The organism is Pantoea septica (assembly GCF_002095575.1).
Lineage (GTDB): Bacteria > Pseudomonadota > Gammaproteobacteria > Enterobacterales > Enterobacteriaceae > Pantoea > Pantoea septica.
In genome coordinates this window covers 1-55,338 of record NZ_MLJJ01000009.1, presented here as the reverse complement: position 1 = coordinate 55,338, position 55,338 = coordinate 1, and the positions used below count along the sequence as shown (strand labels likewise).

Sequence of the window (55,338 nt, the reverse complement as noted above, 5' to 3'; positions counted from 1 at the left end):
CATTTTGTGGCTGATATAGATGATGGCTTTGCCCTGCGCGCGCAGGTCGCGGATGATCGTGAAAAGGTGCGCCACTTCGCTTTCGGTCAGGGCGGAGGTCGGCTCATCCATAATCACGATGTCAGCGTTCCAGGAGACCGCTTTGGCGATCTCCACCATCTGCTGCGCGGCGATACTTAAGTCGCCTACCAACCGGTCAGCCTTGAGGCGAATATTAAGCTGGTTGAGCAGCGTCTGCGTCTGCTGGTTAAGCTTGCCGTGATCGACAAAGCCGTACTTCATCGGCTCCCGTCCCAGCCAGATATTCTCGGCGACGGTCATGTAGGGCACCAGATTAAGCTCCTGGTGGATCATGGAAATGCCGGAACGCAAGGCGTCCATGGTGTCCTGAAACTGCACCGGCTCCCCTTTAATGCGGATGGTGCCCCGATCGGGACGGTACATCCCGATCAGGCACTTCATTAAAGTGGATTTGCCCGCGCCATTTTCGCCCATCAAGGCATGAACCGATCCCGGACGCACGCGCAGCGAAACGTTATCGAGTGCCTTCACACCGGGAAAGAACTTGCTGATGCCTTCGGCTTCAAGCGCAAAAGCGGTCATACATCACCTCCGTACGGCTGAGTCGGGATCGGTTATTTCTGATTACGGTTAACGAACTGCTGCATATTGTCTTTGGTGATCAGCTGATAAGGGATATCGATGATCTTCTGCACTTTTTCGCCCCTGGCCAGCTTAACGGCCGCCTGCACCGCGCCTTCGCCCTGCCCGCGCGCATCCTGGAATACCGTCGCGACCATCTTGCCGTTCTTCAGCATTTGCATCGCGTCAGGAGTGCCGTCCACGCCGGCGATCAGGATATGGTTGGGGTTTTTGCCCAGCGCCTGCAGCGCGCCGATCGCCATTTCGTCGTTGTTGGAGGCGATGGCCTGGATATCGTCACCTGCGGTCAGCCAGTTGCTTACTACGTCCACCGCGTCGTTACGCATAAATTTGGCGGTCTGCTTCTGTACCACTTTGATGCCTGGATATTTAGCGACCACCGCTTCGACGCCTTTGGTGCGGTCGCGCGTCGATTCATTCGCGAGATCGCCCATCAGAATGGCGACGTTGCCTTTGCCGTTCAGCGCCTTAGCCAGCGCCTCCATCTGCAGACGGCCCGCCAGTTCGGAGTCCGATCCCACATAGGCCATTTTGTCGGTCAGCTCCGCCTGGGGACGACGGTTCACGAAGATCAGCGGAATGCCGGCTTTGGTAGCCTGATCCATGATGGGTGTGACGGCGTTGGTATCTACCGGGTTGACGATGATGGCGTCGACGCCCTGCCCGATAAAGTTCTGCACCTGCTGCAGCTGCTGCGAGACATCCCCTTTGGCGTCTTCCAGCTGCCCTTTAACGCCCTCTTTCTGCATCTCTTTTTGCATCGCAGTACGCAGAATGGTGAGGAAATTGTCATCGAACAGCGCCATTGATACGCCGACGGAGAGATCTTTCGCCATCGCGGCGGCAGGCAACATGCAGGCTAACAGCGTGACAGCGAGTGTTTTTTTGATGTTCATGAGTAACCCTTATTGTCGTTAACTTGCCGACGCCGCTGATACCGCGAATGAAAAATATCTTTTACATTCACTCAACGTTGCTGGCGGTTTCAGGTCTGCTTACAGAGGTGAGTGCTGGGCATCGCGCTTTTTTGTGACCAACTCCTCCTTTTTACAATCAGTTGTTTATACAGGGAATAATTTTAAAATCTCGTTCCATTTTTACGGAGTGATTCCGCTGGTGATAATAAGCAGTTTATTTGTTCCATTAATATCGGTTTTGAAATTTTTATCATAAAAGCACTGAAACAGTTGTTTTAACATCGGCAAATAACAAAACTTTGACACGCATCTAACATCTGCCGGGAAATGCGTTTAAAGTGAGATCCTGTCGGCAGTTTGAAATCTCGCCGAATCTGATGAAAAAGCGGCAAACCGCTGCTTTTGCGAGCGTTTAGTTGGGAAAAGTGAAATCGTGCTTTGACAAGCCGGAACGACGTCGCTAATATTCGCCCCGTTCCAACAATTCCTCTGTAGTTCAGTCGGTAGAACGGCGGACTGTTAATCCGTATGTCACTGGTTCGAGTCCAGTCAGAGGAGCCAAATTTAAAAAGCCCGCTCAGGGAAACCTGAGCGGGCTTTTGGTTTTTTAGATGTGCCTCAACAGAATCAGACACAGGATACGATTAAACTGATCGCCTGCGTAATGCGAAGCATGAAGTCTAAACAGACCCGTCCCTGCGCGAATCCTCTTTAGCTCCATATCAATTTTTGCCTGGGTTGGCGGGCAGAATTCCTTTAGCGGCTTAACCGTGCTCTATGCCATCCTTGTTTGATAGCCTCTCTTTTCGCGTGTTAAGCCGGGGGGCAATGCAACTGATCGGCTTATTTCGTCGCACAGTGCCTGAGCGGATTTAGCGCACCGCTAAAAGTATGTTGTAACGAAAAAAGAGAGCCATACCTCTTTTAAGCTAACATGAAGGCGCATTCAGGTTTTCACTGCTCAGCGCTGTAACTATGCGATGTATAGCGATCAGGGCCGCAAAAGCACCAGGGGAACGGAGGGTAAGAGCAAGACAGGGCCGCCGTTCAGATAAACGGCGGAAAGATATAGGTAGCCACAGTTTCATGCTGACGCGCTTCCCTTACGGGAAAAAGCACAAGCGCGCTAGCGCCGTTTGTCGATGCGCGCCACCAGCCGGTCGCCCAGCCACTGAATGCCGCACACCAGCACGATCAGCACCGCGATCACCGCCACCATCACCGCGGTATCGAAGCGCTGATAGCCGTAGCGAATCGCCAGGTCGCCCAGCCCGCCCGCGCCAATCGCGCCCGCCATCGCCGACGCGCCGATCAGCGCCACCAGCGTCACCACGAAACCGGCCAGAATGCCCGGCAGCGCTTCGGGGATCAGCACCTCCCAGACGATGCGCAGCTTGCTGGCGCCCATAGCGCGCACCGCGTCGATCAACCCGCGATCGACGTCGCGCAGCGACACCTCCGCCACACGCGCAAAATAGGGCGTGGCGGTAATGGATAGCGGCACGATAGCCGCCCAGGTGCCAAGGGAGGTGCCGACCAGAAAGCGTGTAAAAGGGATCAGCGCCACCAGCAGAATAATAAAGGGCAGCGAGCGAAAACCGTTGATAATGAGGCCGAGCACGCGGTTGACGCCTCGATGTTCGGCGATGCCGCCCGGGCTGGTCATCACCAGAATCAGGCCGAGCGGCAGCCCGGCGAGCAGCGAAAAGAGCCCGGAGATCGCCGTCATGATCAGGGTCTCCCACAGCGCGTTAAGCAGCAGATCAATCATTACTGGCGACATAACCCACCCTTTCTACCTGAGCCTGCTGCTGCTGCAGCCAGGCGAGAACCCGTTGCTCATCCGCGCTGTTGCTGGCCGGAATGGCAATAAAGAAGCGCACCACCGCGTAGTGCTGAATATGGTCGACGCCGCCCTGAATCAGGCGAAACGCGCCTGGCAAGGCGCAGGCGAAACGCGTCAGCAGCTCGCCCTGCGCCTCCTGCCCGGCGAAGTGCACGTGGTAGATCGCCTCGCCCTGTTTTTGCTGGCTCAGGCGCGCGGCGATGCTGTCGGGCAGCTGCGGCAGCAGCCCGCGCAGCAGCGTGCGCGTCAGCTGCGCCTGCGGATGCGCGAACACCTGCCATACCGGCCCCTGCTCGATTATCTCGCCGGCGTCGATGACCGCCACGCGATGCGCCACTGACTTAATCACCTCCATCTCATGGGTAATCAGCAAAATGGTGATGCCGAGCCGCTGATTCAGCGACTTCAGCAGCGCGAGGATCGAACGAGTGGTTTCCGGATCGAGCGCCGAGGTCGCCTCGTCGCACAGCAGCAGCGCCGGGCTGGCCGCCAGCGCGCGGGCGATGCCGACGCGCTGCTTCTGGCCGCCCGAGAGCGCCGCCGGGTAGTGCTGCGCCTTGTCAGACAGCCCCACCAGATCCAGCAGCTCCGCGACGCGCCGGGCGCGCTGGGCTTTCGCCATGCCGGCAATCTTCAGCGGCAGCGCCACGTTCTGCGCCACGGTTTTCGCCGACAGCAGGTTGAAGTGCTGGAACACCATGCCGACGCGGCTGCGGACTTTTTGCAGCTGCTTCTCCGACAGGCCGGTAATCCGCTGCCCCTCAATCTCAATTTCGCCCTCGTCAGGCTGCTCCAGCCCGTTCAGGCAGCGGATCAGCGTCGATTTACCCGCGCCGCTGCGGCCGATAATGCCGAGGATCTCGCTCTTGCGCACCCTGAGCGATACCCCCTTTAGCGCCTGGGTCGCGCCGAAGCGGCGCGACACGTTTTGCAGGCGCACCACGCTATCGCCGCTTGCGGCAATCTCCTCCGCCCGCTCGGCCACGCCGCGCGCTACCGCGCTGAGCGGAGCCACTGCCTCTGAAAATACCGTCATGCTCGCTATCCTTACCAGGCGGTCAGGCCGGTGCCTTTGTAGACCTGATCAAACACTTTCTTAACCGCGTCGTTCTGGTAGGAGGCGACCAGGGTTTTTACCCAGGGCGCGTCGACGCTCTCTTTTTTCACCGCGATAAAGTTGTTGTAGGGATTATCTTTCACCGGCTCCTGCGCAATGCGGTCTGCTTTGGTCAGGCCGCTTTTCAGCGCCCAGTCGGTATTCACCACCGCCGCGTCGAGATCGGGCACCGAACGGCCGATAATGCCGGCGTCCAGCTCTTTGATCTGAACGTGGCGCGGGTTGTCGGTGATATCGGCCGTGGTGGCGGCAATACCTGCGCCTGCGCGCAGTTTGATCACGCCCTGCTGCTCAAGCAGCACCAGGCCGCGCGCCTCGTTGGAGGGATCGTTCGGCACGCCGATGACTGCGCCCTCTTTCAGATCGGCTGCGGATTTGACCTTTTTCGAGTAGAGGCCGATCGGCCAGACGGCGGTATCGCCGACGCGCACGATATCGTAGTGGTTAACCTTAATCTGATTGTTGAGGAAGGGCTGATGCTGGAAGGCGTTCGCATCGACCTCGCCGTTCTGCAGCGCCTCGTTCGGCTGGTTATAGTCGTTGAATACCACGGTTTTTACCGTTAGCCCTTTTGCCGCTGCCTGCTTCGCCACTTCTCGCCAGACATCCTCATCTTCGCCGCTCATAATGCCGACCTTGATTGAGGTTTTGTCGGCGGCCCAGGCCGCTGAAATCGGCGCCAGCGCCGCGCCCGCCAGCAGCAGCGCCGCCGTGGTAAGAGTAAAAAATTTATTTTTAGCCTGTGCCGCGTAAGTGTGCATAAGGTGTTTCCTGAAAGTTATAATCGCGGGAGTCAAAGTTAACCGCCGCAACGACGGTTAGCCGCAGTATACGCAGTTGCTTATATCCACATTATGATTTTTACGGGAATGCTATTCCTGAATTGAATATAAACAGGCAGCCGCTCGCGTCGCCAAACCGATCCGACGGGCTGTGATACCATACAGGCTGGATTTTTTTTGTTACTGAGCGCTATGTCGGACACTACACCAAAACGAAAAAACGACCCTGTCGGGCTGAAAAAACGCATTATCGCCGGCGCCCTGACCACCTTCGCCGAGTTCGGTATGCAGGGCGCGCGTCTGGAGCAGATCGCCGAAAACGCGCAAACCACCAAACGCATGGTGGTTTATCACTTCGGCAACAAAGAGAACCTCTATATCGAGGTGCTGGAACAGGTCTATCAGGCGATCCGCCAGCATGAAATCGGTCTGAACCTGGCGGCGATGGAGCCGGAACTGGCGATGAGCAAGCTAGTGGAAGCCAGCTTCGACTACCATGCCTCTCACCCCGACTTTATTCGGCTGGTCTGCACCGAAAACCTGCTGCGCGGCCGCTATATCTCGCAGTCGCCGCGCATCAAGGCATTGAACCGCAGCGCCCTCGACGTGCTGGACGATATTCTGGCGCGCGGCCAGCAGCAGGGCGTGTTTATTCGCGAGGTCGAAACCATCGACGTGCACCGCCTGATTAGCAGTATCTGCGTGCATCACGTCTCTAACCGCTACACCTTCAACGCCATTTTCAGCCCCGACAACAGCGAAGAGGAGAGCGTCCATCGCAATCGCCAGCTGGCGGTAACCGCGACGCTGCGCTACATCCGTAAAACTGGTTAAGGGAAGCGACAACGCTGTGATGGGCTACGCTTAACTGACGCCCATTCACCGATCTCAACACAGGAACGCAGTCGTGAGCAGAGACGCCGATCGTTATCCTCTACGCAACACCACACTCAGCGCCGAAGACGACGCGCTATGGAACTGGGCGCAAAACGCCCGGGTTGGCAGCCGCCAGCAGTTACACCAACCGCGCAGCGAGGCGGAATTACAGCAGCTGCTGCGCGATAGCCATGGCCGCGTGCGCGTGGTCGGCAGCCGCCTGTCGCCGGGCCGCATGCTGGACGTCGAAGAGGATGACCTGCTGGTGGATATCAGCGCCCTTTCCGGCCTGCTGGCGCAGGATGAGCAGAGCGTCACCGTCGGCGCGGGCACCACGCTCAACGATCTCTATATTCAGCTTACCGCGCTGGACCGCATGCTGGCCGCCTCGCCCGGCGTAATTGCGGTACAAAAGCTGGCAGGCGCGATGGCGACCGGCACGCACGGCCAGGGCCTGCATCAAAGCTCGCTGGCGGACGAAGCGCTACGTATTCGTATGGTATTGGCCGACGGTTCGGTGCGCGAGTTCGCGCGCGGCGAGCCGGACTTTCCCGCCGCGCAGGTGACGCTCGGCGCGCTCGGCATTGTCACCGCCGTCACGCTGCGCACCCAGCCTTTCCGTATTTACACCTGCCATAAAAATGCGGTGTCAGCGGACAATCTTGAGCAGGATCTGCTGCGCTGGAATAGCGAGTACGCGCTGAGCAAGGCCTGGTGGTTCGTCGACGATAACCTGATGCACGTCTGGAATGCGAACGAAGCGAGCGCGCAGGAAACTGCCGAGTGGCAGGCTAACGGCCGCGAGGTGGTAAAGCATGCCGACCAGGGCGACGACAGCCTGAACAGCACTATCGACCAGACGCTGGAGCAGATGCACCGCGACACGCAGATCCACGGCAAAGGCGGGAAACAGTTCCGCACCGTGACGCGCTTTCGCGACTTTACCGACGTTACCGGCGACATCTATCAACTTTTCTGCCGCGGCATTGCGGTACCGCAGATTAACGTCGAAATCGGCGTTCCCCTTTCCCGCACCCCTGCCGTTATCAGCAAAATCAAACGCTGGTACGCCGCAGACCGGCCGCATATGCATTACCCGATTATCCTGCGCTGCACCGGCGCATCGGAAGCCTGGCTCAGCCCGGCCTTCGGCGAGCCGACCTGCTTCTTCGGCTTTGTGGTCTATTACGCCGACGACGGTTCGCTGTCGCAGGATGGCCTGCACTTTCTGACTGAGGTAGAGAAGCTGCTGGCGGAAGAAGGCGGACGCCCGCACTGGGGTAAATATTACGACGCCGGACGCTACGTCTGGCGCGACGTCTATCCGCACTGGGACGACTTCCGCGCGCTGTGCCGCGAACTGGATCCGCAGCGCCGCTTCAGCAACGATTATCTGACCGCGCTTTTTGACTGACTTTTACAGGGAGAGAACCATGTTTGCATGGGTTACGCTGCTGACGCAGCCCGATTATCTGGTGGGCGTCAAGGCGCTGCACCGTTCACTGCAACAGAGCGGGACGCGCTGGCCGCTGGTGGTGATGACCACCGATGCGATCCCGCAGGCTGATTGCGAAGCGTTACAGGCAGAAGGCTGCGTAGTGCAGCCGGTCGAGCCGATCTACCCCAACAGCGCGCTGGAACAGCACTATGCCTCGGCGCAGTTCGGCGAAGTCTGGACCAAGCTGCGCGCCTGGCAGCTGACCGACTACGCGCGGGTGGTGTTCCTCGATGCCGATATGCTGGTGCTGCAAAATATGGACGAGCTGTTTACGCTCGATCTCGGCGATAACCTGCTGGCTGCCTGTCACGCCTGCCGCTGCAACCCTAACCAGATCGCCTCTTACCCCGCCAGCTGGCAGCCGGAAAACTGTCATTATACCTGGCAGGATCGCGGCGAGCCTGCGCCTGTTCTGCTCGATAACTATCTTAACGGCGGTTTTCTGGTGCTCACGCCGGACAATGCGCTCTTCGAACAGCTGGCGGACCGCGTTGCCGGGATTGTGGATTTGAAGGCTTATCCCTTCTCGGAGCAGGATCTGCTGAACGAGGCGTTCCATGGACGCTGGCTACCGCTATCCTATATCTACAACGCGCTGAAAACCCTGCCTTTCCAGCACAGCCGGATGTGGAAAGAAAGCGAGGTGAAGAACCTGCACTTTATTCTGGCGAAGCCGTGGAAGCGCGATTTGCAGCAGCCGGAGAGCGAACGCGATCGCTACTATGCGCTGGATAAGCTGTGGTGGGAGAAAGCCGCAGGATAAGCATCTGGGCGCGCGGCTCCAACGGGCCGCGCTGCTCCGCTAAACCGCCTGCCAGCGCCGCTCGGCGGCGGAAATCGCAATCGCCTCCAGCACCTTCTGCACCTGCAACCCCTCGGCAAAATCGGGCCACAGGCGATCGCCCGCCGCGATGCCGTTAACCAGGTCGCGAATTTCCACCGTTTTTTGATCGTTAAAACCGATGCCGTGCCCGGCCGAGACGCAGAAGTTGGCGTAATCGGGATGCGCCGGACCGGTCAGGATGGTTTTAAATCCCTGACGTCCTGCCGGTTCGTCGTGCAGATAAAGCTCCAGCTCCGCCATGCGCTCCTGGCTGTAGCGCAGCGTGCCTTTGGTGCCGGTGACGACATAGGTCAGCCCCATTTTGCTGCCGCAGGCGATGCGGGAGGTTTCAATCACGCCGTGCGCGCCGCTGCGAAAGCGCAGCAGCGCACTCGCCTGATCTTCATTCTCCACCGGCAGCTGGCGGCTGGGATCTTTGGCGTCGGGACGCGTTTTGATCACCGTCATCATGTCGCCGCTCACCTCTTCGATGTCGCCCACCAGATAGTGCGCCATATTAACGATATGCGCCGCCAGATCGCCCAGCGCGCCGAGGCCCGCCAGCGCTTTCTGGCAGTGCCAGTCGAGCGGCGTCTCCGGCTTCGCCAGATAATCTTCATTGTGGGTGCCGTAAAAATGCACCACTTCGCCGATCTCGCCGCGGGCGATAATCTCTTTTGCCAGTTGGCTGGTGGGGTTCTTCATATAGTTAAAGCCCACCAGGGTTTTCACCCCAGCGGCCTGGGCCGCCTGCACCATCTCTTCCGCATCGGCCACCGAGAGCGACAGCGGCTTTTCCGAATAGACGTGCTTGCCGTGGCGAATCGCCTCCAGCGCCATCTCTTTATGCAGGAAGTTGGGCGCGCAGATATCCACCACGTCAATCGCAGGATCGCGCACCAGCTCGCGCCAGTCGCCGGTCGAACGCGCAAAGCCAAAGGCGGCCGCCTGCTTCTCCGCCAGCGCAGGATTGACCTCTGCCAGCATCTCCCGCACGATTTCGCCCTTTAGCGGAAAAACCGTCGGCGCCTGCGCGTAGGCGATAGCGTGGCAGCGTCCGATATAGCCGCTGCCGATCATGCCGATCCTGACTTTGTTCATCGACTGCCCTCTTGTTTCATAAATTAATTTTTACGGAATATACGTTTCGAAATAAACTCAGGCAAACGGAAGAGATGAGAAGTGTGAGCCGCTTTGAAATCTTTGCCTTAAGGGGGGTGGCGGGATATCTATGCCGCCCGCCGTCCGCGCCATGGCAGGCTTTTTTTTTCATTTCTAATCTCCAGGAAAGATATTTTTCATTTGTCGGGTGTACGCATTTTTACCGCCGCATCGCCCTCTGGCGTTTATTTCAGCAGTTGAACGTTTTTGTGAAAAAGGGCTTTGACATGGCCGGTGCGGGTCGATAATATGCGCCCCGTTCAAGCGATTCCTCTGTAGTTCAGTCGGTAGAACGGCGGACTGTTAATCCGTATGTCACTGGTTCGAGTCCAGTCAGAGGAGCCATATTTAGAGAAGCCCGCTCAGGGAAACCTGAGCGGGCTTTTTGCATTTATCGTCCCGACTGCCCACCTCGCTACTCAGCCTGGCGCAGCTTTCTGATCGACGGCACCAGACAGGCCGCCAGCGTCGCCGCCAGCACCGCCGCCGCGCAGCTCATCAGCACCGTCTGGTTGCCGAAGCGCATCGCCAGCGGCCCGGCGGCCAGCTCGCCCAGCGGGATCGTGATAAAAGATCCCATCGCGTCGTAAGCGTAAACCCGCGCCAGCCGGTCGCGCGGAATATGGGTTTGCAGCGCCTGCGCCCAGATGACGCCAAACTGGCCGAATCCCATTCCGGCAATGCAGAACGCGGCCATCAGCCAGCCGGCCGGCGCGCCGCCGGCCAGCAGCAGCATGGGAAAGGCGCAGAGCGCCACCAGCATCACGCCGGTGAACATGGCGCGGCGTGGACGCCAGCGCAGCGCGATGCCGGAGCCGATAATCAGCCCGACGCTTTGCGCCGCGATCATCACGCCCCAGCGGGCGCGGCCAAAGGCGCCGTCGGCGATAACCGGGCCAAGCACCATCACCATGCCGGTAAAGGCGGCGTTAACCACGGCGAACTGCGCCACCACCGCCCAGACCCAGCTGCGGGCGGTAAATTCCCGCCAGCCGTCTCGCAGATCCTGCCAGAGCGTCGCGGCGGATGCCGCCGCCTGCGCGCCGGTGCGCACCGCGTAATAGAGGGGCGCGGCCAGCGCGAAGCCCAGCGCATCTACCGCCAGCCCCCAGCCAGCGCCCAGCGTGCTGGTAAGCATGCCGCCCAGCGACGCGCCGATGATGGTGCCGCCATAAACCCCCGACTGAATAAAGGCGTTCGCCTGGCGCAGCTTTGGCGCCGGCACGGTTTGCGGCACCAGCGCCGATGAGGCGGGCAGCGCGATGCCGGAGGCCGCGCCGTTGACGGCGCTCAGCACCGCCAGGGCGATCAGGGTCGCGGTCTGCTCAAGCACCAGCCAGGCCACGCCGCCCTGAGAGAGCGCGGCGACAAGCGACGAGAGCAGCAGCACCCGATTGCGCGAGTAGCGATCCGCCAGCACGCCGCCAAACAGCAGAAAGAGGACGTTGAACAGCGAGCGCGCGGCGACCACCACGCCGAGGTCGGCGGCGGAACCGCCCATATCGAGCACCGCAAAGGCGAGCGCCACCGGCGCGACGCTGTTGCCCAGCACCGTCAGCGTGCGGGCGAAAAAGAGATGGCGGAACGGCGCGTAGTGAAAGGCGTGACGCGGAGTGTTACTCTTCACGGCTGCGCTCCCTGCTGCCGAGCCTGATCCTTATGCTGCTGATAGTGCCTCCCTGCCGCTGGCTGCCGTCGATGTCGTGTAGGGCGAAATCATAACCGGAGTGGCGCGCGCTGCCCAGCCCCCTCGCCCGCGCCGCATGCTTTGTCGCCGCCGAGCGGTTATCCTTACCCTGTTTACGTCAGAGAAATGAGAGCAGTTGATGACCGTTACACGGGATATTAAAACCGACATTCTGGACGCGACGCTGACGGTGATCATCAACGAAGGCGTGCGCGGCACCACCTATCGCCGGGTGGCCGATCAGGCGGGTCTCTCGCCCGGCACCCTCACCTATCATTTTCCGCAAACCGATCTGCTGCTGATGGGCGCCTTCAGCTATATGGTTGATACCATCTCCCAGGCGTTCCGCCAGCGCATGCAGAGCGCGACCGAATGCGCGGACGCCTGCGAAGCGGTGGTGGATTTGATCTGCGGCGACGTCTGGGCCAGCCAGCGTCATCTGATCCTGAGTTTCGAGCTTTACTCGCTGGCGGCGCGCAAAGAGGCGTTTCGCCAGCTGCTACAGCTGTGGATGTCGCGCAGCCGGGCGTCGCTGCACCTCTGCTTTCCCATGGAGACCGCCTGCGCGCTGGATGCGCTGATTGAAGGTTTAACCATCCATAACCTGCTAAACGACGCGCCGATGAGCCGCGACGCTATTTTGCGGGCGGTGCGAAAAATAGCTGACCCGATTCAGGAATAATATTTCGCCTCTTCGCTCGCGCCGCGCCATTTTTGTATTATCCTCTCGTACATCCGTACGACAAACAGGAGTCGTGATGACGCCTCAACAACAGGCCCGCGGAAAGTGGGCCATTTTCGGTCTGATGTTTATCCCCGGCTTCACCTGGGCTTCCTGGGTCAGCCGCACGCCCTTTATGCGCGATACGCTCGACGCCTCAACCGAACTGATGGGCATGATTCTGTTCGGCTTCTCCTGCGGGTCGATGCTCGGCGTGCTGCTGGCTGGCAAGCTGATCGCCCAGCTCGGCACGCAGCGGGTGATGCGCTACGGCATGGTACTGCTGCTGATCGGACTGGTGCTGATGGCGCTCAGCCTGACGATAGCGAGCGCGCTGGGCGTCTTCGCCAGCCTGACGCTGCTGGGCGGCGGCACGGCGCTGATGGATGTGGTGATCAACGTCGAAGGCGCCGCGTTCGAACGGGCGCTGGGCCGCTCTGTCATGACCGTCATTCACGGCTTTTTCAGCCTGGGTACGCTGGCAGGTGCGCTGGCGGGCCTATTGATGACCGCCGCGGATATCAGCACCAGCCTTCATTTTGCCGCCGTGCTGCTGGCGGATGTGCTGATCGCCGCCGTGGCGCTGCGCCATCTGCCGGCGACCAGCGACGGCGAACGCAGCGAACAGACGCACAGCGGCGGCTTTATCGCGCAGGTACGCCACGAGCTGCGCGATCGCCAGCTGCTGATCCTCGGCGTGGTGATCCTGGCGATGGCGCTGGCGGAAGGCTCCGCCAACGACTGGCTGCCGCTGCTGATGATTGATGGCCATAACCTGAGCCACACGCAGGGCACGCTGGTCTATGCCGGTTTTACCGCGGGCATGACGCTGGGCCGTTTCCTCGGCGGCTATGTGGTCGACCGCATCGGCCGCGTCTGGATGCTGCGCGTCAGCGCCTTCTCCGCCGCGTTCGGCCTGGTGCTGGTGATCTTCTCCGATAATTCATGGCTGGCTGCGGCCGCGGTGCTGTTCTGGGGCATCGGCGCGGCGCTCGGTTTTCCGCTTACGGTCTCCGCGGCAGGCGACGGCAACAACAGCGCGATTCGCGTCACCATCGCGGCGACACTCGGCTATCTTGCCTTTCTGGTGGGACCGCCGGGACTCGGCTTTATCGGCGAGCACGCCGGGCTGCGCATGGCGATGCTGCCGGTGCTGGCGCTGGTGGTGATAGCCCTGTTCTGCGCCGGGGCGGCGGGCAGCCGCAAGCTGGAAAAAGCGCAACAGGCGAGTTGATCCATGCAAAAAAACGGCGGCCTCGGCCGCCGTTTTCACGCTTAGCGCCAGCCTAATTCCGGCGCGACATATTTCAGAATCGCTTCAATCACGTGCGCGTTATATTCGACGCCGAGCTGGTTCGGCACCGTCAGCAGCAGCGTGTCCGCTTCGGCAATCGCTTCATCCTGCGCCAGCTGCTTGATCAGCGCTTCCGGCTCCGCCGCGTAGCTGCGGCCGAAAATGGCGCGCGTTTTCTCATCGAGGAAGCCGACGGAATCCTGATCCTGGCCGCTGCGGCCGAAGTAAGCGCGGTCCATATCGTTCACCAGCGCAAAGATGCTGCGGCTGACCGACACGCGCGGCTCGCGCTTGTGCCCCGCCGCTTTCCAGGCTTCGCGGTAGGCGCGGATCTGCTTCGCCTGCTGGACGTGGAACGGCTCGCCGGTTTCGTCATCCTTCAGGGTGGAGCTTTGCAGGTTCATGCCCATTTTCGCCGCCCACTCGGCGGTGGCGTTGGAGCCGGAACCCCACCAGATGCGCTCACGCAGCCCTTCTGAAAAAGGCTCAAGGCGCAACAGGCCCGGCGGGTTCGGGAACATCGGCTGCGGATTCGGTTTGGCGAAACCTTCGCCGCGCAGCACCTCTAAGAACGCTTCCGTATGGCGACGGCCCATATCGGCGTCGGTTTCGCCCTCCTGCGGCGCATAGCCGAAGTAGCGATAGCCTTCCACTACCTGCTCCGGCGAGCCGCGGCTAATGCCGAGCTGCAGACGGCCGTTGGCGATCAGGTCCGCCGCGCCGGCGTCTTCCGCCATATAGAGCGGGTTTTCGTAACGCATATCGATAACGCCGGTGCCGATTTCGATTTTGCTGGTGCGCGCGCCGACCGCCGCCAGCAGCGGGAACGGCGAGCTGAGCTGACGGGCGAAGTGGTGCACGCGGAAGTAAGCGCCGTCCGCGCCCAGCTCTTCAGCGGCGACCGCCAGATCGATGGACTGCAGCAGCACGTCCTGCGCAGAGCGGGTGGCGGACTGTGAAGAGGGCGTCCAGTGACCGAAGGATAAGAAGCCAATATTTTTCATAATTCAGTTCCTTTCGCGGGCAGGTTTCGCCCCTGCGTGAGAGATAAGATTCGATGGGCAAAGGTTACGTCAGCCGCGTCCGCACTGATAGCCAATAGTTTTCAACCGCATCATCAAGTTTTTCGACATAAGTAAGTCACTCAGGATCTTTCTCTTTTTGTCCGCCTTCACGCATGTTGTGCTGAATGTGGTCACCTTCGGCAGGTTGCTATGACAAGAGGCTCATCCGACTATCTTAACGCGCAGCAGCGCGCGCAAATCCGGCAGTGGAAGCAAAGCTGGCTCTGGCGCAGCGAGCTGCCCACCTGGCTGCTGATGGCGACGATCTACAGCGGCTGGTTCGCTACGCTGGCGCACTGGCAGACGCTTGGCCTGTGGCCCGCCACGGGTTTGCTGATCCTGTTTACCAGCTGGTACCTGTCGCTGCAGCATGAGCTGATCCACGGCCATCCGACGCGCTTTCCGCGCCTGAACCAGCTGTTCGGCACGCTGCCGCTGGCGGTCTGGTATCCCTACGGGCTTTACCGCGATTCGCATCTGGCGCACCACCGCAACCACAGCCTGACCGATCCCGACGACGATCCCGAAACTTACTACCTGTCATCAGCGCACTGGGCGCGGCTGCGGCCCTGGCAGCGTCAGGCGGTCCATCTGCGCAATACCTTTCCCGGCCGGTTGCTGCTGGGGCCGCTGCTGGATATTTACGCGACGCTTCAGTCGCTGCTGTTGGCGATCTGCCGCGTTGAAGGGCGCGCAATCGCCATGTGGATCGTGCATCTGGCGCTGCTGGCCGCGCTGTTTGCCTGGATGGCGCGCCAGGGATTTTCGCCGCTCTGGTTTGTTCTGGCGGTAAGCTACCCCGCGCTGATGCTGACCAAAGTGCGCTCTTTCTATGAGCACCGCGCCGATGCCGATCCGCTGGCGCGCTCGGTCAACAACGAGGCGGGCTGGGCGTGGCGGCTGCTGTTTCTTAATCTCAACTATCACGCGGTGCACCACGACCTGCCCGGCCTGCCGTGGTATGGTCTGCGCAGGGTCTATCTGCTGTGGCGCGACGACTATCACCAGCGCAACCGCGGTTTTCGCGCGGCAGGCTACGGCGAATGGATCAGGGATTTCACCACCACGCCCGTTAACGTTAACGCCCATCCGGGCTGGCAACAGGATCGCTCCCATGAAACGGCTTTCGCTTCCGATGTACGACATCCACCGTCCGCACACCCAGGCGCTGACCGCCAGGCTGGCGCAGCCGTTACGGGCGGATGTTGAATGGCCGGACGATCTGCTGGCGCACTGGCGCGCCGGCGATCTGCTGCTGAGCCAGACCTGCGGCTATCCGCTGATGACGCAGCTGCCAGATGTGCAGCTGGTCGGCGCATTTGAACTCAGCGCACCGGGCTGTCGCGGCGCGTGCTACCGCAGCTGGCTGGTGGCGCGCGAGGAGGATGAAAACAGCACGCTGGCCGATTTCCGCGGCCGCCGCGCGGTGGCCAACAGCCTCGACTCCCACTCCGGCTATAACGCGCTGCGCTACCTTATCGCGCCGCTGGCGCAGGAAGGCCGCTTCTTCAGCACCGCGCATTTGAGCGGCAGCCATCGCCAGTCGCTGGCGCATCTGCGCGCCGGGAAAGCGGATATTGCGGCGATTGACTGCCTGACCTGGGCGCTGCTGCGGCGACACGCCGCGCACGAGCTGGCGGGACTGGCGATCGTCGGCGAAACGCCGCTCTGCCCCGCCCCGCCGCTGATAACGTCCGCGCGAACGGATGCAGAGACCCTGGCGACGCTGCGCCGCGTGCTGACGCAGTTTGTCGAGGAGAAGGCGGCGCGCGCCAGCTTTATTACTGGCTTTACCGTGCCGGAACGCGCCGCGTATCAGGCGATAATACGCTGGGAGGAGCAGGCCGCCGCGCTCGGCGTGACGGCCCTGTAACGCGCCCCGCGCTTAGCCGCGCGCGGCGACCACCGCATCCGCCACCTGACGCGGCGCCTGCGCGTAGTGGGCGAACTCCATGCTGTAGGTGGCGCGCCCCTGCGTCAGCGAGCGTAGCGCCGTGGAGTAGCCGAACATCTCCGCCAGCGGCACTTCGGCGCGGATAATGCGGCCGCCAAAGTGCTCATCCATGCCCTGCACCTGTCCGCGACGCGATGAGAGATCGCCCATAATGCCGCCCGCATACTCCTCCGGCGTTTCGACCTCGACCTTCATCACCGGCTCCAGCAGCACCGGATCGGCCAGCTTCGCGGCGGCGCGGAAGCCGAGAATGGCCGCCATGCGGAACGCCATCTCCGAGGAGTCGACGTCGTGATAGGAGCCGAAGGTCAGCGTCGCTTTCAGGTCGACGATCGGGTAGCCGGCAATCACGCCGCTGTTCAGCGCCTCGCGGATGCCCTTTTCCACCGACGGAATATATTCGCGCGGCACCACGCCGCCTTTGGTGGCGTCTTCGAACACAAAGCCGCCGCCCGGCTCCAGCGGTTCCAGCGTCAGCACCACGTGACCATACTGCCCTTTACCGCCGGACTGACGCACAAACTTGCCCTCGACGTCGCGCGCCGCCTTGCGCAGCGTTTCGCGGTAGGTCACCTGCGGACGGCCGATATTCGCCTCGACGCCGAACTCGCGCTTCAGGCGGTCGACGATGATCTCCAGATGCAGCTCGCCCATGCCGGAGATAATCGCCTGGCCGGACTCCTCGTCGGTGTGCAGCCGGAAAGAGGGATCTTCCGCCGCCAGCCGCTGCAGCGCCAGGCTCATCTTCTCCTGATCGCCTTTGGTTTTCGGCTCGATCGACAGCGAAATGACCGGCTCCGGGAACTCCATGCGTTCCAGCGTAATAATGGCGTTGGGATCGCACAGCGTTTCGCCGGTGGTAACCTCTTTCAGCCCGACGCAGGCGGCGATATCCCCGGCGCGGATCTCCTCTATTTCATGGCGCGCGTTGGCGTGCATCTGCACGATGCGGCCGATGCGCTCTTTTTTGCCCTTGACCGCGTTCCAGACGCTGTCGCCTTTGCGCAGCACGCCGGAATAGACGCGCACAAAGGTGAGCTGGCCGACAAAGGGATCGCTCATCAGCTTGAACGCCAGCGCCGAGAAAGGTTCGTCATCGCCCGGATGCCGCTCCGCCTCGTTGCCGTTTTCATCCACGCCTTTGATCGCCGGAATATCGGCCGGCGACGGCATCAGCTCCACCACCGCATCCAGCATGCGCTGCACCCCTTTGTTTTTGAAGGCGCTGCCGCACAGCATCGGCTGGATCTCGTTGCGCAGCGTGCGCTGGCGCAGGCCGGCGATAATCTGGTCATGATCCAGATCGCCGCTCTCCAGCCAGGCTTCCATCAGTTCATCGCTCGCTTCGGCCGCCGCCGAGACCATTTTTTCGCGCCAGGCATTCGCCTCGTCCAGCAGCGCGTCGGGGATCGGCGCGTAGCTGAAGGTCATGCCCTGAGACGCCTCGTCCCAGTAAATCGCCTGCATTTTCAGCAGATCGACCACGCCGCTGAAGTGCTCTTCCGCGCCGATGGGGATGACGATCGGCACCGGATTTGCGCTGAGGCGATCTTTCATCATCTGCACCACGCGGAAGAAATCCGCGCCCTGGCGATCCATTTTGTTGACGAACGCCAGCCGCGGCACGTGATATTTATTCGCCTGACGCCACACCGTTTCCGACTGCGGCTGCACGCCGCCGACGGCGTCATACACCATTACCGCGCCGTCCAGCACGCGCATCGACCGCTCGACCTCGATGGTGAAGTCAACGTGGCCGGGCGTGTCGATAATATTGATGCGGTGCGGCGCGAAGCTGCCGTCCATGCCGGGCCAGAAGCAGCTGACCGCCGCCGAGGTGATGGTAATGCCGCGCTCCTGCTCCTGCGCCATCCAGTCGGTCGTTGCGGCGCCATCGTGCACTTCACCCAGCTTGTGGCTCATTCCGGTGTAAAACAGGATGCGCTCGGTCGTGGTGGTTTTACCGGCATCGATATGCGCGGAGATGCCGATGTTGCGGTAACGCTCAACGGGAAGTGTTCGGGGCATGATGCGTCCTTAGTCAGTAGACGTGTGGCGCGGCGTGCAGGATTGCGCGCCGTCGGAAAAACAGCTTACGCCCACTGTACGACTAAATGCGAACAGTTTGAGCTATAATTGTACAATTGACAGATCGTAGAACAGGAATACCATGCTGGAAAATCATCCGCAGCCGCACGAGATTAAGCTGGAAAACGTGCTGTTTGCGCTCGGCAATCCGATTCGCCTCGCCATTCTCCAGACGCTGGCGCAGCACGGCGAACAGAGCTGCAACGCGCTGCGCGGCGAGATCGCCAAATCGACCATGACGCACCACTGGCGCGTGCTGCGCGACAGCGGCGTGATCTGGCAGCGTCCCCTCGGGCGGGAAAATCTGATTTCGCTGCGCCGCGACTGCCTGGATCAGCGCTTTCCCGGCCTGCTCCCCGCCCTGCTGGCGGCGATAGCGCGGCGCTGAGCCACGCAACGCTGGCAACCGCCGCCGTCAGGTCTTAAGGTAGGAGCCTCAACGGCTAAGGGAAAATCGAACATGCGCATTCTTATCGTAGGCGCCGGGGCGACCGGCGGATATTTTGGCGCGCGTCTGGCGCAGGCGGGACGCGACGTGACCTTTCTGGTACGCGAGCGTCGCTTCAGGCAACTCAGCGAAAACGGCCTGGTGCTGCGCACGCCGCAGGGGGTGGAGAAGCTGCAGCCGCAGCTGGCGCAGGCGGGATCGCTGCGCGGTCCCTACGACCTGATTATCCTGACGGTGAAAAGTTTTGCGCTGGCGCAGGCGATAGAAGACATTGCGCCCGCCGTGGGCGAACAGACGCTGATTATGCCGATCCTCAACGGCATGCGTCATTTCGACACGCTGCGCGATCGCTTCGGCGACAAGGTGATCGGCGGGCTGGTAAAAATCAACGCTACGCTGGGCGAACAGGGCGAAGTGGTACGGATGACGTCGCTGCACCAGATCTATTACGGCGCGCTGGATGGCCGTAACGACGCGCGGCTGCAGCGCGTGGACGAGGCGCTGCGCGCGGCCAGCGTCGACACCATTTTCAGCGACAATATTATCGGGGAACTCTGGGAGAAATGGCTGCTGCTGAGCACGCTCGGCGCGGTCTGCTGTCTGGCGCGCGGCGATACGCAGCAGGCGCTCAGCGCCGAGGGCGGCGAAGCGCTGCTGCGCGGCATCTTCAGCGAGGTGCTGGCAACCATTACCGCCGACGGCTACCAGCCGCGGCCGGCAGTAACGGCGAAGATCCTTGAGCTGCTGAGCAATCCCGCGACGCCGATGACCTCCTCGATGTATCGCGATTTATGTCAGGGCTTCGATATCGAAGCGGAACAGGTGATCGGCGATCTGGTGAAGCGAGCGGCGCGCAACGGCGTCAGCGTGCCGCTGCTCAACGCGGTGAACGTCAATTTGCAGGTTTATTTAAAGAGTCGTTAACTCGCGTGCGGCCGCCAGCCGCGCCCGCACGGCGGGCAACTGCATCAGGCGATGCCAGGCGGCGTCTACCGCATTGGGCATCTCGACTTCGCCGAAAAAGCCGGCGCCGCGCGGGCCGTAGCCCTGTGCATCGTTGCGCAGGCGCTGCACTTCGCCCATCAGCAGCTGCACGAAGCGCTCCAGCGACCACAGACCCTGCGGCGGCGCGCCGGTGATGCGCGCCATGCCGGAATCGAGGATCACGACCGGGGTAAATACCGGCCAGTTGATAAAGCGCGGCGCGTCGTCGCGCGCGCGCCACTGCCAGCGAAAAGTGGCGTCGGCGCGACGCTGCAGCAGCGGATCCTGAATCAGCACCACGCGCTGCGGCCGTAGCTGGCGGGCGTCGAGCAGGCGCTGGCTGAAGGCGGCGTTTTCGCCGGAGTTGCGCGACGCCTCCTCCAGCAGCAGATGCTCTTCGTCGAGGCCGCCGAAAACGCGGGCGATTGCCGCCAGCATCTGCGCCTCGCTTTTGCCGCGCGTCTCGATATCGCGATAGAGCGGATGCAGCGCCATCGCCTGCGCCAGCGCGCCGGTGGCATGGCCGATGCCGCCGCTGAGCAGCAAGGGCAGCCCGAACCTTTTCGCCAGCGCCACCGCGCCCTCGATATTCGGCAGCACGGCGTGGCCGGCAAGTATCGCCATATCCGCTTCGATGTCGCCTTCGACGGGCATATCGTCCAGCGCCAGCCAGGCGGCGATAAGATTGAGATCCTGAATGGCCTGATGATTAAGCTGCATCTCTCCTCCGTTCGGGTTGCGCGCAGGCGCGCCTGCGCGACGAAAAATTTGCTACACTGGCCGCCTCTGTCCTGTGGAGAAATCAATGACTTCCCGCGCTATTACTCTTGATGACGTCGCCCGCCTTGCCGGCGTCTCCTACCAGACCGTTTCCCGCGTGCTTAACCATTCGCAGCAGGTCTCCCCGCGCACGCGGGCGAAAGTGGAAGCGGCCATGCAGCAGCTCAACTATGTGCCAAACCGCGTGGCGCAGCAACTGGCGGGCAAAGCGACGCGCACGCTCGGGCTCGCCACCAGCGATCTGGCGCTGATGGCGCCGGCGCAGATCGCCTCGGCGATCCAGCAGCGCGCCAGCCGCGACGGTTACCATCTGGTTATCGCCATGCGCAGCTACAACAGCGCCGCCGAGACCGTCAACGAACTGCTGGCGCAGCGCGTCGATGCGCTGATGATCAATCTGCCGCTGAGCGCTGCGGAAGCGGAGCAGATCCAGACGCTGTGCGGCGACAAGCCGGCGATTTTTATGGATGTCGAACCCCAGGCGCAGGTGGCGCAGTGTCAGTACTCCAATGCGCGCGGCGCACGGGCCGCCGTCGAGCACCTTATCGCGCTGGGGCATCGTCAGATCGGGCTGCTGAGCGGCCCGGCGCAGGCGATTTCGGCGCAGCTGCGCGAAGCGGCGTGGCGCGAGGCGCTGGCAACGCACCGCCTGACGCCCTTCTGCGCGCTGCGGGGGGACTGGAGCGCGCAGTCTGGCTACCAGGCGATGCTGCAACAGCTGCCCGATCGCCTGCCGCAGGCGCTGCTGGTGGCAAACGATCAGATGGCGCTTGGCGCGATGCGCGCGCTGCATCAGCACGGGGTGGCGATTCCGGGCGACATCTCGGTCGTCGGCTATGACGATACCGCCGAAAGCGCCTGGTATCAGCCGCCGCTGACCACGGTGCGCCAGGATCTCCAGGCGCTGGGGGAGCTGTGCGTCGAGACGCTGCTGGCGCGTCTGCAGGATGCGCCGCCGCCCTCCCGGCCGCTGGAGCCCGCGCTGGTGCTGCGCGCCACCACCGCCGCGCCGGGCGGCGAAGGGCCCGACCGCGAGGCGCTGGCGCAGCAGCTGCAGCGTATCGCGCGTCAGCTGCAGCAGCGCTGATTTCAGCGAGTCACGCCGGCTTCAGGCGAAAAAAAACCCACGCTTCAGCGTGGGTTTTGCCATTCAGCCTGCGCTTACTGCGCTTTCGGCTCGCCCATCGATTTCAGTTTTTTCGACAGGTCGCGACGCTCTTTCGACAGATCGGCGTTTTTGATGATGTATTCATCGACGCGATCTTCATAGTCAGAGCGCATGGAAGCGATGATTTCCTGAATCGCCTCAATACTCATGCCGGGCTTGATATATTCGCTCAGGTTGTCCAGCAGCAGAACGCGCTTCTGGTTATCACGGATTTTCTTTTCGTTATCAGTGATTTCACGCTGCAGTTTGTTTTTACGACGGAACATACGCACAAACTCCAGTACGTCCTGAAATGATTGCTTGGCATTTTCCATGGTGGCACCTTTTTTTGGGCCTGCTTGCGCAGGGGGTAGAGTCATAACCTTCAGCTTAGCGGTTCGCCAGCCGGGGCGACAATTGTCGCCGCTAAAATCGGACTGGCGCTTATCTTAGCGCAAAGAATGCGCCTTTCGCATTAAGTCATTGTCCCTGGTGACTATTTGCGCAGCGCCAGGCGGATCAGATCGGTCATGCGCTCCAGCTGCTTCGCCAGCTCCAGACTCAGCCAGACATAGCCGTAGATAGGTGTCTCTTCCAGCCGTTCGCTGCCCGCATCGGCGATCAGCTGCTTGAGCTCGCGGGTGATTTCCGTCAGCTCGTGGCTGTTGGCCGCCACCTCGTCGGTCTCGCCGCGCAGCGCCAGCGCCGAAAGCGCGTGCAGCGTCTTTTCGGTCATCTGCTGGGTGCGCCGCAGCGTCGGCGCGTTGAGCAGGATAAGATGCGTTTCGCGCGAGGCCCACCAGGCTTCGATCTGCATCTCCACCGTGTTCACCATATTGCGGTTGATGGTCTGAATCGCCTCGAACACCGATTTGGGAATACGCGTCTCTTTACTCGCCGGCACCAGCAGCGCGCGCATTTTTACGACGTTGGTCAGCAGTTTGCCCAGCGGCTTCTTCAGGCGCGGCTTCTCTATCAGGTTGGGGGAAAAACCGGCGTGATAAATTTTGGCGATCTCCGCCAGCGAGTCCGACAGCTGGATGCGCCAGTGGGTATAGGCGCGCTGCGCCCAGATGGCGCTGAACAGCAGCGCCAGCAGCGAGCCGAGGATCACGTCGCCGCCGCGCCACAGCGCCACGGTGAAATCGCCCGCCGGCGCGCCGACCACCACGCTGAGCGTAATGCCGATCAGCAGCGCCATATAGGGATGCTTGCCTAACGTCAGGTAGCCGCACACCATCATCACGATGCCGCACCATGCCAGCATCACCGGCAGCGACATCATCTCCAGCTTAAGGGCGATCAGGCCCGAGATCGATCCGGCGAAAGTGCCGCAGATACGCTGAATGGCGCGCGGGAAAACGTTGCCCCAGGTCGAGATCGGCCCCATCACCACCACCAGCGTGATCAGCGGCCAGGTGCCCTCGGGAATGTCGGTGAGCCGCACCAGCAAAAAGGTGAGTAAAAAGGCGATGGCGATACGCACGCCATGCACGCTGCGGTAGTGGCGATAGAACCAGAACTCGATATTCGATATGGGCTTATCTGGGCGCAAGTGGGCTTTCCGGCTGAGGATCATAAAGTGCGTTATTTTATCCCATGACGTTGCTAAGGCTTAATGCCGCTTCTACATTTCAATACAGTTTTGACACCTTCTTACAATTATCAACACTGTCTTTACAAGCACCCAAAATCATAAAAACAACCGCATAACCACATCACTTATTTTCGTTTATTTGATAACACGACTTAAGGAAGCGACATGAAGAAAAGAGCCAAAACGTTGCCGGGCGTCACGCGACGGCAGGTGTTGACCTGGTCTACGCTTGGCGTGGCCGCCACCGTTACCCGCGCGGCCGACGCCGTATCCCTGAAGGGTTCGCCGGGCTGGACGCCCTTCTCCGATAATCCCCCTGAAACCTTCGACCAGCCCGGCTGGCTCTTTTTCACTCAGGAAGAAGCTGAAACCATCGAAGCCATCGTCGATCGCCTGATCCCCGCCGACGAGCTGAGCGTGGGCGGTAAAGAGGCGGGCTGCGCGCAGTTTATCGATCGTCAGCTTCACGGTTTTTACGGCACGTTCGAGCGCATTTATATGGAAGGCCCGTTCCAGAAAGGTACCCCTGAGCAGGGCGATCAGTCGCCGCTGGTGCCGCAGCAGCGCTACCGTCAGGGCCTGGCCGCGCTCGAGCGCTACGTTCAGCAGACCTCTCAGAAACGTTTTAAAGACCTGACGCCGCAGCAGCAGGACGCGCTGCTGGCCGCGATGGAAGCAGGCAAGGTGCATTTCGAAGGCTTCGATGCGCAGTCGCTGTTTATCGAGGTGTTGAACAACACCATGGAGGGCTTCTTCGCCGATCCCATCTACGGCGGCAACCGCGATATGGCGTCGTGGAAGATGCTGGGCTTTCCTGGCGCGCGCTACGACTATCGCCCCTATATCGAGCGGCACAACGAAGATCTGCATCTCGAACCCATCAGCATCGCACAGTGGAAAGGCAGGGATAAGCCATGAAAAAACTACCTAAAACGGATGTCGTGGTGATCGGCCTCGGCTGGGCGGGTTCGATTATCGCCAATGAGCTGGCCGACGAAGGGCTGGAGGTGATCGGCATCGAGCGCGGTCCGTGGCGCGATACCGCGCGCGATTTCAATATCGGCACCGTGACCGACGAACTGCGCTATGTGATGCGCGAAGAGCTGATGCTGCGCACGCGACAGAATACCTGCACCATGCGCAACAACCCGTCGCAGACCGCGCTGCCGATGCGCACCTGGGGCTCCTTTCATCCCGGCAACGGCACCGGCGGCGCGGGCAATCACTGGGCGGGGATCACCTTCCGCTTTCAGCCGCACGAATTTCAGCTGAAGAGCTATCTCACCGAGCGGTACGGTGCCGACGCGATGCCCGGCGAGTTGACGTTGCAGGACTGGGGCACCACCTGGGAAGAGATGGAGCCGCACTATATGCAGTTCGAGCGCGTGGCGGGCACGTCCGGCTACGCGGGCAACCTCAACGGCGAGAAGCGCGCCGGCGGCAACCCGTTCGAAGGCCCGCGCAGCGGCGAATATCCGACGCCGCCGCTGCGTCAGCCCTACGGCCCGACGCTGTTCGCACAGGCGGCGAAAGAGATGGGCTATCAGCCCTTCCCGGTGCCCTCGTCGCTGGTCTCCGAGGCCTATACCAATCCCTACGGCGTCACCATGGGCCCCTGCACCTTTTGCGGCTTCTGCACCAACTACGGCTGCGCCAACTACTCTAAAGCCAGCGCCATTACCACCGTGCTGCCCGCGCTGATGCGCAAAGAGAACTTTACCGCCTATACCAACTGCGAAGTGCTGGAGGTGCTGACCGACTCCAGCGGCAAAAAAGCGACCGGCGTCACCTATGTCGACTCCTCCGGCGATACCTGGGAACAGCCAGCCGATCTGGTGATTGTCGCCGCCTTTACCTTTGAGAACGTGCGCCTGATGCTGCTTTCGCAAATCGGCGAGGCCTACGATCCGGTGACTAACAAGGGCACCACCGGCCGCAACTACGCCTACCAGACCGCTAACAACGTGACGCTGTTTTTCGATGACAAGAACTTCAACCCCTTTATCGGCGCGGGCGCGGTCGGCATGGGCATCGACGAGTTCAACAACGATAACTTCGACCACAGCGGCCTCGGCTTCTTTGGCGGCGGCAGTATCCGCGTGACGCCAATCGGCTCCGCGCCTATCGGCTACCGTCCTCTGCCGCCCGGCACGCCAAAGTGGGGATCGAAATGGAAGCGCGCGCTAAAAGATAACTACCTCAGCACCATGTCGATCGGCTGCGAGGCCAGCAGCTACACCACGCGCACCAACTACCTTTCGCTCGATCCCAACTATAAAGATCCGCACGGCCGTCCGCTGCTGCGCATTACCTTCGACTTTTCGCATAACGATCTGAAGATGGCGCAGTACTGCACCGGCAAGGTGGCGGAGATCGCCAAATCGATGAACCCGCGCGAAACGATCGTGAAACCGATGACCGGCCACTGGAGCAGCGTGCCCTATCAGTCCTCTCACGTCGTCGGCGGCTTTGTAATGGGCGCCGACCCCAGCACCAGCTCGGTCAACAAGCATCTGCAGGTCTGGGACGTGCCGAACCTGTTCGTGGTGGGCGCTTCCGCCTTTCCGCAGAACCCCGGCTACAATCCGACCGGCACCGTGGGCGCGCTGGCGTTTAAGGCGGCGCACGCGATCCGCACCTGGTATCTGAAACGTCCGGGGGAGATGATTACCGCATGAAAACGCTGAATGCACTCTCCGCCGCGCTGCTGCTGGTTGCCAGCGTCGGCAGCCAGGCGCAGCCGGAGTATGACCAGTATGCGCGCGGCAGCTACCTCGCCACCCTCGGCGACTGTACCGCCTGCCATACGACCGATGCGAAGCAGCCCTATGCGGGCGGCGTCAAGATTAATACCCCGTTCGGCGTGCTGGCCGGCGCCAATATCACGCCGGATCGCGAGACCGGCATCGGCGACTGGAGCTATGACGATTTCCGCCGCGCCATGACGGAAGGCATCGGCCACGACGGCAAACGGCTCTACGGCGCGATGCCGTTTACCGCCTACACGAAGATGTCCGAACGGGACCTGCAGGATCTCTGGGCGTGGATACAGACGCTGCAGCCGATCCATCACGAAGTCGAAACCAACCAGCTGCCCTTCCCCTTTAATATTCGCACCAGCCTGATTGCCTGGAACTGGCTTAATTTCGATAAGGGCACGTTTATACCCGATGCGAAAAAGTCGGCGGAGTGGAATCGCGGCGCTTACCTGGTACAGGGGCTCGGCCACTGCGGCACCTGCCACACCTCGAAAAACTTTCTCGGCGGCGATAAGGGCGATCGCTTCCTCAGCGGTAGCGAAGTAGAAGGCTGGTATGCGCCTAATCTCGGCGCGGACGCCCATACCGGGCTGGGCAAATGGACGCAGGAGGATATCGTCAGCTATCTGCGCACCGGCGTGAACCGCTACGCCATCGCTTCCGGTCCGATGGCCGACGCGGTGCGTCACTCGACCCAGTACTGGCGCGAAGAGGATCTGCGCGCGGTGGCGACCTTCCTGAAAGAGGGTAAAACCCACGATGAAGAGGTGCCGCAGCCGCTGGCCGCCAGCGACGATCGCATGAAGCTCGGCGCGCAGATTTATGAGGCGAAGTGTTCCGCCTGTCACAGCCCCGGCGGACGCGGCGAGAGGAATATTTTCCCGCAGCTGGCGTCTAATCCGCTGATCAACCAGCCGAATGCCACCTCGCTGATTCGGGTCGTCAGCGCGGGCAGCCGCGGCGTCGATACCGACGCCCGACCGACGGCGCCCGCCATGCCAGCCTTTGCCGGGGTGCTGGATGACGAGCAGATCGCCGCGGTGCTGACCTATGTGCGCAACAGCTGGGGCAACGCCGCCGCGCCGGTGTCGGCCAGCGACGTTAAGGATGTGAAGAGCGATCTGAAGTAATAACAAGAGGCGGCACGGAGGCCGCCTGATGCTGTCAGAACGTCTGCTTCAGGTAGTCCTGAATACGCGTGAAGACGCCTGCTTTCTCTACCGCTGAGAGCGTGACCAGCGGATAGCTCGCCAGCTGCTTGTCCTTATCGAGCACCTGAATCTCGCCGATGGTTTCGTTGGCTTTCAACGGTGCCTCAAGGTCCTTACGGTTAATCACATATTTGGCCTTCACGTTCTGGATCTCGCTGCGCGGCAGCGACAGGTAGACGTCGTTAGCGGTGCCGACGGCGACGCTGTGCGGCGCGCCGTACCAGACGTTTTCAGTGCCGATTTTCTTGCCTGCGTGGAACAGTTGTACGGTGTCGAAGGTGTTCTGGCCCCAGACCAGCAGCTTGCGCGCCTGCTCTTCACGCCCTTTCGGGCTTTTGCCGCCCATCACGACCGCGATCAGACGATGCTGGCCGACCACGTTAGAGGCGATGATATTGAAGCCCGCCGTTTCGGTATGGCCGGTTTTCAGGCCGTCGACGTGCAGATTGTTGTCCCACAGCAGCCCGTTGCGGTTGTTCTGCGTGATGCCGTTCCAGGTGAGGGTTTTCTCGCTGTACATGGCGTAGAAATCGGGTTCGCCGCTGATAATGGCGCGCGACAGCTTCGCCATGTCCCGCGCGGAGGAGAACTGGCCCGGCGCGTCGAGGCCGTGCACGGTCTCGAAGTGCGTATTGGTCAGGCCCAGCTTCTGTACGTACTGATTCATCATATTGACGAAATTTTCCTGACTGCCCGCCACGTAGTCAGCCAGCGCCACGCAGGCGTCGTTGCCGGAGTCGATGATGACGCCGCGGCTGAGGTCGCGCACGGTGATCTTGTCGCCAGGCTTAATAAACATCAGCGAGGAGCCTTTAAATACCGGATTGCCCGCCGCCCAGGCGTCTTTACCGACCGGCACCACGTCGTCGCGGGTGATTTTTTTCGCGTCGATGGCGCGGTCGACCACGTAGCCGGTCATCAGCTTGGTCAGGCTGGCGGGGTTGCGCCGCTCATCCGGATTACCGGCGGTCAGCACCTGTCCGGTGGTGGCGTCCATCAGTACCCAGGAGGCGGCGTCAATCGACGGTGGCGTCAGGGGAAACGGCATATCGTCGGCCTGGGCCAGCGAAGCCAAAAAGAGAGTTCCAGTTACAGAGATCAACAGACGCCTTTTCAACACTTCATCCTCAAGGTTACGGGGAAAACAGCGGCTCGTTTTACGGCAAAAGGCATAAACAGGTTTGATTAAATTGAAAAAAAGTGTGATCGGCCTGCCTCCCGCGCAGGCGTGGTTGTGACCTGCGACGCAAGCGACTATGCTGTGCGTTGTTTTCTCAGTACAGGATATGCTCGTGCCCGCCTCTGAACGCACTTTTCTCTTTCACGATTACGAGACCTTCGGTAAGAGCCCGTCGCTGGATCGGCCGGCGCAGTTTGCCGCGCTGCGCACCGACAGCGATTTCAACCCTGTCGGCGAGCCGCAGATTTTCTACTGCCGTCCCGCGGACGACTATCTGCCGCAGCCGGAAGCGGTAATGATTACCGGCATTACGCCGCAGGTCGCGCGCGCGCGCGGCGTATCGGAAGCGGAGTTCGCCGCCCGAATCTATGCGCTCTTTACCGAAGAGCAAACCTGCGTGGTGGGCTACAACAATGTGCGCTTCGATGACGAGGTCACGCGCAACATCTTCTACCGCAACTTCTTCGATCCCTACGGCTGGAGCTGGCAAAACGGCAACTCGCGCTGGGATTTGCTCGATGTGATGCGCGCCTGCTACGCGCTGCGTCCCGACGGCATCGTCTGGCCGGAAAATGAGGACGGCTTTCCCAGCTTCAGGCTGGAGCATCTCACTAAAGCCAACGGCGTGGCGCATGAAAACGCGCACGACGCCATGTCCGACGTCTACGCCACGCTGGCGATGGCGAAGCTGGTGAAAGAGAAGCAGCCGAAGCTGTTTGAGTTCCTGTTTACGCATCGCAATAAAAATAAGCTGATGACGCTGATCGACATTCCGCAGATGAAGCCGCTGGTGCACGTCTCCGGCATGTTCGGCGCGGCGCGCGGCAATACCAGCTGGGTCGTGCCGCTGGCGTGGCATCCGGACAATCGCAACGCGCTGATCGTCGCCGATCTCGCGGGCGATATGACGCCGCTGCTGGAGATGGACGCGGATGCGCTGCGCGAGCGGCTCTACACGCGCAAAAGCGATCTGGCCGACGATGAAGCGTCGGTGCCGATTAAGCTGGTGCATATCAATAAGTGCCCGGTGCTGGCGCCCGCCAACACGCTGCGCCCGGAAGATGCGGCGCGCCTGGGTATCGATCGTGAAGCCTGCCTGGCGAATCTGGCGCTGCTGCGTCAGCATGCCGAAGTGCGTGAAAAAGTGGTCACCCTGTTCGCCGAGGCGGAGCCCTTTGCCGCGCCGGACGACGTCGACGCGCAGCTCTATGACGGCTTCTTTAGCGACGCCGATCGCGCGGGAATGAATATCCTGCGCCAGACCGCGCCCGCCAACCTGCCGGCGATGGATCTCGCCTTCCAGGATGCGCGCGTGGCGAAGCTGCTGTTCCGCTACCGCGCGCGCAACTTTCCCGGCACGCTGGATGACGCCGAGCAGCAGCGCTGGCTGCAGCACCGACGCGAAGCCTTGAACGCGGAGCGCGTGCAGGCCTTTTTGCTGGAGCTGGAGTCGCTGGCAAGCCTGCACGAAGGGGACGCAGAGAAGATGGCGCAGCTAAAGGCGCTTTATCTCTATGCGCAGGAACTGGTTTCTTAGAGAAATAACGGCGCGTTGGCGCGCACTCTTCTCCTTTTCTCCCCCGCTCTCCGGGGGAGAAACGTCATAAGCCGATTACACCAGCGCCCACACCAGCCAGGTCAGCGCAAAGCCGCTCACTCCCATCAGCGTGGTCAGCACCGTCCAGGTTTTCAGGCCGTCGCCGACCGACAGCCCCAGATAGCGCGTGACCACCCAGAAGCCCGCATCGTTGACGTGCGACAGCCCCAGTCCGCCGAAGCACGCCGCCAGCGTCACCAGCACGCGCTCCATATCGCTGGCGCCGCTCACCGCAGAGGTGAGCAGTCCGCTGGTGGTCAGGATCGCCACCGTGGCCGAGCCCTGCGAGGCGCGCAGCGCCAGCGACAGAATAAAGGCGGCAGGCACCAGCGGCAGATGCAGCGTCTCCAGCGTCAGCGCCAGCGCCTTGCCGACGCCCGACTCCACCAGCACTTTGCCGAAGGCGCCGCCCGCGCCCGCCACCAGAATCACGCTCGCCGATCCCGGAATGGCGCGGCCGGTTAACTCCTCCAGCTTGTCTTTGCTCCAGCCGCGACGCACGCCCAGCAGCCAGGCGGCGAGCGCCAGCGCAATCAGCAACGCAATCGGCGGCGTGCCGATCACCGTCATCACTTTGCCCGCCAGGCTATCCGCCGCCAGCAGCGAGTGGGAGAGCGTGCCGAGCACAATCAGCAGGATCGGCACCACTATCAGGCCGGCGATAGTGAGCGCGCCGGGCGGCGCCGGCTCGTTCTTCTTCTCCGCGCCTTCCGGCTTCGCCATTTGCAGCTGCTCCAGCACCTCTACCGACAGATGATACTGGCGGCGGTTCATCGCTTTCGCGACGTAGTAGCCGATAATGCCTACCGGCACCGAAATCGCCAGGCCGATCATCATCAGCCAGCCCATGTCGGTATGCAGAATGCCTGCCGCCGCCGCCGCGCCCGGATGGGTCGGCAGCGCCACGTGCACGGTGAGCATCACGCCCGCCATCGGCAGGCCGAACTTGAGAGGCGAGACGCGCGCCACCTTGGTGAAGCCGTAAATCAGCGGGATGACGATAATAAAACCGACCTCAAAAAACACCGGTATGCCGAGAATAAAGGCCGCCATGGTCAGCGCCGCGACGGTGCGCCGGATGCCGAGGCTTTTGCTGAAGCGCTGAGCCAGCGACTCCGCGCCCCCCGAGGCTTCAATCAGCGCGCCGAGCATCGCCCCCAGCACAATGATAATGGCGATATGGCCGAGCAGGCCGCCCATGCCGCTCATAATGGTTTCCATGATCTTTTCAGCCGGGATGCCCGTCGCGATGGCGACCAGCAGGCTGACGATCAGCAGGGCTACAAAGGGATGGACTTTGGCTTTAATGACCAGCAGCAGCAGGATAACAATGCTGGCGGTGGCAATGGCTAACAGCAGTGCGGTGGACATGGTAAACCTCAGATAGGGTTATCTTTATATGAATAATGAGTACAGTGGTGCCTGGCCCAGGTGCAGGATGAAAACCGGCGTCGCCGCGCCGGGATGTTCAGAGTCGCTTCAGGATTTTTTCGCCCAGGGCGCAAACCAGCCGAGGCCGTCCAGCGTATTGCCGCGTGGAATATATTCGCAGCCGATCCAGCCCTCATAGCCCACCTCGTCCAGCAGGTTAAACAGCCAGGGATAGTTAATTTCGCCCTCATCCGGCTCATGGCGGTCCGGCGCGGAGGCGATCTGGATATGGCGGTAGCGCCCGATATTGTCGCGGATCAGGCGGCTGAGGTTGCCGTCCACCAGCTGCGCGTGGAACAGGTCGAGCTGGGTAAAGACATTGGGGCGATCGATGCGCGCCGCCATCTCCAGCGTCTGATACTGGCTGGCATAGAGATAGTGCGGCTTGGTTACCGGATTAAGCGCCTCCAGCAGCAGGGTGATGCCGTGCGGCGCAAAGCGCTCCGAGGCATAGTGCATATTGCGCACGAAGGTGTCGACGTAGGCCGCGCGATCGGCGCCCGGCGGCACCGTGGCGGCCATGATATGCACCTGAGGCACCGCAAGCGCCAGCGCATACTCCAGCGCCCGGTCAATATCGGCGCGCGCTTCCGCCTCGCGGCCGGGAATGGCCGACACGCCCCACTCGCCCGCCGCTACGTTGCCCGGCGCGGTGTTGAACAGCACCAGTTTCAGGTTGTTCTCGTCGAGCAATTGCTTTAGCTGCGCCGCCGGATAGTCATAAGGGAACAGAAACTCGACCGCCTCGAAACCAGCCTGCGCCGCGGCGGCGAAGCGTTCGATAAAGGGCACTTCGTTAAACTGCGTTGAGAGATTTGCGGCAAACTTCGGCATTATCGACTCCTTAATTCCGCCACTTCGCTGTCGCTGAGATAGCGGATCGCGCGGTCGCCCAGGGTAAACATCAGGCGGGCGGTCTCTTCCAGCTCTTCGGTGTTGTCTGCGGCTTCGCGCAGCGATTTGCCGACCACCACCGGGCCATGGTTCGCCAGCAGGAAGGCGCGATACTGACCCGCCAGCCGCGACAAATCTTCCGCCAGGCGTTCGTCGCCGGGCTTGTAGTACGGCACCACCGGCACGTCGCCGACGCGCATCACCACGTAAGGGGTAAACGGACGGATACAGTTCTGCGCGTCCAGCCCCTCAAGGCAGGAGAGCGCCGTCAGGTAGTGGCTATGCAGGTGTACCACCGCCTTGCAGTTGGCATCTCCCGCGTAAAGCGCGCGGTGAAAGGCGATCTCTTTCGACGGCTTGTCGCCAGAGAGCCACTCGCCTGCCAGCGTCACCTTTGACAGACGATCGGCATCCAGCTCGCCGAGGCAGGAGCCGGTCGGCGTGGCCAGCAGATTGCCGTCTTCCAGCAGCAGGGAAAGATTGCCGGCCGAGCCGGTGGCATAGCCGCGGGCAAAAAAAGAGGCGCCCAGCTTCACCATCTCTTCGCGGGCCTGTTGTTCAGTCATAGGCAAACTCCGTTTGTGCGCGGCGGAAAAACGCTTCGTCGCCAAAATTGCCGGACTTCAGCGCCAGCGACAGCGGTTGATGAATATCTCTTACCCAGGGCACGCCCGGTGAAATCGTCGGGCCGATATGGAACGCGGTGACGCCAAGGCTCTGCGCCACCACGCCAGAGGTTTCGCCGCCCGCCACGATAAAGCGCTGCCAGCCACGCGCCTTGAGCTCGCGCGTCACGGCGGCGAACAGCTGCTCGACCGCCTCGCTGCTGCGCTGCGCGCCATACTGCTGCTGGATTTTTTGCAGCTGCTGCGCATCGGCGGTGGCGTAAAGCAGCGGCGCCAGCGGCTGGTCGCTATGCGCCGCTACCCAGTCGCACAGCGACTGCGCGTAGGCGTCGGCGTTCTCCAGACAGCGCGTCACCTCGACCTCATGGGAAGGCGCCTGCTGACGATAGGCGCTGACCTGCCGGTTGGTCATCTGCGAGCAGGAGCCGGAGATCACGACGGCGCGCTCGCCCTGCGGACGGCCTGCGTTTTCCGCATCGGCGCCCGCGCTGCCGGCCTCGGCCCACTGGCGCGCCAGCCCGATGGCCAGGCCTGAGCCGCCGGTCACCAGGCGCATATCGCGCAGCGCTTCGCCCTGCGTCAGCAAATGCTGCTCGTTGAGCGCGTCAAGCACCACGTAGTTAACGCCCTGCGCTTTTAATTCGTTCAGCTGCTCACGCACCGCCTGCGCGCCCCGGTCCAGCAGCGGCGCGGCGATTAGCCCCGCTTTGCCGGCTGACTGGCGCTCAATCAGGCGCAGCAGATTGCTGTCGGTCATCGGCGTCACCGGATGGTGCCGCATGCCGGAGTCGCTCAGCAGCTGCTCGCCGACGAACAGGTGTCCCTGGTAGACGGTGCGGCCGTTGACCGGCAGCGCCGGAGAGATCGCCGTCTGGGTTTCGCCCAGCGCCGCCAGCAGCGCATCGGTGACCGGGCCGATGTTGCCCTGTTCGGTGCTGTCAAAGGTGGAGCAGTATTTGAAGTAGAAGCGATCGCAACCCTGCGCCTGCAGCCAGCGCAGCGCAATCAGCGACTGCTCTACCGCCTGCTCTGCCGGACAGGAGCGCGACTTAAGGCTGATCACGATCGCCTGCGCGGTCAGCGCGTCATGCTGCTGCGGCACGCCGTTGAACTGGATCGTGGAGAGCCCGTTCTGCACCAGAAAGCTGGCGATGTCGGTGGCGCCGGTAAAGTCGTCGGCGATGATGCCTAAACGCGTCATGCTCGCTCCTTTGCCTGCGGCAGCTCGATACCGCTGAAGATCTTGATCACCGCGCTGTCGTCTTCACGGCCGTGGCCGGCGTTGCTGGCTTCGGTAAACATATTGAGCGCCGTGGAGGCGAGCGGCAGCGGGAAGCGCAGCGATTTTGCGGTATCCGCCACCAGCGTCAGATCCTTAACGAAAATATCGACGGCCGATTTCGGGCTGTAGTCGCCGTCCACGACGTGACGCATGCGGTTCTCGAACATCCAGGAGTTGCCCGCCGCGTTGGTCACCACGTCATACATGGTATCGAGCGGAATGCCGGCGCGCGCCGCCAGCGCCATCGCTTCCGCGCCGACGGCGATATGCACGCCTGCCAGCAGCTGGTGAATAATTTTAACCGTCGAGCCGAGGCCGATTTCACTGCCGACGCGGTAGACCTTAGCCGCCACCGCGTCCAGCACCGGCTGCAGGCGCTCGAACGCCGCGTCGCTGCCGGACGCCATCACCGTCATTTCGCCCGTTGCCGCTTTCGCCGCGCCGCCGGAGACCGGCGCGTCGAGCATCAGCAGCTGATGCTGCGCCAGCTGCTGTTCAATCTGCTGCGCGTCCTGCGCTGAAATGGTCGACGAGACCATCACGATGGTGCCGGGTTTCAGCTTCGCCGCCAGCCCGCTGTCGCCGAACAGGATGCTCTTCACCTGGGCGGCGTTCACCACCAGCAGCAACACCGCCTCCAGCTGGTCGGCAAAGCCGTCGGCGGAGGATTGCGCATCGCGCGCGCCCGCCTGGCGCAGCGTCTCCAGCGCGGCGGGATTAAGATCGACGCCCCAGGTATTCAGCCCGGCGCGAATACAGGACGTCGCCGCGCCCATTCCCATGGAACCTAACCCGATAACACAGACGTTTGAGAGTGGCACAGTCGGCCTCCGCTGTTAATTTAAGTGATTATTTGTTTGATGTTGTTAATTCTGGCAGGATTGCGGAGGGATAAACGTGCCTTGCGTCACATATTTTCACCAAGCAGGTTAGTTTCGAACATTTATTCACAATCAACGCATTACATTGAAATATAGGACTATTATCAAAAATAAATTCCTAAAAGGCGGCAATTTTTTTCATTCAGCCGATAAAGTAAATGCATTACAATGTGAAAAATTGATAAGCACGGAGTGCAGGGAATGATACCCATTGAACGCCATCAACAGATCCTGGCGCTGGTCGCCGAGCGCGGCGTGGTCAGCATTGCCGAACTGACGGAACGGCTCGGCGTGTCGCATATGACGATCCGTCGGGACGTGCAGAAGCTTGAGGAGCAAGGCGCGGTGCTGTCGGTCTCCGGCGGCGTGCGTTCGGCCGACCGGCTGGCTGCGGAGCCGTCGCATCAGACGAAAACGACGCTCTATAACGCCGAGAAGAACGCCATCGGCCGCTATGCCGCCCAGCATATTCCGCGCAACAGCTGTATCTATCTGGATGCGGGCACCACCACGCTGGCGCTGGCGCACGAGCTGCTGGAGCGCGACGATCTGCTGGTGGTGACGAATGACTTTATGGTGACCAACCTGCTGATGGAGGCGAGCGACTGTCGGGTGATCCACACCGGCGGCACGGTGTGTCGCGACAACCGCTCCTGCGTGGGCGAAAGCGCGGCGCGCAGCCTGCGCCATCTGGCGATCGATATCGCCTTTATCTCCGCCTCCTGCTGGGGTCCGCGCGGCCTGTTCACCCCCGACGAAGACAAGGTAACGGTGAAACAGACGGTGAGCGAGGTAAGCAGCAAGCGCGTGCTGCTGAGCGACAGCTCGAAGTACAACAAAATCGCCACTTTCCTGGCGCTGCCGCTGGCGCGTTTCGACAGCATCGTGACCGATACGCAGCTTAGCGCCGCCGCGCGCAGCGCGCTGAGCGAAGGCAGCTGGGAGCTGGTGCTGGCGGAGTAAGCGCGCCGATCGCGCATAAAAAAAGGGCGAGGCTCGCGCCTCACCCTTTTTCACCCGCCAGCGAGTTACACTTCTTCGCTGTACTGCGGCACCGGATTACGGAAGCTGCGGGTAACAAACGCGAGATAAACAATTCCCACGGCGGCCCAAATCAGGCCCAGCACCATCGAGCTCTCTTCCAGGTTAATCCACAGCGCGCCAACCGTCAGCGCGCCGAGCACCGGCAGCACCAGATAGTTGATATGGTCGCGCAGCGTGCGGTTACGCTTCTCGCGGATCCAGAACTGTGCAATCACCGAGAGGTTAACGAAGGTAAAGGCCACCAGCGCGCCGAAGTTAACCAGCGCCGTCGCGGTCACCAGGTCGAAACGGATCGCCATCAGCGCCACGGCGCCGACCAGCAGCACGTTCAGCGACGGCGTGCGCCATTTCGGATGGATATAGCCGAAGAAGCGCTCCGGGAAGACGCCGTCACGGCCCATCACGTACATCAGACGCGATACGCCGGCATGCGCCGCCATACCTGACGCCAGCACGGTCACCACCGAGAAGATCAGGATGCCGAACTGCAGCACATGGCCCGCCACGTACAGCATGATTTCCGGCTGCGACGAATCGGGATCCTTGAAGCGCGAGATATCCGGGAAATAGAGCTGCAGGAAGTAGGAGGCCACGATAAAGATCAGGCCGCCGATCAGCGCCGTCAGGAAAATCGCGCGCGGAATGGTGCGCTCCGCGTCTTTGGTCTCTTCCGACAGCGAACTGATGCCGTCAAAGCCCAGGAACGAGAAACAGAGGATAGTCGCGCCGGTAATCATCGGCACCACATGGGCGTCAGGGGACCAGAACGGCTGCGAGCTGGTGAGCGTGCCCGCGCCTTCGCCGTGCGCCACGCCGTAAATCACCATGCCGGTAATACCGATCATCACCACAACCTGCAGCACCACGATCACGCTGTTGAAGTTGGCCACGGTTTTAATGCCGCGCAGGTTGGACATCGTCATAAAGGCCACCAGCAGCACCACGAAGATCCATGACGGAATGCCCGGCACCAGCGCTTCGAAATAGTTTTTCGCCAGCAGAATATTGATCATCGGCATGAACAGGTAGTCCAGCAGCGATGACCAGCCGACCATAAAGCCGACGTGCGGACTGATCGCCTTCTGAGCGTAGGTATAAGCGGAGCCCGCAGATGGGAAGCGGCGTACCAGCTTACCGTAGCTTACGGCGGTAAACAGAATCGCAATCAGCGCAAAGGCGTAGGCGGTGGCGACGTGACCGCTGGTCAGACCCGACACGATACCGAAGGTATCAAACAGGGTCATCGGCTGCATGTAGGCAAGGCCAATCATGACGACCGGAAGCAGGGTCAGAGATTTTTTCAGGTGGGCACGCTGTGGTGCTGAGGTATCAAGCGACATGTTTCAGACCTCCCTGAGCTGCAACCTGACTGGATTGCATCACGGGAGCGAGGAAGGCGGCGTTATGAGCCTGCACGGCGCCGTAGTCATCACGGAAACGAGAGCCAGCGCGGGCTGGCTGAATGAATAACATCCCCATCTTTGTATCCTCAGTTCGTACGCTTGCGCGTTTTTTAACGTGTATCTATCCGGGCGTGCCCGGCCTCATGCGAATCGGTTAAGTACATGCAAAAAAATAACCGAGGCTCTTAAAAGCATCGGTTATATTCGGAATTTTGCAGGCCGCGTATTTTGCCCCAAAACGAAGGAAAAACACAAGACCTGCTGATAAGTATAGCGACTTTTTCTCAGGCGTTTTTGAGCATCCAGTCAATCTCCGTGGCGGTGACCAGCCGCTCGAACTGCATCATCTCGTGGCGCTTACAGCTGTGCCACACCGCGCCGAAACGCTCGCCCAGCAGTTTTTGCAGCGGAAAGCTGCTTTCGAATTCGCACAGCGCTTCGCTCTGCCGCACCGGCAGCGGGATGCCTTCCGCCTCATGGCCGTTGCCCTGAACCGGCTGCGGCAGCGGCAGCGCGGTATCCAGGCCGTGCAGGATGCCGGCCAGAATCGCCGACATCACCAGATAGGGGTTAGCGTCCGCGCCTGCGACGCGGTACTCGACGCGGTGGTTCTCCACGTCGCCGCAGGGGATGCGCAGCGCCACGGTGCGGTTGTTATGCCCCCACGACGCCCGTAGCGGCACGTAGGCGTCCGGCACGAAGCGGCGATAGGCGTTGACGTTGGGCGCCAGCAGCGCCATCGAGGCGGGCATCAGGTCGAGCATGCCTGCCAGCGCGCGTTTCAGCAGCGGCGAGTCGCTGCCGTCATCGGCGGCGAAGGCGTTATGATCGGCGGCGTCCAGCATACTGATATGCACGTGCATGCCGCTGCCCGCGTACTCTTCATAGGGTTTGGCCATAAAGGTGGCGGTCATGCCGTGGTTCTCCGCCACCTGACGGATCAGCCTTTTAAGCTGTACCGCGTGGTCGCAGGCGCTCAGCACGTCGCGGGTATGGTGCAGGTTGATCTCAAACTGGCCGGGCGAGGCTTCCGCCAGCGCGCCGTCGGCGGGAATATTCTGCTGGCGCGCCAGCGCGTCGATATCGCGCAGCACCGCGCCGAAGTGATCGAGATTATCCACCGAGTAGACCTGGCTCTGCATATTGCGCTCGCTGCTGCCGGGCGCGCACGGCGGCTGAATATAGCCCTCAGCGTCGCGGGCCTTGTCGACCAGGTAGAACTCCAGCTCTACCGCTACCACCGGAAAGAGTCCTCGATTGCGCAGCTGCTGCCACAGCCGGTTCAGGACATTGCGGGGTTCAACGTCAAAGGGAGTGCCATCTTGGTTGCACATGGTCAACAGCAGCTGAGCGATGTGTACAGGATCGGAAGCAGAGGGAACTAAGGTGCCGGGAACCGGCATGCAGAGGTTGTCAGGTTCGCCGAGAGATTGTCCGAGGCCGGCTTCTTCGACGGTGTTGCCGAGGATATCCATAGCGAAAACCGAGGCCGGGAAATAACACCCTTTTTCCAGCTTCGCCAGCGCGGCTATCGGAATGCGTTTGCCGCGAAAGACGCCATTTAAATCATTTAATAAAATATCGACATACTGCGTTTCAGGATGGCGTTCCAGCCAGTTTTTCACTTCAAGCTGGAACGCGCTGGTTCGTCTCTCTTCACTGTGACGCGTGAAGTCTTCTACTTCCACGAGGTTCGTCATATCCCACCCGCCTTCTACCGTTGATTGGTTTGCGCAATGCTCAAAATAACAGCCACCCCTCTAACATAGCGCCAACACAAAAAGTGTGCAAATGTAACAAATCTGTTTGAGAAACAAACAGCGCATTGCTAGATTGAAAAAATATTGCACGTTTTTACCCGCTGCGGGCCCGATCGGTGAATTTTTTGAACAGCGAGTCGAGGAATGAGATGGGCATTATTTTTAACAACCCTTTGATCGGCGTAGCGATGTGCCAGATTAACCACAATGGCCATCTCACGCAGTCGGTGCATAACAAATACCTGACGGCGATAACCCAGGCGGGCGGCGTGCCGCTTGCCCTGCCCCAGCAGCTCTGTGCGACGCCTCATCTGCTGGAGCAGGCGCTGGCGATGCTGGACGGCGTGATGCTCACCGGCAGCACCAGTAATATCGAGCCCTGGCACTACGGCGAAGCGGGCAGCGAGCCGCACGCCGATCCCGGCCGCGACCGGCTCGCTTTCGCCCTTATCACCTGGGCCACCAGCCGCAGGATGCCTCTTTTCGGCATCTGTCGCGGCATGCAGGAGCTTGTGGTAGCCAACGGCGGCGCGCTGTGCCGCGATCTCGAACGGCGTAAAAACGGGCTTACGCATCATGCGGAGGCGACGCGGCCGTTAAGCGAGCAGTACGCGCCGGCGCACGATATCTTTCCCGAAGCGCACGGCCTGCTCGCCTCTCTGCTGGGCGGCGACGCTATCCTGGCGGTGAATTCGCTGCATCATCAGGGTATCCGCGAAACGGGGCCACAGCTGCGCGTCGAGGCGCGCGCGCCGGACGGCCTGATTGAAGCGGTCAGCCTGCGCCACCATCCGTTCGCCCTGGCGGTGCAGTGGCATCCCGAATGGCAGCCGGAACAGAACGACGCCTCGCGCGCCCTTTTCGCAGGGTTTATCCACGCCGCACGGCACTATCACGAGGAAAAATCACCATGAACGATGCCGCTCTGGCGCCTGGACGACGCTTATCGCAAATCCGCCAGGAGTTGGGGTTGTCTCAGCGTCGCGCCGCTGAACTGTCAGGTTTAACCCATAGCGCAATCAGCACCATTGAACAGGATAAGGTGAGTCCGGCGGTCAGCACGCTGCAAAAGCTGTTGAAGGTGTACGGGCTGTCGCTGTCGGAGTTCTTCTCCGAACCCAAAAGCCATGACGCGCCGAAGGTGATCGTCAGGCCAGCCGATTTGGTGGAGATCGGCAGTCAGGGCGTGTCGCTGAAGCTGGTGGATAACGGACAGGCCAGGCGCTCGCTCGGCATGCTGCTGGAGACCTATCAGCCCGGCGCCAGCACCGGCGAAAAACTGCGCCATCCGGGCGAAGAGACCGGGACGCTGCTGGAGGGGGAGATCACCCTGGTGGTCAACGGACAAAGCTACCACCTTAACGCGGGCGAAAGCTATGTCATCGATACCGGGCTGCCGCACAGCTTCACCAATTTTTCGGCGCAGCCCTGCCGTATCGTCAGCGCCCATACGCCCGCTAATTTCTGACCTATTCGCAGGCAGGAGGTTGAGATGAAACATGTTGAAAGCTACTACGCGGCGACCGCCAACGACCATGCGCCCTGGCCGATGCTGCAGGAGAACATCCGGTGCGACGTCTGCATCATCGGCGCCGGCTTCACCGGTCTCTCCGCCGCGCTCTACCTCACCGAGGCGGGCTATGACGTGGTGGTGCTGGAGGCGGCGCGCGTCGGCTTCGGTGCCAGCGGCCGCAACGGCGGTCAGGTGGTCAACTCCTACAGCCGCGACGTGGACGTCATTGAGCAGCGCTACGGCAAAGAGAGCGCGCGCATGCTCGGCAGCATGATGTTCGAGGGGGCGGAGATCATTCGCGACCGCATCGACCGCTACGCCATCGCCTGCGACTACCGGCCCGGCAATATCTTCGCTGCCCTTAACCCGCGCCAGATGAATCACCTGCGCCGCCAGCAGCGGCTGTGGGAAAAGTATGGCAACCACGATCTGGAGCTGCTCGACGAGCGCGGCATCCGGCGTGAAATCGCCACCGAGCGCTACGTCGGTGGCCTGCTGGATCGGCGCGGCGGCCATCTGCATCCGCTCAATCTGGCGCTGGGCGAAGCCGAGGCGATCCGCCGTCACGGCGGGCGCATCTATGAACGCTCCGCCGCGACGGCGCTGACCTACGGCTCGCCGAACAGGGTGAAAACCGAACGCGGCGAGGTGAGCGCCACCTTTGTGATTTTCGCCGGCAACGCCTATCTGCCCTCGCAGCTGGAGCCGCGCCTGACGCGCAACAGCATGGCGTGCGGATCGCAGATCCTCGCCAGCGAGCCGCTGAGCCGCGACGGCGCGCTGGCGCTACTGCCGAATAATCACTGCGTCGAGGACTGCAACTATCTGCTCGACTATTTTCGCCTGACGGCGGATAACCGGCTGCTCTACGGCGGCGGGGTGGTCTACGGCGCGCGCGATCCCGGCGACATCGAGGCGCTGATCCGCCCCAAGCTGCTGCGCACCTTTCCGCAGCTGCGCGATCTCGCCTTCAGCTACCGCTGGAGCGGCAACTTCCTGCTGACGCTGTCGCGGCTGCCGCAGTTCGGCCGGCTGGAGAACAACGTCTACTTTATGCAGGGCGACAGCGGCCACGGCGTCACCTGCACGCACCTTGCCGGCAAGCTGATTTGCGAAGCGCTGCGCGGCGATGCGGAGCGCTTCGACGCCTTCGCGAAGCTGCCGCACCTGCCCTTCCCCGGCGGGCGGCGCTTCAAGGTGCCGCTGACCGCGATGGGCGCCGCCTGGTATGCGCTGCGCGACCGGCTCGGCGTCTGAGCGACGACTATTCCAGCGGCATTTTCGCCGGATCGTCGTAGCTGTACTCGAACCCCAGCTCGTTGCAGATGCGTGAGCCGTCAATCAGCTTGCCGGCGTCACCGGACGCCGAGGGCAAAAAGGTTGGCGGCGTCAGGCCCAGCTGGCGCGAGACGGCGGGATAAAAGGTCGCGCGCGACGGGTGTTTCGGCGCGCAGAGGTTATAGACGCGCCCGCCCTTCGGCGTCTGCAGCAGCAGGGTGATCGCGCTGACCACATCATCCAGATGCACCAGATTGACGCCGTGCGCGCCGTTATCCAGCCCGGTTTTTCCCGCCAGGAAGCGGCCGGGATGACGACTCGGCCCCACCAGCCCCGCCAGCCGCAGAATATCGACCTGCGTGCCGGGCAGGTCGTGCAGCCAGCTCTCCAGCGCCGTCAGGGTCTTGCCCGCCACCGTCTCCGGCTGGAGGGCGCTGTTTTCCTTCATTACGCCGCTGCCGCTGCCGTAGACCGAGGTGGAGCTGGTGAAGATAATGCGCGGCACCTGCTGCGCCAGCGCGCTGTCCACCACGTTCTGCACCGCCTGCATATAGCTTTCGCCGCCTTCCGCCGTGCGGCTGGCGGGCAAGGTCACCACCAGCGCGTCGACCGCCAGCAGCAGGGCGAGATCCTCGGCGTCGCACTCGATTTCCGGCGTCAGCCGCAGCTGCACCGCGTCGATGCCGCAGCGGCGCGCCGCCTCGACGCCGTCCAGCGTGGTTTTACTGCCGGTAACCTGCCAGCCGCGTGCCGTTAGCGCCAGACCCAGCGGCATGCCCAGCCATCCCAGACCGATAATTGCGACCTTCTTCATATTGACTCCTGCGCGTGACTCACTGCCATCCATCTTAGTGCGCCCCGCTGCCGAACCGCAAAGGTTAAAAAAGGGTTGCGCATCGCCGCTATCTTCGCTAGGTTAATCAACACGCAAATGAATACTCATTCAGCAACGGAATTTATTATGACACGCGTTCAGTTCAACCATCATCATCACCATCACCCTGACTAGTCTTTCAGGCGATGTGTGCTGGGAGACATTCAGATCTTCCAGTGGTGCGAACGCAAAGAGAACCCCCGGAAGATCGCCTTCCGGGGGTTTTTTTATGGGCTGGCGCAATACCTTTTCAGACAGGAATGAAACAGAGGACAGGACCGATGTTAGATAACAAGCGAATTCGCATAGCTATGCAGAAATCTGGCCGTTTAAGCGATGACTCACGCGAGCTGCTGGCGCGCTGCGGCATTAAAATCAATCTGCAGCAGCAGCGTCTGATCGCCTTCGCAGAGAATATGCCGATCGATATCCTGCGCGTGCGCGATGACGATATTCCCGGTCTGGTCATGGATGGCGTGGTGGATCTCGGCATTATCGGCGAGAACGTGCTGGAAGAGGAGCTGCTGACGCGCCGCGCGCAGGGCGAAGATCCGCGCTACTTTACCCTGCGCCGTCTGGACTTCGGCGGCTGTCGCCTGTCGCTGGCGATGCCGGTGGATGAAGAGTACACCGGTCCGCAGTGCCTGAATAACGCCCGCATCGCCACCTCCTATCCTCACCTGCTGAAGCAGTACCTCGACAAAAAAGGCCTTAACTTTAAACCCTGTATGCTGAACGGCTCGGTGGAAGTCGCGCCGCGCGCCGGCCTGGCCGACGCGATTTGCGACCTGGTGTCGACCGGCGCCACGCTCGAGGCCAACGGCCTGCGCGAAGTGGAAGTGATCTACCGTTCCAAAGCGGTGCTGATCCAGCGCGACGGCGAGATGGCGGCGGAGAAGCAGGAGCTGATCGACAAGCTGATGACCCGCATTCAGGGCGTCATCAAAGCGCGCGAATCGAAATACATCATGATGCACGCGCCGAGCGACCGTCTGGAAGAGGTGATTCAGCTGCTGCCCGGCGCCGAGCGTCCGACCGTACTGCCGCTGGCGGGCGATCAGAGCCGCGTGGCGATGCACATGGTCAGCAGCGAAACCCTGTTCTGGGAAACCATGGAAAAACTGAAAGCGCTGGGCGCCAGCTCGATTCTGGTGCTGCCAATTGAAAAGATGATGGAGTAAGCCATGTCCTTGATGACCCCCGTCGAATGGCAGCAGTGCAGCGAGGCGCAGCGTCAGGCGCTGCTGCAGCGTCCGGCCATCGCCGCCTCTGAGTCCATCAGCGCCACGGTGCGTGAGGTGCTGGACCAGGTAAAAAACAGCGGCGACGCGGCGCTGCGTGAGTTCAGCGCGCGCTTCGACAAGGCGCAGGTGGAGGCGCTCCGCGTCACGCCCGCCGAGATCGCCGCCGCCGGTTCGCGACTGAGCGACGACCTGAAGCAGGCGATGGCCGTTGCGGTCGCCAATATCGAAACTTTTCACAACGCGCAGCAGCTGGCGACGGTGGATGTCGAGACCCAGCCTGGGGTGCGCTGCCAGCAGATCACCCGGCCGGTGCGCTCGGTCGGCCTCTATATTCCCGGCGGCTCCGCCCCGCTCTTCTCTACCGTGCTGATGCTGGCGACCCCGGCGCGCATCGCCGGCTGCGGCCGCGTGGCGCTCTGCTCGCCGCCGCCCATCGCCGACGAGATCCTCTATGCGGCGCAGCTCTGCGGCGTCGAAGAGGTGTTTCAGGTCGGCGGCGCGCAGGCGATCGCCGCCCTCGCCTTCGGCACCGAGAGCGTGCCGAAAGTCGATAAGATCTTCGGGCCGGGCAACGCATATGTCACCGAGGCGAAACGCCAGGTGAGCCAGCGTCTCGACGGCGCGGCGATCGATATGCCCGCCGGTCCGTCGGAAGTGCTGGTGATCGCCGACGAAGGCGCGACGCCCGCCTTTGTCGCCTCCGATCTGCTGTCGCAGGCGGAGCACGGTCCCGATTCGCAGGTGATCCTGCTGACGCCGTCGCTGACGCTGGCGCAGCAGGTCGCCGAAGCGGTAGAGGCGCAGCTGCAGGCGCTGCCGCGCGCCGCGACTGCGCGCCAGGCGCTGGCGAGCAGCCGCCTGATTGTGGCGCGCGACCTGGAAGAATGCGTGGCGATCTCCAACCAGTACGGCCCGGAACACCTGATTATTCAAACGCGCCAGCCGCGCGATCTGGTAGAGGCCATCACCAGCGCAGGGTCGGTGTTTCTCGGCGACTGGTCGCCGGAATCGGCGGGCGATTACGCCTCCGGCACCAACCATGTGCTGCCGACCTACGGCTACACCGCCACCTGTTCCAGCCTCGGCCTGGCCGATTTTCAAAAGCGCATGACGGTGCAGGAGCTGACGCCGCAGGGCTTCCTCAACCTCGCCGCCACCATCGAGACCCTGGCCGCCGCCGAACAGCTGGAGGCGCATAAAAACGCCGTTACCCTGCGCGTCGCCGCGCTGAAAGAGGAGCAGGCATGAGCCGCAATATCGAAGAGCTGGCGCGCGACAACGTGCGCGCCCTGACACCCTACCAGTCCGCGCGCCGCCTCGGCGGCAACGGCGACGTCTGGCTCAACGCCAACGAATTTCCGCTGCCGGTGCCCTTTGAGCTGTCGCAGCAGACGCTGAACCGCTACCCGGAGTGCCAGCCGAAGATTGTGATTGAGCGCTACGCCGCCTACGCCGGGCTACAGCCGGAACAGGTGCTGGTGAGCCGCGGCGCCGACGAGGGCATCGAGCTGGTGATGCGCGCCTTCTGCGAGCCGGGCAAAGACGCCATTTTGTTCTGCCCGCCGACCTACGGCATGTACAGCGTCAGCGCGGAAACCATCGGCATTGAGTACCGCACCGTGCCGGCGCTTGAGAACTGGCAGCTCAATCTGCCGGCTATCGCCGAACAGCTCGACGGCGTGAAAGTGGTCTATATGTGCAGCCCCAACAACCCGACCGGCAATCTGATCGATCGGGAGGATATCCGCGCGCTGCTCGACATGACCGCCGGAAAAGCGCTGGTGGTGGCCGATGAAGCCTATATTGAATTCTGTCCGCAGGCGACGCTGAGCGGCTGGCTGAAAGATTATCCGCACCTGGTGATCCTGCGCACGCTGTCGAAGGCGTTTGCGCTCGCCGGCCTGCGCTGCGGCTTTACGCTGGCGAATAAGCCAGTGATCGATCTGCTGATGAAGGTGATCGCGCCCTATCCGCTGGCGACGCCGGTCGCCGACGTTGCCGGTCAGGCGCTGAGCGACCAGGGCATCGCGCTGATGCGTCAGCACGTCGCCGAGCTGAACGCCAGCCGCGCCTGGCTGCTGGAGCAGCTGCCGCAGCTCAGCCTGGTGCAGCAGGTTTTCCCGAGCGAGACCAACTATATCCTGGCGCGCTTCGCTGATTCGCCTGCGGTGTTTAAATCCCTGTGGGATCAGGGCATTATTCTGCGCGACCAGAACAAAAATCCGGGCCTTGCGGGATGCCTGCGCATCTCAATCGGCACGCGTACAGAGTGCGAGCGCCTGATCGCCGCGTTACAGGCTTTATCTGTGGAGAGAGCATGAGTCAGAAGACCCTTTTTATCGATCGCGACGGCACCCTTATCGCTGAGCCGCCAGAAGATTTTCAGGTGGACCGCCTGGAGAAGCTGGCGTTTGAAGCCAACGTCATCCCGGCGCTGCTGGCTCTGCAAAGCGCCGGCTATCGGCTGGTGATGATCACCAACCAGGACGGGCTGGGCACCAGCAGCTTTCCGCAGGCGGATTTCGACGGCCCCCATAGCCTGATGATGCAGGTATTCAGCTCGCAGGGGATTCATTTCGACGACGTGCTGATCTGCCCGCACAAGCCGGAAGATAACTGCGACTGCCGCAAGCCGAAGACCAAAATGGTCGAGGCCTGGCTGGCGGAAGGCGCCATCGACGTGGCGAACAGCTATGTGATCGGCGACCGGCTGACCGATATCCAGCTGGCGCAGAATATGGGCATCCAGGGCATCCGCTTCGGCCGCGAAGGCGAGGACTGGAACGCGATTCAGGCGCGCCTGACCAAACGCGATCGCCATGCGCTGGTTAACCGCAACACCAAAGAGACGCAGATTCAGGCCGAGGTGTGGCTGGACCGCGAAGGCGGCAGCAAAATCAACACCGGCGTCGGCTTCTTCGATCATATGCTGGACCAGATCGCGGTGCACGGCGGCTTCCGCATGAATATAGAGGTGAAAGGCGATCTCTATATCGACGACCACCACACCATCGAAGACACCGGGCTGGCGCTCGGCGAGGCGCTGCTGAAGGCGCTGGGCGACAAGCGCGGCATCGGCCGTTTCGGCTTCGTGCTGCCGATGGATGAGTGTCTGGCGCGCTGCGCGCTCGATATCTCCGGCCGTCCGCATCTGGAATTCAAGGCGGAGTTCAGCTATCAGCGCGTCGGCGATATGAGCACCGAGATGGTGGAGCACTTCTTCAGCTCGCTCTCCTACGCCATGATGAGCACCCTGCACCTGAAAACCAAAGGCAAGAACGATCACCATCGCGTGGAGAGCCTGTTTAAAGCCTTCGGCCGCACCCTGCGCCAGGCGATCCGCGTTGAGGGCAACACCCTGCCCAGCTCGAAAGGAGTGCTGTAAATGAACGTGGTGATCCTTGATACCGGCTGCGCCAACCTGTCGTCGGTAAAGTGGGCGGTAGAGCGCCTTGGCTATACGCCCGACGTCAGCCGCGACCCTGACGTGGTGTTGCGCGCCGACAAGCTGTTTCTGCCGGGCGTCGGCACCGCCCGGGCGGCGATGAACCAGCTGGAAGAGCGCGATCTCGTCGACCTGATCAAAGCCTGTACCCAGCCGGTGCTCGGCATCTGCCTCGGCATGCAGCTGTTAGGCAGCAGCAGCGAGGAGAACGGCGGCATCAGCACCCTCGGCATTATTGACGCCGAGTGCGGGCTGATGGACACGCGCGGCCTGCCGCTGCCGCATATGGGCTGGAACCAGATCACCGCCCAGGCGGGCAACCACCTGTTTCGCGGCATCGACGAAGAGAGCTACTTCTATTTCGTGCACAGCTACGCCATGCCGGTCAACGCCAGCACCATCGCCCAGTGCGATTACGGCCAGCCGTTCACCGCGGCGGTGCAGAAAGATAACTTCTTCGGCGTGCAGTTCCACCCGGAGCGTTCCGGCAAAGCGGGCGCGCAGCTGCTGAAAAACTTCCTGGAGATGTGATGATTATCCCCGCGTTAGATTTGATTGACGGCAAAGTGGTGCGTCTGCATCAGGGCGATTACGGCCAGCAGCGCGACTACGGCAGCGATCCGCTGCCGCGCCTGCAGGATTACGCCAGCCAGGGCGCGACGGTGCTGCACCTCGTGGACCTTACCGGCGCGAAAGATCCCGCTGCGCGACAGATCCCGCTGCTGAAAACGCTGCTTAACGGCGTCGACGCCGTGGTGCAGGTCGGCGGCGGCATTCGCACGCGCGACGACGTCAGGGCGCTGCTGGAGGCGGGCGCCAGCCGCGTCGTCGTCGGCTCTACGGCGGTAAAAGCGCCCGAGGAGGTGAAAGCGTGGTTCAACGAGTTCGGCGCCGAGGCGATCGTGCTGGCGCTGGACGTGCGCATCGACGCGGCGAACCGCAAAGAGGTCGCCATCAGCGGCTGGCAGGAAGCGGCCGGCGTCACGCTGGAAGAGGTCATCGCCTGGTTTGAGCCGGTGGGCCTGAAGCATGTGCTCTGCACCGATATTTCGCGCGACGGCACCCTGAGCGGCTCCAACGTCGCGCTCTATCAGGAAGTGACCGCGCGCTATCCCGACATAGCGTTTCAGTCCTCCGGCGGCATCGGCGGCATTGAGGATATCGCGGCGCTGCGCGGCAGCGGCGTCAAGGGCGTGATCGTCGGACGCGCCCTGCTTGAAGGTAAATTCACGGTTTCGGAGGCTATCGCATGCTGGCAAAACGCATAATTCCCTGTCTTGACGTGCGCGACGGCCAGGTCGTCAAAGGCGTCCAGTTCCGCAATCACGAGATCATCGGCGACATCGTGCCGCTGGCGCAGCGCTACGCGCAGGAAGGCGCGGACGAGCTGGTGTTCTACGATATCACCGCCTCCAGCGACGGCCGCGTGGTCGACAAAAGCTGGGTGTCGCGCGTGGCGGAAGTGATCGATATTCCCTTCTGCGTGGCGGGCGGCATCAAAAGCGAAGAGGACGCGGCGCGCATTCTCGAGTTCGGCGCCGACAAAATCTCCATCAACTCCCCTGCGCTGGCCGATCCGGAGCTGATCACCCGCCTGGCGGATCGCTTCGGCGTGCAGTGCATCGTGGTAGGCATCGATACCTGGTTCGACGAAGCCACCGGCAAATATCACGTTAACCAGTACACCGGCGACGAGGCGCGTACCCGCGTCACCCAGTGGGAAACCCTGGCCTGGGTCGAGGAGGTGCAAAAGCGCGGCGCAGGAGAGATCGTACTCAACATGATGAACCAGGATGGCGTGCGCAACGGCTACGACCTGGTGCAGCTGCAAAAAGTGCGTGAGGTGTGCAAGGTGCCGCTGATCGCCTCAGGCGGCGCGGGCACCATGCAGCACTTTCTCGACGCCTTTGAGCAGGCGAACGTCGACGGCGCGCTGGCCGCCTCGGTGTTCCATAAGCAAATTATCAATATCGGCGAGCTGAAAAGCTTCCTGAAAGAGAACGGAGTGGAGATTCGCGCGTGTTAACCACAGAGCAACTGGCCCAGCTTGACTGGGTTAAAACCGACGGCATGATGCCCGTTATCGTGCAGCACCACGTCTCCGGCGAAGTGCTGATGCACGGCTATATGAACCAGGACGCGCTGGCGAAAACCCTGAGCGACGGCAACGTCACCTTTTTTTCGCGCACTAAACAGCGTCTCTGGACCAAAGGCGAAACCTCCGGCCATTTCCTCAAGGTGGCGAGCATTACGCCGGACTGCGACAACGATACTCTGCTGGTGCTGGCGGCCCCCATCGGGCCGACCTGCCATCGCGGCACCTCAAGCTGCTTTTCGCCCGCCGCACCTGACTGGGTGTTTTTACATCAGCTGGAGCAGCTGCTGGCGTCGCGCAAAAGCGCCGATCCGGCCAGCTCCTACACCGCACAGCTCTATGCCAGCGGCACCAAGCGCATTGCGCAGAAAGTCGGCGAAGAAGGCGTCGAGACCGCGCTGGCGGCGACGGTGAACGATCGCTTTGAGCTGACCAACGAGGCTTCCGACCTGCTCTATCACCTGATGGTGCTGCTGCAGGATCAGGATCTCGACCTCAGCGCCATCATCAACAACCTGCGCGCGCGGCATAAATAGCGGTGCAATATGTTGCTCAATATCGGCTGGCAGCGCGTATATTGAGCAACATACTTCTCAAAAAATTCAAATATGGCTAGAATTGAGCAATATGCTGCTCAACTGGACATTTGCCCTTTATGCTGACAATACAGATTTTTGTTGATAGCGAGTGGCAGGATGCCGCTTTGCTGGACGTAAAGGAATCGCGCAAAGGACGCGAAAGCCTGAGCCTGCTGGCTTACGATTTTGATTACGCATTGCGCTATTTAGACCGTAACGATCTGGCTGGCTGCAGCCTCGCTTACCCTGTCATGCTGATTGGCAGCCACCGTGCACAACCCTGGTTTGGCTTTCTCGACGATATCATGCCTGCCGGGGCCAGCCGTCGATACTGGATCACCCAACTGGGCCTGCAAGGCAAGTCCACTGCCGAACAAGATTATCTTCTGTTGAAGTCAGGCACTATCGCGCCGGTCGGCAATATGCGGATTAAAGAGTCGCTACCCAGCCTTCCTGCCAGCAGCCAGTTACGCAACCTACGCTTTCCCGCAGAATGGGTAATCGAACGTGACAGTGATTTTCTGGAATATGCGCAGCAGATGGGCGCGGCCAGTGGCGGCGCAACCGGCGCGGGAGGCGAAGCGCCAAAACTGCTGATACGCAGCACCGTTGATCATCAGGTCTGGATCGATACCTGGCAAGATGATTTGCACTGTCAGGATCAGCACTATCTGGTGAAATATCCACGCGGCGCCCGCCGTGAAATCGACTGCGATATTCTTCGTGCCGAATACCATTTTTATCACGAACTCGCTTCGCTTGGCATCGAGACGATAGCGACAGAAACCATGCGGTTATGTGAAGGGCGGCATTATCCATCCCTGTGGCTGCCGCGCTTCGATGTCGCTTTTCACGATGGCAGGAAAACGCTTTATGGCATGGAATCGGTTTATTCTCTTTTGCATAAGCCACCCGGCAGCTATCTCAATCACTTCGAAGTTTTGCAGCAGCTTACCAGGCTGCTGGTGTTAAGCGAGGCGCAGCGCGCGCGTTTTGTTATTGAGTGGGTTAAACGCGATATGCTCAATATTGCGTTTGGCAACAGCGATAATCATGGGCGTAATAGCGCTATCCTGAAAAAGCCTGGCGGGATATGGCTGGCGCCTGTCTATGATTTCGCGCCGATGAAAGCCGATCCAGAAGGCGTTGTGCGTACCACACAATGGGGATCGCCTTTTGAAGAGGGAGGGCGCTATCAATGGCATTTGATCGCTGAAGCGCTGAGCGACTATGTCAACCCCGCCAGGCTTTTGCAGGCGCTGGCAGAGCTGGCCGCACAGTTGCGCGGGCTCAAAGCACGCCTTCACGCGCGTGGTGTGCCAGCGTCAATTCTTGAGATGCCCGGTATTGGCTTTAATTATCTGGATCAACGTATTGATGAGTGGCAGTTATGAAAAAGTCGCTGACGCCTTTTGAGCGCGAAAGCCTGCTGCTGGATTTGCTGCAGCAGTTTATGCAGGATGAACTTTCCCACGGCGATCTGCTGATGCGGCTGCGTAAAAATGTGCTCGGTTTCTCACAGGATCGCTATGCGGCGTTAGCGGGGATTAGCCGCAGGACGCTCTCGGATATTGAACAGAACAGCGAAAGCACTACGCTAACCACGCTTAATCGCGCGTTTCGGCCGCTCGGGCTGAAGGTCGGCGTTCTGCCGCGCCAGCCCGGCATCATGAGAGCGCTGCTCGACAGGCTTTCGCAACAGGAAGAGAATGATGACCACCCATGAAAAACTCCTTGCCCTGCTAGAACGGCATCAGGCGCGCTATCAGCTGATGAGCCATGAGCCGACCGGCAAATGCGAAGCGGTGGCGGCGATCCGCGGCACCGAGATCGGCCAGGGCGCGAAGGCGCTGGTGTGTCACGTCAAAGGCAACGGCGTCAAACAGCATGTGCTGGCGGTACTGCCGGCTGACCAGCAGGCGGATTTAGCCAGAGTGGCGGAAGCGGTCGGCGGCCGACGCGCCTCGCTCGCCAGTCCGGCTGAGGTCGATGCGCTGACCGGCTGCGTGTTCGGCGCCATTCCGCCCTTCTCGTTTCATCCCGATCTCAGGCTGGTGGTCGATCCGCTGCTGTTCGAGCGCTTTAGCGAGATCGCCTTCAACGCCGGACGGCTCGACAGGTCAGTGATCCTGAACACGGAGGATTACCGCCGTCTCTGCAATGCTAACGTAGTGAAAATAATCCAGTAATTGTCATCGTGATAGCTGGCAGGTACTCTGCTTTATTCAACATCACGATAAAAGAAGAGACTATGACCACTCCAGCTTTCTCACGTCTGCGCGCCGCGCTGATGACCGTCGTACTGGCAGGCTGCGCCTTTGGCGCGCAGGCAAAAATCGAACAGGTACGCTTCGCCGTCGATCCGACCTATCCGCCGTTTGAATCCAAAACGCCGCAGGGCAAGCTGGTCGGTTTCGATATCGACCTGGGCAACGCCCTGTGCCAGCAGATGCAGGCGAAGTGCGTCTGGGTGGAAAGCCAGTTCGACGGCATGATCCCGGCACTGAAGGCGCGTAAGTTCGACGCTATTCTCTCCGATATGGGCATCACCGAAGAGCGCCTGAAGCAGATCGACTTTACCGTGCCGCTCTATGACACCCATACGCAGCTGATTGCACGCAAAGGCTCTGGCCTGCTGCCGACCGCCGAGTCGCTGAAGGGCAAAACCGTCGGCGTAGAGCAAGGCACCGTGCAGGAGCGTTACGCGCGCGCCAAATGGCAGCCGTTCGGCGTCAACGTAATGCCTTACGGCGACCAGGCGCAGGTGGAGAGCGATCTCATCTCCGGACGGCTTGATGCGGTCTTCACCGATGCGGCGCAGGCGGCGATCGGCTTTCTGAAGCATCCGCAGGGTAAAGATTTCGAGCTGGCCGGTCCGATTGTGCAGGACCCGATTATCGGTCCGGGAACGGCGATCGGCCTGCGTAAAGGCGACAGCGAGCTGAAAAGCGCGCTGGACGGCGCCTTCGCCGAAATCAAAAAGAACGGCACCTTCGACAAGATTCAGAAGCACTATTTCGCCACCGACATTTCCATTCAGCAGTAGTCCGAGGCGACCCGAGTGGTCGCCCGCTTTGATTCGGCACTATACTTTTCTTCATTTCCTGGGCGCAGTTGCGCCCTCTTCTAAATGAAAGGACAATCAGCGCCCTATGCATCAACAACATCATCCCCTTCTCAGCGCCTCGCTGGGCACTCAGCGCGAAATCGTCAGCTTCCACTTCGGCGAAGAAAAATATAAACAGGTCTATATCCAGGCGTCGCTGCACGGCGATGAGATCCCTGGTATGGCGGTCGCCTGGTTTCTGAAGCAGAAGCTGATGGCGCTGGAGTCCGCCGGCAGGCTGCGCGCCGGCTTTACGCTGGTGCCGGTGGCCAACCCGCTGGCGCTGAGCCAGCACTGGCACGGCACCCATCTGGGACGCTTTCACAGCGAATCGGGCCAGGACTTCAACCGTCGCTTCCCGGCGCTGGGCGAGAAGCTGGCGGCAGAGCTGGCAGGATCGCTGACCCCGAACGAAGGCGACAATAAACGGCTGATCCGCGACGCTATCGATCGCCACTACCGTGATGTGATTGCCAAAACCGAACTGGAAGCGCAGCGCTTTACGTTGATGCGCATGGCAAGTCAGGCAGATTTGATGATTGATTTGCACTGTGACTGGGAAGCCCTGACTCACCTCTACACCACGCCGCACGCCTGGCCAGATATTGAGCCGCTGGCGCGCTGGCTCGGCAGTGAAGTGCAGCTGCTGGCGCAGATTTCCGGCGGCGAGCCGTTCGACGAAGCCTGCTGCGAACCCTGGCTGACGCTGGCGCAACGCTTCGGCAACCAGTATCCGATGCCGCGCGGCCTGCTGCCGGTGACGCTGGAGCTGCGCGGCGTGCGCGACGTCGATCCCGATCAGGCTGAGCAGGATGCGGAGGCGATTATCAATGCGCTATGTGAAAGCGGCTATATCGCTGGCGAAAGCCCGACGGTGTCGGCGGAAGTGGCGGCGCCGGTGATTGGCGGCGACGAGCTGGCGCTGGTGACGGCCAATGCCGAGGATATCGCCGGCATGACCGAGAGCAGCGCGGCGGCGAGCGCGCTGGAAGCGGTGGATGTGCCGGAAGAGAGCGGCGTGATTAAGCAGCGCCATACTGAAGGCGCAGGCGCGGTCTCCCCTGCCCTCAAACATCCCGCTACGCCGCTGGCTGGCTGCGAGTATATTCGCTCGCCGGTATCGGGGCTGATTCTGCATCGCAAGAAGCTGGGCGCGCATATCCGTCCGGGCGAAGTGGTGGCGGAGGTAGTGGATCCGGTGACGGACTTTGTTACGCCGCTGGTAGCGGAGTTCGGCGGCGTGCTTTATGCGCGGCACTGGACGAAGTTTGCGACGGCGGGAATGCTGGTGGTCAGGCTGGCGGGGGAAGATGAGGTCAGGAGCGGGGATTTGCTGGTGTGATAATTTTAAAGCGCCTGAATATTTTTACTCAGGCGCTTTTACGCAGCTGAAACTTAATGACTATTTGTTACCGCAACGATCATAAAGTTTTTGTGCAAGCAGCCGAACAGCTTTTAACTTCGGATGATTTTGCATCGTTAAAACCGATCGCTGAATCCGATGAACCGAATATTTACGAACAAGAGCTTTCATACCTTCATTCATCAAACGGACACGTTCATCGCTGGCATAGCTTTTCGACTTAGCATGATAAATATATGTATTTGTTAAAACGGCTAAATCGAAGCCAGCATCCGAAACGCGGAAACAGAAGTCATTTTCTTCCCCATAGCCATGCGGGAAACTCTG

The 55,338-nt window shown here is 61.3% G+C and carries 55 protein-coding genes, 2 tRNA genes and 1 other annotated feature (1 of these 58 only partly in view); of the genes, 35 read left to right on the top strand and 22 right to left on the bottom strand.

All coding sequences use genetic code 11. The annotated features are described in order from the left end of the window. A protein-coding gene (locus HA46_RS06900) for a sugar ABC transporter ATP-binding protein (RefSeq protein WP_084883191.1) crosses the window boundary here: on the bottom strand, positions 1-603 show its start. The gene continues 882 nt to the left of window position 1, outside the view; 603 of the gene's 1,485 nt are visible here — the first part of the coding sequence; its start codon is at positions 601-603; the stop codon falls past the left edge of the window. A 32-nt stretch (positions 604-635) separates the two neighbouring features. Next, positions 636-1,559: a sugar ABC transporter substrate-binding protein gene (locus tag HA46_RS06895; protein ID WP_084883188.1), complete on the bottom strand. Its 924-nt coding sequence runs from the start codon at positions 1,557-1,559 to the stop codon at positions 636-638. Between the two features lie 506 nt (positions 1,560-2,065). Here HA46_RS06895 and HA46_RS06890 point away from each other — a divergent pair. Then, positions 2,066-2,141, top strand: a tRNA-Asn gene (locus tag HA46_RS06890). 565 nt (positions 2,142-2,706) lie between these two features. On the opposite strand, the gene HA46_RS06885 is transcribed toward HA46_RS06890, so the two are convergent. The 3 genes from HA46_RS06885 to HA46_RS06875 are packed head-to-tail and all read right to left on the bottom strand — an operon-like array spanning position 2,707 to position 5,304. Beyond that, positions 2,707-3,363 (bottom strand): methionine ABC transporter permease, encoded by a 657-nt coding sequence (locus HA46_RS06885; protein ID WP_033791469.1) that lies wholly within the window; start codon positions 3,361-3,363, stop codon positions 2,707-2,709. Further along, positions 3,344-4,462, bottom strand: a complete 1,119-nt coding sequence (locus HA46_RS06880) for a methionine ABC transporter ATP-binding protein (RefSeq protein ID WP_084883185.1) — start codon at positions 4,460-4,462, stop codon at positions 3,344-3,346. Before HA46_RS06880 ends, HA46_RS06885 begins: the two co-directional genes overlap by 20 nt. Positions 4,463-4,473: 11 nt before the next feature. Next, on the bottom strand, positions 4,474-5,304 hold the full coding sequence (locus HA46_RS06875; RefSeq protein WP_033791471.1) for a MetQ/NlpA family ABC transporter substrate-binding protein: 831 nt from the start codon (positions 5,302-5,304) through the stop codon (positions 4,474-4,476). 213 nt (positions 5,305-5,517) lie between these two features. Between HA46_RS06875 and HA46_RS06870 the strand changes: the two genes are divergently transcribed. The 3 genes from HA46_RS06870 (at position 5,518) to HA46_RS06860 (ending at position 8,462) form a co-directional block, all read left to right on the top strand. Beyond that, positions 5,518-6,159, top strand: coding sequence for a TetR/AcrR family transcriptional regulator (locus HA46_RS06870; protein WP_033791472.1), 642 nt, complete (start codon positions 5,518-5,520; stop codon positions 6,157-6,159). Between the two features lie 73 nt (positions 6,160-6,232). Beyond that, complete coding sequence (locus tag HA46_RS06865; RefSeq protein ID WP_084883182.1) at positions 6,233-7,615, top strand: D-arabinono-1,4-lactone oxidase; 1,383 nt, start codon at positions 6,233-6,235, stop codon at positions 7,613-7,615. Positions 7,616-7,634: 19 nt separating this feature from the next. Then, positions 7,635-8,462: a glycosyltransferase family 8 protein gene (locus tag HA46_RS06860; RefSeq protein ID WP_084883179.1), complete on the top strand. Its 828-nt coding sequence runs from the start codon at positions 7,635-7,637 to the stop codon at positions 8,460-8,462. Positions 8,463-8,501: 39 nt separating this feature from the next. Here HA46_RS06860 and HA46_RS06855 read toward each other — a convergent pair whose 3' ends face one another. Beyond that, on the bottom strand, positions 8,502-9,623 hold the full coding sequence (locus tag HA46_RS06855) for a Gfo/Idh/MocA family protein (RefSeq protein WP_033791475.1): 1,122 nt from the start codon (positions 9,621-9,623) through the stop codon (positions 8,502-8,504). Between the two features lie 83 nt (positions 9,624-9,706). Between HA46_RS06855 and HA46_RS20745 the strand changes: the two genes are divergently transcribed. Continuing rightward, positions 9,707-9,931, top strand: a complete 225-nt coding sequence (locus HA46_RS20745; RefSeq protein ID WP_143807597.1) for a hypothetical protein — start codon at positions 9,707-9,709, stop codon at positions 9,929-9,931. A gap of 21 nt (positions 9,932-9,952) precedes the next feature. Next, a tRNA-Asn gene (locus tag HA46_RS06850) sits at positions 9,953-10,028 on the top strand. Positions 10,029-10,098: 70 nt separating this feature from the next. Here the strand turns inward: HA46_RS06850 and HA46_RS06845 are convergent. Beyond that, positions 10,099-11,310: an MFS transporter gene (locus tag HA46_RS06845; RefSeq protein WP_084883175.1), complete on the bottom strand. Its 1,212-nt coding sequence runs from the start codon at positions 11,308-11,310 to the stop codon at positions 10,099-10,101. Positions 11,311-11,509: 199 nt separating this feature from the next. Between HA46_RS06845 and HA46_RS06840 the strand changes: the two genes are divergently transcribed. Together HA46_RS06840 and HA46_RS06835 are read left to right on the top strand one after the other, a co-directional pair. After that, positions 11,510-12,052 carry a TetR/AcrR family transcriptional regulator gene (locus HA46_RS06840; protein WP_033791478.1) on the top strand — a complete coding sequence of 181 codons (543 nt, stop codon included), beginning with the start codon at positions 11,510-11,512 and terminating at the stop codon, positions 12,050-12,052. Between the two features lie 76 nt (positions 12,053-12,128). After that, complete coding sequence (locus HA46_RS06835) at positions 12,129-13,325, top strand: MFS transporter (RefSeq protein WP_084883172.1); 1,197 nt, start codon at positions 12,129-12,131, stop codon at positions 13,323-13,325. A gap of 41 nt (positions 13,326-13,366) precedes the next feature. On the opposite strand, the gene HA46_RS06830 is transcribed toward HA46_RS06835, so the two are convergent. After that, on the bottom strand, positions 13,367-14,389 hold the full coding sequence (locus HA46_RS06830; protein WP_033791480.1) for an LLM class flavin-dependent oxidoreductase: 1,023 nt from the start codon (positions 14,387-14,389) through the stop codon (positions 13,367-13,369). A gap of 210 nt (positions 14,390-14,599) precedes the next feature. On the opposite strand from HA46_RS06830, the gene HA46_RS06825 reads away from it, so the two are divergent. Together HA46_RS06825 and HA46_RS06820 are read left to right on the top strand one after the other, a co-directional pair. After that, positions 14,600-15,658, top strand: coding sequence for a fatty acid desaturase (locus HA46_RS06825; RefSeq protein WP_084883168.1), 1,059 nt, complete (start codon positions 14,600-14,602; stop codon positions 15,656-15,658). Then, positions 15,564-16,322, top strand: coding sequence for a phosphate/phosphite/phosphonate ABC transporter substrate-binding protein (locus HA46_RS06820; RefSeq protein ID WP_084883165.1), 759 nt, complete (start codon positions 15,564-15,566; stop codon positions 16,320-16,322). The genes HA46_RS06825 and HA46_RS06820 overlap by 95 nt, the downstream gene beginning before the upstream one ends. Positions 16,323-16,334: 12 nt before the next feature. Here the strand turns inward: HA46_RS06820 and fusA are convergent, their stop codons facing one another. Further along, a complete protein-coding gene (gene fusA / locus HA46_RS06815; RefSeq protein ID WP_084883161.1) occupies positions 16,335-18,431 on the bottom strand; it encodes an elongation factor G in 2,097 nt (698 codons plus the stop codon). 142 nt (positions 18,432-18,573) lie between these two features. Here fusA and HA46_RS06810 point away from each other — a divergent pair, with 142 nt between their 5' ends. Continuing rightward, on the top strand, positions 18,574-18,879 hold the full coding sequence (locus HA46_RS06810) for an ArsR/SmtB family transcription factor (RefSeq protein ID WP_033791491.1): 306 nt from the start codon (positions 18,574-18,576) through the stop codon (positions 18,877-18,879). Between the two features lie 72 nt (positions 18,880-18,951). Continuing rightward, the gene (locus tag HA46_RS06805) at positions 18,952-19,863 is read left to right on the top strand and encodes a ketopantoate reductase family protein (RefSeq protein ID WP_033791492.1); all 912 of its coding nucleotides are present in this window, start codon (positions 18,952-18,954) and stop codon (positions 19,861-19,863) included. Here HA46_RS06805 and HA46_RS06800 read toward each other — a convergent pair. Further along, positions 19,849-20,643, bottom strand: coding sequence for an ElyC/SanA/YdcF family protein (locus HA46_RS06800; protein WP_084883158.1), 795 nt, complete (start codon positions 20,641-20,643; stop codon positions 19,849-19,851). The genes HA46_RS06805 and HA46_RS06800 overlap by 15 nt on opposite strands. An 85-nt stretch (positions 20,644-20,728) precedes the next feature. On the opposite strand from HA46_RS06800, the gene HA46_RS06795 reads away from it, so the two are divergent. Next, positions 20,729-21,790 (top strand): LacI family DNA-binding transcriptional regulator, encoded by a 1,062-nt coding sequence (locus HA46_RS06795; RefSeq protein WP_084883155.1) that lies wholly within the window; start codon positions 20,729-20,731, stop codon positions 21,788-21,790. A gap of 74 nt (positions 21,791-21,864) precedes the next feature. Here HA46_RS06795 and tmaR read toward each other — a convergent pair whose 3' ends face one another. Together tmaR and HA46_RS06785 are read right to left on the bottom strand one after the other, a co-directional pair. Continuing rightward, the gene (gene tmaR / locus HA46_RS06790; RefSeq protein ID WP_033791495.1) at positions 21,865-22,185 is read right to left on the bottom strand and encodes a PTS system regulator TmaR; all 321 of its coding nucleotides are present in this window, start codon (positions 22,183-22,185) and stop codon (positions 21,865-21,867) included. Between the two features lie 161 nt (positions 22,186-22,346). Then, the gene (locus HA46_RS06785) at positions 22,347-23,405 is read right to left on the bottom strand and encodes an FUSC family protein (protein WP_208857399.1); all 1,059 of its coding nucleotides are present in this window, start codon (positions 23,403-23,405) and stop codon (positions 22,347-22,349) included. A gap of 207 nt (positions 23,406-23,612) precedes the next feature. Between HA46_RS06785 and HA46_RS06780 the strand changes: the two genes are divergently transcribed. From HA46_RS06780 to HA46_RS06770, 3 genes are read left to right on the top strand one after another with little or no spacing between them, the layout of a single operon-like run. After that, positions 23,613-24,365 (top strand): gluconate 2-dehydrogenase subunit 3 family protein, encoded by a 753-nt coding sequence (locus tag HA46_RS06780; RefSeq protein WP_084883147.1) that lies wholly within the window; start codon positions 23,613-23,615, stop codon positions 24,363-24,365. After that, positions 24,362-26,125 (top strand): GMC family oxidoreductase, encoded by a 1,764-nt coding sequence (locus HA46_RS06775; protein ID WP_033791498.1) that lies wholly within the window; start codon positions 24,362-24,364, stop codon positions 26,123-26,125. The genes HA46_RS06780 and HA46_RS06775 overlap by 4 nt, the downstream gene beginning before the upstream one ends. Further along, positions 26,122-27,336 carry a cytochrome c gene (locus HA46_RS06770; RefSeq protein WP_033791499.1) on the top strand — a complete coding sequence of 405 codons (1,215 nt, stop codon included), beginning with the start codon at positions 26,122-26,124 and terminating at the stop codon, positions 27,334-27,336. The genes HA46_RS06775 and HA46_RS06770 overlap by 4 nt, the downstream gene beginning before the upstream one ends. Before the next feature lie 34 nt (positions 27,337-27,370). Here the strand turns inward: HA46_RS06770 and dacD are convergent, their stop codons facing one another. Next, positions 27,371-28,534 carry a serine-type D-Ala-D-Ala carboxypeptidase DacD gene (gene dacD / locus HA46_RS06765; RefSeq protein ID WP_208857398.1) on the bottom strand — a complete coding sequence of 388 codons (1,164 nt, stop codon included), beginning with the start codon at positions 28,532-28,534 and terminating at the stop codon, positions 27,371-27,373. A gap of 175 nt (positions 28,535-28,709) precedes the next feature. Between dacD and sbcB the strand changes: the two genes are divergently transcribed. After that, complete coding sequence (sbcB, locus tag HA46_RS06760; protein ID WP_084883295.1) at positions 28,710-30,134, top strand: exodeoxyribonuclease I; 1,425 nt, start codon at positions 28,710-28,712, stop codon at positions 30,132-30,134. A 75-nt stretch (positions 30,135-30,209) separates the two neighbouring features. Here the strand turns inward: sbcB and HA46_RS06755 are convergent, their stop codons facing one another. The 5 genes from HA46_RS06755 to ltnD all read right to left on the bottom strand — a co-directional run bounded on the left by HA46_RS06755 (position 30,210) and on the right by ltnD (position 35,248). Continuing rightward, positions 30,210-31,565: a GntP family transporter gene (locus HA46_RS06755; RefSeq protein WP_084883141.1), complete on the bottom strand. Its 1,356-nt coding sequence runs from the start codon at positions 31,563-31,565 to the stop codon at positions 30,210-30,212. A gap of 108 nt (positions 31,566-31,673) precedes the next feature. Continuing rightward, entirely contained in the window at positions 31,674-32,459 is a 786-nt protein-coding gene (locus tag HA46_RS06750; protein ID WP_084883137.1) for an HPr family phosphocarrier protein, read from the bottom strand. After that, positions 32,459-33,085, bottom strand: a complete 627-nt coding sequence (otnC, locus tag HA46_RS06745) for a 3-oxo-tetronate 4-phosphate decarboxylase (RefSeq protein WP_033791504.1) — start codon at positions 33,083-33,085, stop codon at positions 32,459-32,461. Before otnC ends, HA46_RS06750 begins: the two co-directional genes overlap by 1 nt. Next, positions 33,078-34,346 carry a 3-oxo-tetronate kinase gene (gene otnK / locus HA46_RS06740; protein WP_084883134.1) on the bottom strand — a complete coding sequence of 423 codons (1,269 nt, stop codon included), beginning with the start codon at positions 34,344-34,346 and terminating at the stop codon, positions 33,078-33,080. The genes otnC and otnK overlap by 8 nt, the downstream gene beginning before the upstream one ends. After that, a complete protein-coding gene (gene ltnD, locus HA46_RS06735; protein ID WP_033791506.1) occupies positions 34,343-35,248 on the bottom strand; it encodes an L-threonate dehydrogenase in 906 nt (301 codons plus the stop codon). The genes otnK and ltnD overlap by 4 nt, the downstream gene beginning before the upstream one ends. A gap of 261 nt (positions 35,249-35,509) precedes the next feature. On the opposite strand from ltnD, the gene ygbI reads away from it, so the two are divergent. Further along, positions 35,510-36,271: a DNA-binding transcriptional repressor YgbI gene (gene ygbI / locus HA46_RS06730; protein WP_084883131.1), complete on the top strand. Its 762-nt coding sequence runs from the start codon at positions 35,510-35,512 to the stop codon at positions 36,269-36,271. Between the two features lie 65 nt (positions 36,272-36,336). On the opposite strand, the gene HA46_RS06725 is transcribed toward ygbI, so the two are convergent. Together HA46_RS06725 and HA46_RS06720 are read right to left on the bottom strand one after the other, a co-directional pair. After that, complete coding sequence (locus HA46_RS06725) at positions 36,337-37,692, bottom strand: APC family permease (protein ID WP_033750099.1); 1,356 nt, start codon at positions 37,690-37,692, stop codon at positions 36,337-36,339. A gap of 347 nt (positions 37,693-38,039) precedes the next feature. Continuing rightward, on the bottom strand, positions 38,040-39,455 hold the full coding sequence (locus HA46_RS06720) for a glutamine synthetase family protein (RefSeq protein WP_033791509.1): 1,416 nt from the start codon (positions 39,453-39,455) through the stop codon (positions 38,040-38,042). 209 nt (positions 39,456-39,664) lie between these two features. On the opposite strand from HA46_RS06720, the gene puuD reads away from it, so the two are divergent. Genes puuD through HA46_RS06705 form a run of 3 tightly spaced genes read left to right on the top strand, consistent with a single transcriptional unit; the run spans position 39,665 to position 42,285 of the window. Beyond that, a complete protein-coding gene (gene puuD, locus HA46_RS06715; RefSeq protein WP_084883128.1) occupies positions 39,665-40,429 on the top strand; it encodes a gamma-glutamyl-gamma-aminobutyrate hydrolase in 765 nt (254 codons plus the stop codon). Beyond that, entirely contained in the window at positions 40,426-40,983 is a 558-nt protein-coding gene (gene puuR, locus HA46_RS06710) for an HTH-type transcriptional regulator PuuR (RefSeq protein ID WP_033791511.1), read from the top strand. Before puuD ends, puuR begins: the two co-directional genes overlap by 4 nt. 24 nt (positions 40,984-41,007) lie before the next feature. Continuing rightward, positions 41,008-42,285 (top strand): NAD(P)/FAD-dependent oxidoreductase, encoded by a 1,278-nt coding sequence (locus HA46_RS06705; protein ID WP_084883125.1) that lies wholly within the window; start codon positions 41,008-41,010, stop codon positions 42,283-42,285. 7 nt (positions 42,286-42,292) lie between these two features. On the opposite strand, the gene HA46_RS06700 is transcribed toward HA46_RS06705, so the two are convergent. Next, positions 42,293-43,120: an SDR family oxidoreductase gene (locus tag HA46_RS06700; RefSeq protein ID WP_033791513.1), complete on the bottom strand. Its 828-nt coding sequence runs from the start codon at positions 43,118-43,120 to the stop codon at positions 42,293-42,295. A gap of 147 nt (positions 43,121-43,267) precedes the next feature. Between HA46_RS06700 and hisL the strand changes: the two genes are divergently transcribed. The 14 genes from hisL (at position 43,268) to HA46_RS06635 (ending at position 54,990) form a co-directional block, all read left to right on the top strand. Then, positions 43,268-43,315, top strand: coding sequence for a his operon leader peptide (gene hisL / locus HA46_RS20740; RefSeq protein ID WP_100396937.1), 48 nt, complete (start codon positions 43,268-43,270; stop codon positions 43,313-43,315). Continuing rightward, positions 43,291-43,411: a sequence feature (His leader region), on the top strand. Its footprint overlaps the gene before it by 25 nt. A 50-nt stretch (positions 43,412-43,461) precedes the next feature. After that, positions 43,462-44,361 (top strand): ATP phosphoribosyltransferase, encoded by a 900-nt coding sequence (gene hisG, locus HA46_RS06695; RefSeq protein WP_033791514.1) that lies wholly within the window; start codon positions 43,462-43,464, stop codon positions 44,359-44,361. A gap of 3 nt (positions 44,362-44,364) precedes the next feature. Further along, positions 44,365-45,672, top strand: coding sequence for a histidinol dehydrogenase (gene hisD / locus HA46_RS06690; protein WP_084883122.1), 1,308 nt, complete (start codon positions 44,365-44,367; stop codon positions 45,670-45,672). After that, on the top strand, positions 45,669-46,745 hold the full coding sequence (hisC, locus tag HA46_RS06685) for a histidinol-phosphate transaminase (protein ID WP_033791516.1): 1,077 nt from the start codon (positions 45,669-45,671) through the stop codon (positions 46,743-46,745). The genes hisD and hisC overlap by 4 nt, the downstream gene beginning before the upstream one ends. Beyond that, entirely contained in the window at positions 46,742-47,809 is a 1,068-nt protein-coding gene (gene hisB, locus HA46_RS06680; RefSeq protein WP_084883119.1) for a bifunctional histidinol-phosphatase/imidazoleglycerol-phosphate dehydratase HisB, read from the top strand. The genes hisC and hisB overlap by 4 nt, the downstream gene beginning before the upstream one ends. After that, positions 47,810-48,400, top strand: coding sequence for an imidazole glycerol phosphate synthase subunit HisH (gene hisH, locus HA46_RS06675; protein ID WP_033791518.1), 591 nt, complete (start codon positions 47,810-47,812; stop codon positions 48,398-48,400). Further along, the gene (gene hisA, locus HA46_RS06670; RefSeq protein ID WP_084883115.1) at positions 48,400-49,137 is read left to right on the top strand and encodes a 1-(5-phosphoribosyl)-5-[(5-phosphoribosylamino)methylideneamino]imidazole-4-carboxamide isomerase; all 738 of its coding nucleotides are present in this window, start codon (positions 48,400-48,402) and stop codon (positions 49,135-49,137) included. The genes hisH and hisA overlap by 1 nt, the downstream gene beginning before the upstream one ends. Further along, complete coding sequence (gene hisF, locus HA46_RS06665) at positions 49,119-49,895, top strand: imidazole glycerol phosphate synthase subunit HisF (RefSeq protein WP_084883112.1); 777 nt, start codon at positions 49,119-49,121, stop codon at positions 49,893-49,895. The genes hisA and hisF overlap by 19 nt, the downstream gene beginning before the upstream one ends. Further along, a complete protein-coding gene (hisIE, locus tag HA46_RS06660; RefSeq protein WP_084883109.1) occupies positions 49,889-50,500 on the top strand; it encodes a bifunctional phosphoribosyl-AMP cyclohydrolase/phosphoribosyl-ATP diphosphatase HisIE in 612 nt (203 codons plus the stop codon). Before hisF ends, hisIE begins: the two co-directional genes overlap by 7 nt. A gap of 119 nt (positions 50,501-50,619) precedes the next feature. After that, entirely contained in the window at positions 50,620-51,936 is a 1,317-nt protein-coding gene (locus tag HA46_RS06655) for a type II toxin-antitoxin system HipA family toxin (protein ID WP_143807596.1), read from the top strand. Beyond that, positions 51,933-52,268, top strand: coding sequence for a helix-turn-helix domain-containing protein (locus HA46_RS06650; protein ID WP_084883105.1), 336 nt, complete (start codon positions 51,933-51,935; stop codon positions 52,266-52,268). The genes HA46_RS06655 and HA46_RS06650 overlap by 4 nt, the downstream gene beginning before the upstream one ends. Continuing rightward, positions 52,255-52,731 carry a YbaK/prolyl-tRNA synthetase associated domain-containing protein gene (locus HA46_RS06645; protein ID WP_084883101.1) on the top strand — a complete coding sequence of 159 codons (477 nt, stop codon included), beginning with the start codon at positions 52,255-52,257 and terminating at the stop codon, positions 52,729-52,731. Before HA46_RS06650 ends, HA46_RS06645 begins: the two co-directional genes overlap by 14 nt. Before the next feature lie 62 nt (positions 52,732-52,793). Beyond that, complete coding sequence (locus HA46_RS06640; protein ID WP_084883091.1) at positions 52,794-53,588, top strand: ABC transporter substrate-binding protein; 795 nt, start codon at positions 52,794-52,796, stop codon at positions 53,586-53,588. 106 nt (positions 53,589-53,694) lie between these two features. Next, positions 53,695-54,990 carry a succinylglutamate desuccinylase/aspartoacylase family protein gene (locus tag HA46_RS06635; protein ID WP_084883088.1) on the top strand — a complete coding sequence of 432 codons (1,296 nt, stop codon included), beginning with the start codon at positions 53,695-53,697 and terminating at the stop codon, positions 54,988-54,990. 60 nt (positions 54,991-55,050) lie between these two features. Here HA46_RS06635 and HA46_RS21040 read toward each other — a convergent pair. After that, a partial coding sequence (locus HA46_RS21040; RefSeq protein WP_208857397.1) for a glycosyltransferase family 2 protein occupies positions 55,051-55,338 on the bottom strand: 288 nt, incomplete at its 5' end.

What these genes read in the sequence shown, in the direction of transcription:
- HA46_RS06895 (WP_084883188.1), bottom strand. Translation starts at nt 1,559, where the DNA reads ATGAACATCAAAAAAACACTCGCTGTCACGCTGTTAGCCTGCATGTTG.
- HA46_RS06885 (WP_033791469.1), bottom strand. Translation starts at nt 3,363, where the DNA reads ATGTCGCCAGTAATGATTGATCTGCTGCTTAACGCGCTGTGGGAGACC.
- HA46_RS06880 (WP_084883185.1), bottom strand. Translation starts at nt 4,462, where the DNA reads ATGACGGTATTTTCAGAGGCAGTGGCTCCGCTCAGCGCGGTAGCGCGC.
- HA46_RS06875 (WP_033791471.1), bottom strand. Translation starts at nt 5,304, where the DNA reads ATGCACACTTACGCGGCACAGGCTAAAAATAAATTTTTTACTCTTACC.
- HA46_RS06870 (WP_033791472.1), top strand. Translation starts at nt 5,518, where the DNA reads ATGTCGGACACTACACCAAAACGAAAAAACGACCCTGTCGGGCTGAAA.
- HA46_RS06860 (WP_084883179.1), top strand. Translation starts at nt 7,635, where the DNA reads ATGTTTGCATGGGTTACGCTGCTGACGCAGCCCGATTATCTGGTGGGC.
- HA46_RS06855 (WP_033791475.1), bottom strand. Translation starts at nt 9,623, where the DNA reads ATGAACAAAGTCAGGATCGGCATGATCGGCAGCGGCTATATCGGACGC.
- HA46_RS06840 (WP_033791478.1), top strand. Translation starts at nt 11,510, where the DNA reads ATGACCGTTACACGGGATATTAAAACCGACATTCTGGACGCGACGCTG.
- HA46_RS06835 (WP_084883172.1), top strand. Translation starts at nt 12,129, where the DNA reads ATGACGCCTCAACAACAGGCCCGCGGAAAGTGGGCCATTTTCGGTCTG.
- HA46_RS06830 (WP_033791480.1), bottom strand. Translation starts at nt 14,389, where the DNA reads ATGAAAAATATTGGCTTCTTATCCTTCGGTCACTGGACGCCCTCTTCA.
- HA46_RS06825 (WP_084883168.1), top strand. Translation starts at nt 14,600, where the DNA reads ATGACAAGAGGCTCATCCGACTATCTTAACGCGCAGCAGCGCGCGCAA.
- HA46_RS06820 (WP_084883165.1), top strand. Translation starts at nt 15,564, where the DNA reads ATGAAACGGCTTTCGCTTCCGATGTACGACATCCACCGTCCGCACACC.
- fusA (WP_084883161.1), bottom strand. Translation starts at nt 18,431, where the DNA reads ATGCCCCGAACACTTCCCGTTGAGCGTTACCGCAACATCGGCATCTCC.
- HA46_RS06810 (WP_033791491.1), top strand. Translation starts at nt 18,574, where the DNA reads ATGCTGGAAAATCATCCGCAGCCGCACGAGATTAAGCTGGAAAACGTG.
- HA46_RS06805 (WP_033791492.1), top strand. Translation starts at nt 18,952, where the DNA reads ATGCGCATTCTTATCGTAGGCGCCGGGGCGACCGGCGGATATTTTGGC.
- HA46_RS06800 (WP_084883158.1), bottom strand. Translation starts at nt 20,643, where the DNA reads ATGCAGCTTAATCATCAGGCCATTCAGGATCTCAATCTTATCGCCGCC.
- HA46_RS06795 (WP_084883155.1), top strand. Translation starts at nt 20,729, where the DNA reads ATGACTTCCCGCGCTATTACTCTTGATGACGTCGCCCGCCTTGCCGGC.
- tmaR (WP_033791495.1), bottom strand. Translation starts at nt 22,185, where the DNA reads ATGGAAAATGCCAAGCAATCATTTCAGGACGTACTGGAGTTTGTGCGT.
- HA46_RS06780 (WP_084883147.1), top strand. Translation starts at nt 23,613, where the DNA reads ATGAAGAAAAGAGCCAAAACGTTGCCGGGCGTCACGCGACGGCAGGTG.
- HA46_RS06775 (WP_033791498.1), top strand. Translation starts at nt 24,362, where the DNA reads ATGAAAAAACTACCTAAAACGGATGTCGTGGTGATCGGCCTCGGCTGG.
- HA46_RS06770 (WP_033791499.1), top strand. Translation starts at nt 26,122, where the DNA reads ATGAAAACGCTGAATGCACTCTCCGCCGCGCTGCTGCTGGTTGCCAGC.
- HA46_RS06755 (WP_084883141.1), bottom strand. Translation starts at nt 31,565, where the DNA reads ATGTCCACCGCACTGCTGTTAGCCATTGCCACCGCCAGCATTGTTATC.
- HA46_RS06750 (WP_084883137.1), bottom strand. Translation starts at nt 32,459, where the DNA reads ATGCCGAAGTTTGCCGCAAATCTCTCAACGCAGTTTAACGAAGTGCCC.
- otnC (WP_033791504.1), bottom strand. Translation starts at nt 33,085, where the DNA reads ATGACTGAACAACAGGCCCGCGAAGAGATGGTGAAGCTGGGCGCCTCT.
- otnK (WP_084883134.1), bottom strand. Translation starts at nt 34,346, where the DNA reads ATGACGCGTTTAGGCATCATCGCCGACGACTTTACCGGCGCCACCGAC.
- ygbI (WP_084883131.1), top strand. Translation starts at nt 35,510, where the DNA reads ATGATACCCATTGAACGCCATCAACAGATCCTGGCGCTGGTCGCCGAG.
- HA46_RS06725 (WP_033750099.1), bottom strand. Translation starts at nt 37,692, where the DNA reads ATGTCGCTTGATACCTCAGCACCACAGCGTGCCCACCTGAAAAAATCT.
- HA46_RS06720 (WP_033791509.1), bottom strand. Translation starts at nt 39,455, where the DNA reads ATGACGAACCTCGTGGAAGTAGAAGACTTCACGCGTCACAGTGAAGAG.
- puuD (WP_084883128.1), top strand. Translation starts at nt 39,665, where the DNA reads ATGGGCATTATTTTTAACAACCCTTTGATCGGCGTAGCGATGTGCCAG.
- puuR (WP_033791511.1), top strand. Translation starts at nt 40,426, where the DNA reads ATGAACGATGCCGCTCTGGCGCCTGGACGACGCTTATCGCAAATCCGC.
- HA46_RS06705 (WP_084883125.1), top strand. Translation starts at nt 41,008, where the DNA reads ATGAAACATGTTGAAAGCTACTACGCGGCGACCGCCAACGACCATGCG.
- HA46_RS06700 (WP_033791513.1), bottom strand. Translation starts at nt 43,120, where the DNA reads ATGAAGAAGGTCGCAATTATCGGTCTGGGATGGCTGGGCATGCCGCTG.
- hisG (WP_033791514.1), top strand. Translation starts at nt 43,462, where the DNA reads ATGTTAGATAACAAGCGAATTCGCATAGCTATGCAGAAATCTGGCCGT.
- hisD (WP_084883122.1), top strand. Translation starts at nt 44,365, where the DNA reads ATGTCCTTGATGACCCCCGTCGAATGGCAGCAGTGCAGCGAGGCGCAG.
- hisC (WP_033791516.1), top strand. Translation starts at nt 45,669, where the DNA reads ATGAGCCGCAATATCGAAGAGCTGGCGCGCGACAACGTGCGCGCCCTG.
- hisB (WP_084883119.1), top strand. Translation starts at nt 46,742, where the DNA reads ATGAGTCAGAAGACCCTTTTTATCGATCGCGACGGCACCCTTATCGCT.
- hisH (WP_033791518.1), top strand. Translation starts at nt 47,810, where the DNA reads ATGAACGTGGTGATCCTTGATACCGGCTGCGCCAACCTGTCGTCGGTA.
- hisA (WP_084883115.1), top strand. Translation starts at nt 48,400, where the DNA reads ATGATTATCCCCGCGTTAGATTTGATTGACGGCAAAGTGGTGCGTCTG.
- hisF (WP_084883112.1), top strand. Translation starts at nt 49,119, where the DNA reads ATGCTGGCAAAACGCATAATTCCCTGTCTTGACGTGCGCGACGGCCAG.
- HA46_RS06655 (WP_143807596.1), top strand. Translation starts at nt 50,620, where the DNA reads ATGCTGACAATACAGATTTTTGTTGATAGCGAGTGGCAGGATGCCGCT.
- HA46_RS06650 (WP_084883105.1), top strand. Translation starts at nt 51,933, where the DNA reads ATGAAAAAGTCGCTGACGCCTTTTGAGCGCGAAAGCCTGCTGCTGGAT.
- HA46_RS06645 (WP_084883101.1), top strand. Translation starts at nt 52,255, where the DNA reads ATGACCACCCATGAAAAACTCCTTGCCCTGCTAGAACGGCATCAGGCG.
- HA46_RS06640 (WP_084883091.1), top strand. Translation starts at nt 52,794, where the DNA reads ATGACCACTCCAGCTTTCTCACGTCTGCGCGCCGCGCTGATGACCGTC.
- HA46_RS06635 (WP_084883088.1), top strand. Translation starts at nt 53,695, where the DNA reads ATGCATCAACAACATCATCCCCTTCTCAGCGCCTCGCTGGGCACTCAG.